42 protein-coding genes (1 of these 42 running past the window's edge) are annotated in these 57671 nt (G+C 70.5%); 24 read left to right on the top strand and 18 right to left on the bottom strand.

Going from position 1 to position 57671, the window contains the following annotated elements:
- Positions 1–222, top strand: the 3' end of a protein-coding gene (locus ACTWPT_RS13095; protein WP_443177594.1) for an enoyl-CoA hydratase-related protein. Its footprint begins 552 nt before the window's first position; the window shows 222 of its 774 coding nt (coding positions 553–774); its start codon lies beyond the left edge, outside the window; the stop codon is at positions 220–222.
- Positions 223–353: 131 nt separating this feature from the next.
- Here ACTWPT_RS13095 and galK read toward each other — a convergent pair whose 3' ends face one another.
- Positions 354–1466 (bottom strand): galactokinase, encoded by a 1113-nt coding sequence (gene galK / locus ACTWPT_RS13090; protein ID WP_443177593.1) that lies wholly within the window; start codon positions 1464–1466, stop codon positions 354–356.
- 43 nt (positions 1467–1509) lie between these two features.
- Here galK and ACTWPT_RS13085 point away from each other — a divergent pair, with 43 nt between their 5' ends.
- Entirely contained in the window at positions 1510–2310 is an 801-nt protein-coding gene (locus tag ACTWPT_RS13085; protein ID WP_443177592.1) for a 1-aminocyclopropane-1-carboxylate deaminase/D-cysteine desulfhydrase, read from the top strand.
- On the opposite strand, the gene ACTWPT_RS13080 is transcribed toward ACTWPT_RS13085, so the two are convergent.
- From ACTWPT_RS13080 to ACTWPT_RS13070, 3 genes are all read right to left on the bottom strand, one after another.
- Complete coding sequence (locus ACTWPT_RS13080) at positions 2283–2966, bottom strand: DUF6766 family protein (protein ID WP_443177591.1); 684 nt, start codon at positions 2964–2966, stop codon at positions 2283–2285. The genes ACTWPT_RS13085 and ACTWPT_RS13080 overlap by 28 nt on opposite strands.
- 67 nt (positions 2967–3033) lie before the next feature.
- Complete coding sequence (locus tag ACTWPT_RS13075; RefSeq protein WP_443177590.1) at positions 3034–3408, bottom strand: hypothetical protein; 375 nt, start codon at positions 3406–3408, stop codon at positions 3034–3036.
- A 42-nt stretch (positions 3409–3450) separates the two neighbouring features.
- Entirely contained in the window at positions 3451–3999 is a 549-nt protein-coding gene (locus ACTWPT_RS13070) for a hypothetical protein (RefSeq protein WP_443177589.1), read from the bottom strand.
- A 122-nt stretch (positions 4000–4121) separates the two neighbouring features.
- On the opposite strand from ACTWPT_RS13070, the gene ACTWPT_RS13065 reads away from it, so the two are divergent.
- From ACTWPT_RS13065 to ACTWPT_RS13045, 5 genes are read left to right on the top strand one after another with little or no spacing between them, the layout of a single operon-like run.
- The gene (locus tag ACTWPT_RS13065) at positions 4122–9179 is read left to right on the top strand and encodes a hypothetical protein (protein WP_443177588.1); all 5058 of its coding nucleotides are present in this window, start codon (positions 4122–4124) and stop codon (positions 9177–9179) included.
- A gap of 59 nt (positions 9180–9238) precedes the next feature.
- On the top strand, positions 9239–9949 hold the full coding sequence (locus tag ACTWPT_RS13060; RefSeq protein WP_443177587.1) for a TetR/AcrR family transcriptional regulator: 711 nt from the start codon (positions 9239–9241) through the stop codon (positions 9947–9949).
- Positions 9946–12438 carry a PEP/pyruvate-binding domain-containing protein gene (locus ACTWPT_RS13055; RefSeq protein ID WP_443177586.1) on the top strand — a complete coding sequence of 831 codons (2493 nt, stop codon included), beginning with the start codon at positions 9946–9948 and terminating at the stop codon, positions 12436–12438. The genes ACTWPT_RS13060 and ACTWPT_RS13055 overlap by 4 nt, the downstream gene beginning before the upstream one ends.
- 50 nt (positions 12439–12488) lie before the next feature.
- Entirely contained in the window at positions 12489–12629 is a 141-nt protein-coding gene (locus ACTWPT_RS13050) for a hypothetical protein (protein ID WP_443177585.1), read from the top strand.
- A complete protein-coding gene (locus tag ACTWPT_RS13045) occupies positions 12607–13686 on the top strand; it encodes a phosphotransferase family protein (protein WP_443177584.1) in 1080 nt (359 codons plus the stop codon). Before ACTWPT_RS13050 ends, ACTWPT_RS13045 begins: the two co-directional genes overlap by 23 nt.
- Here the strand turns inward: ACTWPT_RS13045 and ACTWPT_RS13040 are convergent.
- The 4 genes from ACTWPT_RS13040 to ACTWPT_RS13025 all read right to left on the bottom strand — a co-directional run bounded on the left by ACTWPT_RS13040 (position 13667) and on the right by ACTWPT_RS13025 (position 18918).
- The gene (locus ACTWPT_RS13040; RefSeq protein ID WP_443177583.1) at positions 13667–14866 is read right to left on the bottom strand and encodes an FAD-dependent monooxygenase; all 1200 of its coding nucleotides are present in this window, start codon (positions 14864–14866) and stop codon (positions 13667–13669) included. The genes ACTWPT_RS13045 and ACTWPT_RS13040 overlap by 20 nt on opposite strands.
- Positions 14867–14924: 58 nt before the next feature.
- Positions 14925–15497 carry a TetR/AcrR family transcriptional regulator gene (locus ACTWPT_RS13035; RefSeq protein ID WP_443177582.1) on the bottom strand — a complete coding sequence of 191 codons (573 nt, stop codon included), beginning with the start codon at positions 15495–15497 and terminating at the stop codon, positions 14925–14927.
- A 250-nt stretch (positions 15498–15747) separates the two neighbouring features.
- On the bottom strand, positions 15748–17724 hold the full coding sequence (locus tag ACTWPT_RS13030; RefSeq protein ID WP_443177581.1) for an amino acid transporter: 1977 nt from the start codon (positions 17722–17724) through the stop codon (positions 15748–15750).
- Between the two features lie 303 nt (positions 17725–18027).
- The gene (locus ACTWPT_RS13025) at positions 18028–18918 is read right to left on the bottom strand and encodes an intradiol ring-cleavage dioxygenase (RefSeq protein WP_443177580.1); all 891 of its coding nucleotides are present in this window, start codon (positions 18916–18918) and stop codon (positions 18028–18030) included.
- Positions 18919–19436: 518 nt separating this feature from the next.
- Between ACTWPT_RS13025 and ACTWPT_RS13020 the strand changes: the two genes are divergently transcribed.
- Both ACTWPT_RS13020 and ACTWPT_RS13015 read left to right on the top strand, forming a co-directional pair.
- The gene (locus ACTWPT_RS13020) at positions 19437–20825 is read left to right on the top strand and encodes a glycoside hydrolase family 43 protein (RefSeq protein ID WP_443177579.1); all 1389 of its coding nucleotides are present in this window, start codon (positions 19437–19439) and stop codon (positions 20823–20825) included.
- Positions 20822–24061 (top strand): discoidin domain-containing protein, encoded by a 3240-nt coding sequence (locus ACTWPT_RS13015; RefSeq protein ID WP_443177578.1) that lies wholly within the window; start codon positions 20822–20824, stop codon positions 24059–24061. Before ACTWPT_RS13020 ends, ACTWPT_RS13015 begins: the two co-directional genes overlap by 4 nt.
- A gap of 104 nt (positions 24062–24165) precedes the next feature.
- Here ACTWPT_RS13015 and ACTWPT_RS13010 read toward each other — a convergent pair whose 3' ends face one another.
- Both ACTWPT_RS13010 and ACTWPT_RS13005 read right to left on the bottom strand, forming a co-directional pair.
- Positions 24166–24552 (bottom strand): RidA family protein, encoded by a 387-nt coding sequence (locus ACTWPT_RS13010; protein WP_443177577.1) that lies wholly within the window; start codon positions 24550–24552, stop codon positions 24166–24168.
- Between the two features lie 54 nt (positions 24553–24606).
- On the bottom strand, positions 24607–26862 hold the full coding sequence (locus ACTWPT_RS13005) for a pectinesterase family protein (RefSeq protein WP_443177576.1): 2256 nt from the start codon (positions 26860–26862) through the stop codon (positions 24607–24609).
- A 225-nt stretch (positions 26863–27087) separates the two neighbouring features.
- Here ACTWPT_RS13005 and ACTWPT_RS13000 point away from each other — a divergent pair, with 225 nt between their 5' ends.
- A complete protein-coding gene (locus tag ACTWPT_RS13000) occupies positions 27088–30027 on the top strand; it encodes an endo-1,4-beta-xylanase (protein ID WP_443177575.1) in 2940 nt (979 codons plus the stop codon).
- Here ACTWPT_RS13000 and ACTWPT_RS12995 read toward each other — a convergent pair.
- Positions 30024–30656, bottom strand: coding sequence for a histidine phosphatase family protein (locus ACTWPT_RS12995; RefSeq protein WP_443177574.1), 633 nt, complete (start codon positions 30654–30656; stop codon positions 30024–30026). The two genes, ACTWPT_RS13000 and ACTWPT_RS12995, sit on opposite strands and share 4 nt — an antisense overlap.
- A 112-nt stretch (positions 30657–30768) precedes the next feature.
- On the opposite strand from ACTWPT_RS12995, the gene ACTWPT_RS12990 reads away from it, so the two are divergent.
- The gene (locus ACTWPT_RS12990) at positions 30769–31158 is read left to right on the top strand and encodes a hypothetical protein (RefSeq protein ID WP_443177573.1); all 390 of its coding nucleotides are present in this window, start codon (positions 30769–30771) and stop codon (positions 31156–31158) included.
- Here the strand turns inward: ACTWPT_RS12990 and ACTWPT_RS12985 are convergent.
- Positions 31155–31724, bottom strand: coding sequence for a TetR/AcrR family transcriptional regulator (locus tag ACTWPT_RS12985; protein WP_443177572.1), 570 nt, complete (start codon positions 31722–31724; stop codon positions 31155–31157). The two genes, ACTWPT_RS12990 and ACTWPT_RS12985, sit on opposite strands and share 4 nt — an antisense overlap.
- A gap of 86 nt (positions 31725–31810) precedes the next feature.
- On the opposite strand from ACTWPT_RS12985, the gene ACTWPT_RS12980 reads away from it, so the two are divergent.
- From ACTWPT_RS12980 to ACTWPT_RS12965, 4 genes are all read left to right on the top strand, one after another.
- Positions 31811–32218 (top strand): nuclear transport factor 2 family protein, encoded by a 408-nt coding sequence (locus ACTWPT_RS12980; protein WP_443177571.1) that lies wholly within the window; start codon positions 31811–31813, stop codon positions 32216–32218.
- Positions 32211–33215, top strand: coding sequence for a zinc-dependent alcohol dehydrogenase family protein (locus ACTWPT_RS12975; protein WP_443177570.1), 1005 nt, complete (start codon positions 32211–32213; stop codon positions 33213–33215). The genes ACTWPT_RS12980 and ACTWPT_RS12975 overlap by 8 nt, the downstream gene beginning before the upstream one ends.
- 225 nt (positions 33216–33440) lie before the next feature.
- On the top strand, positions 33441–35081 hold the full coding sequence (locus tag ACTWPT_RS12970; protein ID WP_443177569.1) for an ATP-binding protein: 1641 nt from the start codon (positions 33441–33443) through the stop codon (positions 35079–35081).
- Between the two features lie 504 nt (positions 35082–35585).
- Positions 35586–36107, top strand: a complete 522-nt coding sequence (locus ACTWPT_RS12965; RefSeq protein ID WP_443177568.1) for an RICIN domain-containing protein — start codon at positions 35586–35588, stop codon at positions 36105–36107.
- A gap of 716 nt (positions 36108–36823) precedes the next feature.
- On the opposite strand, the gene ACTWPT_RS12960 is transcribed toward ACTWPT_RS12965, so the two are convergent.
- Positions 36824–37897, bottom strand: coding sequence for a LacI family DNA-binding transcriptional regulator (locus tag ACTWPT_RS12960; RefSeq protein WP_443177567.1), 1074 nt, complete (start codon positions 37895–37897; stop codon positions 36824–36826).
- A gap of 420 nt (positions 37898–38317) precedes the next feature.
- Here ACTWPT_RS12960 and ACTWPT_RS12955 point away from each other — a divergent pair, with 420 nt between their 5' ends.
- On the top strand, positions 38318–39829 hold the full coding sequence (locus ACTWPT_RS12955) for a glycoside hydrolase family 43 protein (RefSeq protein WP_443177566.1): 1512 nt from the start codon (positions 38318–38320) through the stop codon (positions 39827–39829).
- On the opposite strand, the gene ACTWPT_RS12950 is transcribed toward ACTWPT_RS12955, so the two are convergent.
- Both ACTWPT_RS12950 and ACTWPT_RS12945 read right to left on the bottom strand, forming a co-directional pair.
- Positions 39830–44275: a caspase, EACC1-associated type gene (locus ACTWPT_RS12950; RefSeq protein ID WP_443177565.1), complete on the bottom strand. Its 4446-nt coding sequence runs from the start codon at positions 44273–44275 to the stop codon at positions 39830–39832.
- 168 nt (positions 44276–44443) lie between these two features.
- On the bottom strand, positions 44444–45691 hold the full coding sequence (locus ACTWPT_RS12945) for a C39 family peptidase (protein ID WP_443177564.1): 1248 nt from the start codon (positions 45689–45691) through the stop codon (positions 44444–44446).
- 188 nt (positions 45692–45879) lie between these two features.
- Here ACTWPT_RS12945 and ACTWPT_RS12940 point away from each other — a divergent pair, with 188 nt between their 5' ends.
- A complete protein-coding gene (locus tag ACTWPT_RS12940; protein ID WP_443177563.1) occupies positions 45880–46560 on the top strand; it encodes an adenylate kinase family protein in 681 nt (226 codons plus the stop codon).
- 12 nt (positions 46561–46572) lie between these two features.
- On the opposite strand, the gene ACTWPT_RS12935 is transcribed toward ACTWPT_RS12940, so the two are convergent.
- Positions 46573–47316, bottom strand: coding sequence for a class I SAM-dependent methyltransferase (locus ACTWPT_RS12935; protein ID WP_443177562.1), 744 nt, complete (start codon positions 47314–47316; stop codon positions 46573–46575).
- A gap of 175 nt (positions 47317–47491) precedes the next feature.
- Here ACTWPT_RS12935 and ACTWPT_RS12930 point away from each other — a divergent pair, with 175 nt between their 5' ends.
- Positions 47492–48616, top strand: coding sequence for a hypothetical protein (locus tag ACTWPT_RS12930; RefSeq protein ID WP_443177561.1), 1125 nt, complete (start codon positions 47492–47494; stop codon positions 48614–48616).
- Here the strand turns inward: ACTWPT_RS12930 and ACTWPT_RS12925 are convergent.
- A complete protein-coding gene (locus ACTWPT_RS12925) occupies positions 48599–49057 on the bottom strand; it encodes an Lrp/AsnC family transcriptional regulator (protein ID WP_443177560.1) in 459 nt (152 codons plus the stop codon). The genes ACTWPT_RS12930 and ACTWPT_RS12925 overlap by 18 nt on opposite strands.
- Positions 49058–49216: 159 nt before the next feature.
- On the opposite strand from ACTWPT_RS12925, the gene ACTWPT_RS12920 reads away from it, so the two are divergent.
- From ACTWPT_RS12920 to ACTWPT_RS12895, 6 genes are all read left to right on the top strand, one after another.
- Positions 49217–52609 (top strand): indolepyruvate ferredoxin oxidoreductase family protein, encoded by a 3393-nt coding sequence (locus ACTWPT_RS12920; protein ID WP_443177559.1) that lies wholly within the window; start codon positions 49217–49219, stop codon positions 52607–52609.
- Positions 52606–53745, top strand: coding sequence for an acyl-CoA dehydrogenase family protein (locus ACTWPT_RS12915; protein ID WP_443177558.1), 1140 nt, complete (start codon positions 52606–52608; stop codon positions 53743–53745). Before ACTWPT_RS12920 ends, ACTWPT_RS12915 begins: the two co-directional genes overlap by 4 nt.
- 283 nt (positions 53746–54028) lie before the next feature.
- Complete coding sequence (locus ACTWPT_RS12910; protein ID WP_443177557.1) at positions 54029–54202, top strand: hypothetical protein; 174 nt, start codon at positions 54029–54031, stop codon at positions 54200–54202.
- A 28-nt stretch (positions 54203–54230) separates the two neighbouring features.
- Positions 54231–54755, top strand: a complete 525-nt coding sequence (locus tag ACTWPT_RS12905) for a MauE/DoxX family redox-associated membrane protein (RefSeq protein WP_443177556.1) — start codon at positions 54231–54233, stop codon at positions 54753–54755.
- Positions 54756–54764: 9 nt separating this feature from the next.
- Positions 54765–55292, top strand: a complete 528-nt coding sequence (locus tag ACTWPT_RS12900) for a TlpA family protein disulfide reductase (protein WP_443177555.1) — start codon at positions 54765–54767, stop codon at positions 55290–55292.
- Positions 55289–57208: an ABC transporter ATP-binding protein gene (locus tag ACTWPT_RS12895; RefSeq protein ID WP_443177554.1), complete on the top strand. Its 1920-nt coding sequence runs from the start codon at positions 55289–55291 to the stop codon at positions 57206–57208. Before ACTWPT_RS12900 ends, ACTWPT_RS12895 begins: the two co-directional genes overlap by 4 nt.
- Here ACTWPT_RS12895 and ACTWPT_RS12890 read toward each other — a convergent pair.
- Entirely contained in the window at positions 57097–57612 is a 516-nt protein-coding gene (locus tag ACTWPT_RS12890) for a S26 family signal peptidase (RefSeq protein WP_443177553.1), read from the bottom strand. The two genes, ACTWPT_RS12895 and ACTWPT_RS12890, sit on opposite strands and share 112 nt — an antisense overlap.
- Positions 57613–57671: the final 59 nt, after the last annotated feature.

The raw sequence follows: 57671 nt of genomic DNA, 5'->3' as shown, positions 1-57671 counted from the left end.
GTGGCGGAGGCGCAGGCGTACGCCCGGGAGCTGGCCGTGCACAGCTCGCCGGCGTCGATGGCGGTGATCAAGCGGCAGGTGTGGCGGGATTGGGACGTCACGCTCGAGGAGTCCGCCAAGGTGGCCGTCCAGGAGATGATCGCCTCCTTCGGCCGCACCGACTTCGCGGAGGGCGTCGCCAGCTTCCTGGAACGCCGCCCCCCGAACTTCCCGCCGCTCTGAACACCCGCCGGTGCCCAACCGGCGCGGCGACGTGTCTTGCGCCGGCCATGGGCGTGCCGGGCCTCAGGCGATTGCCGGGAGTCCGGCACTCCGGGGCCGGTGGTGCTGCCCTTGGGAGGGATGGGGGCGGGTCAGGCCAGGCGGTGGGCGCCGCGGGCCGGGGTGGCGGGGAGGAAGCGGGGTGGCTGGAAGCCGCGCTCGGCGTAAGCGTCCACGACCGACTGCTGGACGGCCTCCAGGCGGTCGTCGGACACCAGGGCGATGGCCGAGCCGCCGAAGCCGCCGCCCGTCATCCTGGCGCCCCGGGCGCCGCCCTTGATGGCGGCCTCCACCGCCACGTCCAGTTCGGGCGACGACACCTCGTACTGGTCCCTGAGCGACAGGTGCGAGGCGTTCAGCAGTGCGCCGATCTCGGTGACGGCGCCGGCCCGCAGCAGGCCGATGAGGGCCTCCACGCGGTGGTTCTCCGTCACGACGTGCATGGTGCGCTTGCGCTCGTCGCCCTGCAGCCGCTCCAGGGCCGCCGCCAGATCGGTCACGTCGCGAAGGGCCGGGACGCCGAGCTTGCGGGCCGCCGACTCGCACTCGGCGCGGCGCTTGGCGTACTCGCCGCCCGAGTGCTCATGGTGGACCTGGGTGTCGATGATGAGGATGCTCAGCCCGTGGGAGGCCAGGTCGAGCGGGATGTTGCGGGAGCCGAGCGAGCGGCAGTCGAGGAACAGGGCCTGCCCCTCCTGGCACAGGGCCGAGGCGGCCTGGTCCAGGATGCCGGAGGGCACGCCGACGAAGCCGTTCTCGGCCTTCTGGCTGAGCAGGGCGATCTCCATGGGCGTCATGCCCAGGTCGTGCAGGTCGTTGAGCGCGGAGGCCACGGAGACCTCGAGGGCGGCGCTGGAGCTGAGGCCGGCGCCCGGCGGGATGGTGCCGTCGATGGCGATGTCGGCGCCCGGCACGCGGTCGCCCAGCATGGCCAGGACGCCGACGACGTAGCGGGTCCAGCCCGTGGAGTCGTCGTGGTTCTCGATCGTGACGGGCTCACTGTGGCCTTGGAGGGAGAGGAGGCGGATGGTCTTGTCCGTGCGCGGGGTGACCGCGGCCGTCACGCCCCACGGCACCGCGAACGGCAGCACGAAGCCGTCGTTGTAGTCGGTGTGCTCGCCGATCAGGTTGACGCGGCCGGGCGCGTGCCAGACGGTCTGGGGGGGCGCGCCGTAGGCGGCACGGAAAGCTTCAGCAACGCGCATAATCAAACACTCCTCAACAAAGGCCCGACCGTAGACTAGCGCCATGGAGGAACTCCTGGATCCAGGGCTCGGCCAGGTCCGGGTGTTCCTGATGCATGACGACAACAAGCCTCGCAAACTCAAGTACAACCTGGGCCATCGCCGGCTGCTGACCTTCGGCGGCGCCTACTCCAATCACATCAGGGCCGTCGCCGAGGCGGGGCACCGGCATGGGATCGAGACGATCGGCGTCATCCGGGGCGAGGAGCATCTCCCGCTGAATCCGTCACTGGCCTATGCCAAGGCCTGCGGGATGACGCTCACCTATCTCGACCGGGCCGCCTACCGGCTCAAGCACACCGAAGAGATGCAGGCGCGGCTGCGCGCGCGGTGGGGCGAGGACGTGGCGATCCTGCCCGAGGGCGGCAGCAACGCCGCCGCCGTGCGCGGGTGCGCCGAGTTGCCGGGGGAGATCGGCGTGCCGTACGACGTCGTCTGCTGTCCGGTCGGCACCGGCGGGACGCTGGCCGGGATCTCGGCGGGACTGCCGGATGGCAAGCGGGCGATCGGGTTCGCGGTGCTCAAGGGGGCGGGGTTCCTCACCGGCGAGGTGGCCAGGTTGCAGCGGGAGGCGTACGGGCGCGCGTGGTCGAACTGGTCGCTCAACCTCGACTACCACTTCGGCGGATACGCCAAGACAACCCCACTCTTGGATGGATTTATCGGGAAATACCGGGTTGAAGGCGTCTACGTTGCCAAGATGCTCTACGGCATCCTCGACCTCGCCCGCCAGGGCGCGTTCGCGCCCGGCACCCGCGTCGTCGCCGTCGTCACCGGTCAGCCCTCGACCCCGGTGGCCGGGTGAGAAGCACCGACCGGCTTCGACTCGGGCGAGCCGCGCTGGCGTAGATAGATCGACAACACCACCATCGACAACACGGCAAGCAGCTCCGACTGCCAGTTCTGCAGGCTCCGATCCCAGAACTCCGGCGAGGTGACGTACGCGCCCCACGTGACCGGATCCCGCAGGTCGCCGAGCCGTTCGGCGTTGTACGCGGTCTGCCCCGCCACCGACTGCGCCAGCCATGACAACAGGAAGAGCAGCCCCATCACCAGCCCGAGCGAGTTGCTGTACAACCACAGCCGTGCCCCTTTGGCCTTGGCCCAGGAGGGGGACTGAGGACTGGCGTGCGCCCCGATCTGCTGCTGGTGCTCCGACTCCGACCCGATCGCGTCCATCTTCTTCGACTCGGGCGACCCCTTCTGTACGAGCCACACGGTGAGCATGACGAACAGGAAGAACTGCAGGTATTCCGACTGCCAGTTCTCGGCCACGTTCACCGCGAACGCCGAGGACGCCACGTAGTGGAGCACCGAGACCGGCTCCGCGCCCTCGACTCGCTGCTGGTCGTTGAACTCCAGCGTCCCGGCCACCGCCTGGCCGGCCACTGCCAGGAGGAACATGATGAGGAAGGCCAGGGCCAGCGAGTTCTCCTTGAGCCACCTCACAGCCTCGACCACCCCACGTAGAAGAACCACGTGAGACCCAGCACGATCGCGAGCGTGGTGAGGGCGAACATCACGCGCATCAGTCGTCGACCTCGCAGTCGTACGGAAGGTCGGGCACCGGCTCGCAGCCCGCGGCCCTGACCCGCCATCCGTTGCTGTAGCGGTGCAGGAAGATCGTGTCACCGGCCAGCCGAACCTGGGCCTCGTCGCCCCACACGCTCACCGAGGTGACCACGCCGCCGGGGCCCAGCCTGAGCTCGCGCAGCGCGTCGGCGCACGACTGGCCGGGATGGGGGAGCCTCTCGGCGGTCTTGCGAGTGAGCATCCCGCAGGCGGCCTCGTCCTGGCCCGCGGTGATCAGGGCGTGGAAACGCTCCGCCACCCGCGCCGGAGAGGCCGTGTCGACGGCGCAGCCGACCAGGGCCACCGCCAGCACGATGAGCAGGATTCTCATGGGGCCCCTGCTACCCAGCCATTAATCAAACATGCTGGTCGGTCAGCCGCCGAGCTGATCGAGGACGGGGGACACCAACGCGTTCAGCTCGCGGGCGAGCACCGTCACCGCGCGGTGGGCACGCTGCTCGACATCGTCGTGCGGGCCCTCCGGCTCCGGGGGCAGATCCTCCAGCGGCACCGGCGCCTCGACCAGCAGCGACGCCCGCAGGAACGGGATCCTGGCGAGGTCCTGCTGCGACGGCTCGACGTACTGGCCGAAGGTCTCCTGCCAGCCCAGCCAGCCCCGGTCGCGCCACCAGGCCCGCGAGCGGGTCAGCTCCTCGGGCAGCGGGGAGACGAGCCTGATGCGCGCGTAGAGCGTCCCGTCCCAGGTGTTGCGGTGGCAGGTGGCCTCCAGGATGCGGCGGTCCCACCGTACGTACCCGGGCGTGAGCGCCGGCGGCGTGGCCAGCCGCCAGGCCGCGCAGGCGAACCGTACTGGCGCGATGTCACCCCACTCGAACTCCTCCAGGTTCTTACGCACGTGCACGGCATAGCGCCCGTCACGGTCCCTGTCGAACTCTTGATCGATCCAGAACGCCTTGGCCATGGGATCTACGCTACGGCGCTTCGGCGTTCCTGAGGGCGAGGACCGGAGATCTCGGAATGTCCTGTGACTGGCGCGACACATGTGTAGCTTTTTCACATTATTGGCTGACTTTGGGGTGAAGCATGGCGTCAGAACAGCTCGACGCGGCCATGAGCTACTGGAAATCGGGAGAACTCGACCTGGCCGCCGCGCTGTTCAGGCAGATCGCGGCCACCGGCGACCCGGAGGCGTCCCACCTGCTGGCCGGGCTGCTGCAGGAGCAGGGTGACCTGGACGGCGCCGAGGCGGCGCACCGGTCGGTGATCCAGTCGGGCGACCCGGTGTTCGGCCAGCGCTCGGCTATCGCCATGGGCATGATGCTGGTCACGGCGAAGGAATGGCCGGCCGCGCACCGGGTGCTGACGATCGCCTCGGACGGCGCCGACTTCGAGGTGGCCGCGCTCGCCGACACGGCGATGGTGCTGGTGTGCACGCAGCTGGGCGACGCGCAGGGCGCGCAGCAGGCGCTGGAGCGGGCCCGCAGGTGCGACAGCCCCGCCGTGGCGGAGCTGGCCGCGCGGCTGGAGCTGCCGGAGTTCCACCAGGACCCGGCCTCGGCCCGCGAGCTGTATGAGCAGGCCGAGGACGAGGACGACTACCGCACGCTGCTGACCTGCGGTGACCCCCACGTCGTGTCGCTCTCGGCGTTCCAGCTCTACCGGGTGTACGCCGAGGAGGAGGACTTCGACGCCGCTCGCGCCGTGTGCGAGCACGCCATCGCCGTCGGCCACTCCGACCACCTGGCCATGGCGCACAAGTTGCTCGGCGCGGCGCTGGTGGACCTGGGCGAGTACGCCGAGTCCGCGGCCGCCTACCGCGTGGCCGCCGAGGACCCCCGCCCCGACGTCCGGCTGCCGTCACTGATCGAGCTGGCCAAGGTCACCGCCCAGCTCGGCGACGAGGACGAGACGAAGGCGATCTTCCACCGGGTGATCGCCAGCGGGCAGCGCGAGTACGTCGTGCAGGCCCAGGCGTGCCTGGCCCAGATGCACACCGAGGCGGGCGAGGTCGCCGACGCGCTGGCCGCGCTGCGGGCGGTGCTGGAGGCGGAGGAGGACGAGTGGGCGGCGGTCTGCGTGACGCTGCTCGGCCTGCTGCTCGCTCAGCATCCGGAGGCGTACGACGAGGTCATGGAGCTGGCGCGGTTGGCGGCCGGGCACGTGGATCCCGACGCCGCGTTCAAGGCCAGGCTGCTGCTCGAGCACGACGACCTGGGGCAGCCGCTCGCCGACCCGGTGGAGGAGCAGGCGGTCCAGGACATCGACGCGGCGCTGGACCGTCTGAGGGCCGGCGACCTGGCCGAGGCCCGGCGGCTGCTGCGCGGCGCCTGCGACTGCGGCGCGGCCGCGCAGTCGATCCGGGCCATGGTGGTGCTGGCCGAGCTGGAGCTGGGGGAGGGCGATCGGGAGCAGGCCGACGAGCTGCTGACTTACGTGGCCGAGGGCGAGGACGTCGTGCAGGGCTTCGCCGCCGCGTTCCTCCTGCACCTGCTGCGGATCTCCGGCGACGACCTGCACCCGGTGCTGCGCGCGATGATCGACCACCAGCGGCTCGGGCGTGAGGAGGGGCTGACCCGCTACCACGAGACCATGAACCACGCCGACCCCGCCGTGGCGGCGATAGGCACGGCGGTCTTCGCCCAGGTGCTGGCCTCCTTCGGGTACGCGTTGTCGGAGACCTCCCGGCTGCTGCACGACGCGGCCGGGTCCGGCGAGCCGCTCGCCCTGTCGTACGCGGCGGCGCTGGCCAAGGAGATCCTGCCGGACCGGGACGAGGCGGTGGCGCTGCTGCGGCGGGCCCGCGCGGAGGGGCATCCGGTGCTGGCTCCTTGGGTGGGGTTCCTGCTGGGCGGGCTGGTGGAGGAGGAGCCTGCCGAGGCGCGGTCGGCGTACACGCTGGCGCTGGACAGCGCGCACCAGGGGTTGCGGAGCGAGGCGGCGGGGTCGCTGGCCGCGCTGTTCGAGCAGCAAGGGGACCTGCCGGCGGCCTGCCGGCTGCACGAGCGGCGGATCGCCGGGGAGAGCGGTGACGAGGCCGGGCGCAGCGCCTGGTTGCTGGGGCTGACCTGGGTGCGGCTCGACGACCTCGCCGCCGCGCGCGGCGCGTTCGAGCTGGCGACGGGCGAGCCGGCGGCGATGGGGAGGTTCGCCAGGTGCCTGCTCGACCGGGACTTCGACGGCGCGGCGGAGGCGTTCGCGGCCGTCCCGGAAGGAGGCAACGCGCTGCTGACGAGCATGCTCGGCATAGAGAGCGCGCACGCCTGGCAGCGGCGCGGCGAGACGGCCGCCGCCGATGCGGCGCTCTCGCTGGTGGCCGCCGCCGGGCATCCGGGTTTCCGCCAGGAGGCGGACTGTTACCTAGGGGCGTTGCGTACCGAGGCAGGGGACAAGCGGGGGGCGATCGAGGCCTGGTCACGGGCCGCGGAGGGCGAGAACGAGGGGCTGGCCGCGATGGCGCTGAGCGACCTCGCCCGGGTGTGGCAGGAGCTGGGGCAGCTGGTCGAGGCGGCCGACGCCTGTCGGAGGGTGTTGCGGGACGGCGACGAGCGGCGGCAGGCGAAGGCCACGGTGCGGCTGGCCGAGGTGCTGGTGGCGAGCGGCGCGCCGGAGGAGGCCGGCGAGCTGCTCGCGGCGGCGTTCGGGACCGAAGGCTGGCTGTACCTGGCGAGCATGCTGCGCGACCACGGCGACCTGGCAGCCGCCCTGACGGTCCTGACGACTCCGCACTCCGACGGCTCGACAGCGTCTCTCGACGGCTCGTCCGGCGGGGATGGCACGACGGCGCTTCTCGATGGCGCGTCCGGCGGGGACGGTGGGGGTGAGGCGCGGTTGCTCGGTGAGCTGCTGGCCGGGACCGGTGACCTGGCGGGGGCGAAGGCGGCGTTCGAGCGGGCCGTGGCCGCCGACCCCGAGTCCGCGGGCGGCACGTTGGTGACCGCCGCCCGGCTGCTCGGCGAGGCGGGCGACGCCGAGTACGCCCGCGCCGCCTACGAGCGGGCGGCCGCACTGGACGAGGACGGCTGGGCGGCGGCCGTGGCCCGGGTGCGCCTGGGCACGGGCACGGCCGAGGAGCGGGGGTGGGTGCTGGCCGCCGACGGCGACCGGCCGGGCGCCATCGCGGCGCTGGCCGAGGTCGTGGGCTCGGCGGCGCTGGCCGAGCTGGTGCTCGCGCTCGACGACGGCGACGTGCAGGAAGCCCGCCGCCTGCTGGCCGCGCTCACCGGCGACGACCGGCGCGACGGCCTGGTCCAGGCGATGCGTGTGGCAAGGGGCAAGGACGACGAGGCCACGGCCAGACGGCTCTACCGCCTCGTGATCGAGCTGGCCGACCGTGAGACGGCAGGGGCAGCCAGGGAGACGGCCGCGGAGGCGTACCTGTCGCTGGGCGCGAGCTGGGCCGAGGCCGGCGAGCATGGCCGGGCCGAGCTGTGCTTCCTGCCCGCAACCGAGCACCCGGAGACGGCCCCCGCCGCCTGGCACAACCTCGCGATCGTACGCGAGCGCCGCGGCGACCTCGACGGCGCCGTTGAGGCCCTGCGCACCGGGATGCCCGGCACCGCCGTCGCGCTCGCCGAGTTGCTGGACGAGCGCGGCGACGCGGCAGGCGTACGGCAGGCGCTGGCCGGCGGCGCGGCGGACGGCGACCTGGAATGCCTGCGCCTGCTGGTCACCCACCTGGTAGGCGAGCGGGAACACCAGGCCGCGGCCGAGGCGGCCGAACGTGCGGTGGCCACCGGCGACCCGCGGACCGTGGCCACGGGCTATTGGGGATGGGGTGACGCGTACCGGGGCATGGACGACCTGGCAGGCGCGGCGCGGATGTACCGCCATGGCATCGACAGCGGTTTCGAGCCGCTCGTCCCCGGCCTGCGGACGAACCTGGCCAAGGTCCTGTACGACATGGGCGACCGGGCAGGCGCGTACGAGCAGGCGGAGGCGGCCGCCGCGGCCGGGGAGCCGGACGCCGCCGCCATCGGCCACATCATGATCGGCTGCTGGCGGCACGACGACGGCGACGTGCTCGGGGCCGCCGAGGCGTTCGCCGCCGCCGCGGCCACTGGCGCGGAGCTCGCCGGGGAGGCACTGGAGAACCTGCGTGCCCTCGCCCACCAGGAATTCGAGCGCGGCGCGCACGACGTGGCCGGGCACGTGCTGGAGCTGATGGGCGAGCCGGGCGCCGAGGTCGCGCGGGAGCTGGGGAGGACGTGCGAGGACCCGGCCGCCGTACGGGCGTACTTCGAGCGGGCAGGGCGAGGGCCGTTCACCGAGCTGGACGTCGCCGACCGGCTGGCCGCGCTGGGCGTGCGGGCCGAGGCGCGGGCGATCTTCGAGCGGCTGAGCGAGCACGGGGAGCCCGAGGTGCGGTTCGTCGCCGGCGGCCGGCTGCTGGAGCTGCTCGACGGCGAGGGCGACGACGAGGCGTTCTACGACGTGGCGCGGCGGCAGGCGGCCGACGCCGACAGCCCGGTCAGGGGTGTGTTCGGGAGCCTGCTCGGCATGTTGCAGGACAACCGCGGCGACACCACCGAGTCGTTGCGCACGTTGCGGGAGGCGGCCGCCGGCGGTGAGCCCATCGCGTTGTCCACGCTCGCGCAGACGCTGGTCGGCGCCGGGATGGTGGACGAAGGTCGGGAGGCGTACCTGAGGGTGCTCGACGCGGGCGACGCCGGGCTGGCCGCGCGGGCGATGGTCGCGCTCGGCCAGATCTATCACGACGAGGACGAGGAACAGGCGCGCGAGTGGTATGCGCGGGCCGTCGAGACGGGCGACGGGCACACGAGTGCGCTCGGCGCGATGTACTTGGGCGCGCTGGCCAAGCGGAACCGCGACTTCCCCGAGGCGCTCACCTGGTACCAGCGCGTCATCGACGCCGGCGACTCCGAGTCCGGAATGGCCGCCGCGCACCTGGGCGAGCTGTGCTACTGGGTCGGCGACCGCGACGGCGCCCTGCGTTACTACGAGCTGACGCTGGGGCTGACCGAGCAGGCCGACCTGGTGGCCGAGGCCGCCTGCCGGCTCGGGGAGATCCGGTACGAGCGCGGCGACCTGACGCTCGCCCGCCGGCTGCTGGAGGCGGCGGCGGGCACCGGCGACCCGGCCTTCGCCCCGCAGGCCGAACTCCTTCTGGAGAAGATGAGGTGAACTTGCGGTTAATTTAATGACCGGATAGTCTCATCTAGTCAATAAATGGGGTGGGACGGATGGTCAAAGTGGGACGGCCTCCGCAGGATCCAGCGCGTCAACTGGAGCGGGCGCACCGGATCCTCGACGCCGCCGCCGAGCTGATCCTGCGCTGGGGTTACGACAAGACCACGATCGACGACGTGGCCAAGCGGGCCGGTGTCGCCAAGGGCACGATCTACCTGCACTGGAAGACCCGCGACGAGCTGTTCGCCGCGCTGCTTCGCCGCGAGCGGGTCCGCATGCTCGAGGACGTGCGGGCGAGCGAGCCGGCCACGGTGAGCGAGCTGTTCGGGCGGTTCGTGAGCGTGGCGCTGCGCCGGCCGCTGCTCCGCGCGGTGCTGATGGGCGACTCCGAGGTGCTCGGCAAGATCACACGCAGCAAGCGGCAGAGCACGACGGCGCTGGAGCTGGGCGGCGCCTTCGACACCTATCTCAAGAGGCTGATCGAGCTCGGCGCCGTGCGAGCGGAGCCCGGGGATCACACCACGGTGATCAGCTCGATCGTGTACGGGTTCGTGGCGCTGCCGGACATGTTGCCCGAGGAGGAGCGGCTGCCGGACGAGCGGATCGCTGAGCTGGTGGCCGACACCGTCGAGCGCGCGATGGACACCGGCAGGCCGCCGTCGGCCGCCGTGGCGCGGGCGACGCGGGATTTCATCGAAGCCATGGTGGAGGTCGCCCGCCACAAGCTGGCCGACTCCCTGGGCGCTGAGGAGCGTGTGACGTGAAGGCTGTGCTGCCTTTGGACGATGCCGCGGCGGATCTGGCGACCGTGGGTGGCAAGGGTGCGTCTCTGGCCCGGCTGGTGAGGGCAGGGCTGCCGGTTCCCGACGGGTTCCATGTCACGACCGCGGCGTACCGGGCGTTCGTGTCGGACTTCCACGACGACATCCTGCGCGCGGCGGCCGCAGGCGACACCGAGGAGATCGCGGCGCTGTTCGCCCGTCACGACGTGCCAGAGGGCCTCGCCGCCGAGATACGGCAGGCGTACGCGGCGCTCGGCGAGGACGTGGCGGTGGCGGTGCGTTCGTCGGCCACCGCCGAGGACCTGCCGGAGATGTCGTTCGCCGGCCAGCAGGACACCTACCTCAACATCAGGGGCGACGCCCTCCTCGATGCGGTCAAGCGGTGCTGGGCCTCGCTCTGGAACCCGCGCGCGATCGCCTACCGCGACCAGCACGGCGTGCCGCACGACGAGGTGGCACTGGCGGTCGTCGTGCAGGAACTGGTGGACGCGGACGCGGCAGGCATCATGTTCACCGCCGACCCGGTCACCGGCAACCGGGCGGAGACCGTCGTCAACGCCTCCTGGGGGCTGGGCGAGGCGGTGGTCGGCGGCCAGGTCACCGCGGACACGATCGTGCTCTCCGGCGGCGTGGTCACCCGGTCCCAGACCGGCGACAAGACGGTCATGACCGTACGTACGCCCACCGGCACCGAAGAGCGGCCCGTCCCCGACGAGCTGCGGCGCGCGCCGGTGCTCACCCCGGCGCAGGCGGTGGAGCTGGCCGCGATCGGCACCCGCGTGCAGGACCTGTACGGCATGCCGATGGACGTCGAGTGGGCCAGATCCGGCGGCGCGTTCGCGCTGGTGCAGGCTCGGCCGATCACCGGTCTCAAGCCGCAGGTCGAGGAGTGGAACGACAGCCTCAAGGGCGACTACCTGTGGACCGCGGGCAACCTGGGCGAGGCCATCCCCGACGTGATGACCCCGGTGACCTGGTCGTTCGTGCGGCTGTTCATCCATGAGGCCATGGCCGCCTCCTCCCTGCCCGGCTTCGACCTGGTCGGCAACATCGGCGGCCGCTTCTACATGAACCTCAGCATCGTCTACACGATCGCCGAATCCCTCGGCATGAAGAGCCGGCTCGGCGCGATCGAGAACGTCTTCGGCAAGCTCCCGCCCGGCCTCGACGTGCCCCGGGTGAAGATCTCCCGCTGGGAGATCATCAAGCGGGTCGTGCCCATGGCGATCAACATCCAGCGCCGGGTCCGGGAGAACCTGAAGGGCATGCCTGCGTTCCTGGCCACCTCGCAGCAGCGGTGCGAGGACCTGCGCGCCCGGATCGCGGCCACCGGCTCCGGCCCTGAGCTGGCCGACCTGTACGAGCGCGAGATCCAGCCGCACATGGTCACCTCCTGCCGCATGCTGGAGGCCGCCGGCCGGCAGGGCGGCGCCACCCTGGTCTACACCCGCGACAAGCTGCGCAAGATGATGGGCGACATCGACGCCGAGGCCATGCTCACCGGCGTCAACGCGGATGGCGAGCTGGCCAGCCTCGGCCCGGTCATGGGGCTGTCCAGGCTGGCGCGCGGCGAGATCACCAGGGAGGAGTTCGCCCGGACGTACGGGCATCGCGGCCCCCACGAGTTCGAGGTCTCCATCCCTCGGCCCAGCGAGGACCCCGGCTGGATCGACGCCCAGCTGGCGGGCCTGCGCGACCTGCGGGCCGACACCGAGGCGCTGCTCGCGCGGCAGGAGAAGGCCAGGGAGGAAGCCTGGGCGCGGTTCGCCGAGCGTTACCCGGGCAAGGAGGCCAAGATGCGGGAGCGGGTCCGGCGCTGGAGCGCGGTCGTCCGCGATCGCGAGGACACACGCTCGGAGAACATGCGTGCGTTCTGGGTGCTGCGGGCCTTCACCGTCCGCGCGGGGGAGCTGACCGGGCACGGCGAAGACGTGTTCTCCCTGTACCTGGAGGAGCTTCTGGACCTGCTGCGCGGGGACGGGGCGGCGTTGTCGGAGGTGCCGGTGCGGCGGGCGACGTACGAGCAGTACGCCGCGTTGCCGCCGTACTCGACGCTCATCATCGGACGCTTCGACCCCGTCCGCTGGGCCGCCGACCCCGACCGGCGGGCCGACATCCACGACGCCCGCGGCCACACCGCGCCGGTGAGCGACACCGTGACCGGCTTCCCCGGAGCGCCCGGCGTCGTGGAGGGCATCGCCCGCGTGATCTCCGGCCCCGAGCAGGGCGAACGGCTCAAGCCAGGCGAGATCCTGGTGACGACGCTGACGAACGTCGGCTGGACGCCGATGTTCCCGCGTGCCGCCGCCGTCGTGACCGACATGGGCGCCCCGCTGTCGCACGCCTCGATCGTGGCCCGCGAGCTGGGCATCCCCGCCGTGGTCGGCACCGGCAACGCGACCATGCGGGTACGTGACGGCGACCGCATCAGGGTCGACGGCGAGCGCGGCACGGTCGAGTTGCTGGGGTGAAAAGACTGTGCCAAGTCCACTGCCCCCGCCCCTAGGGTGTGATCCCTTGGGTGACCATGATCGAACAGTGGATCCTCGAGGACGAACGCGAGCTCGAAGCCCGCTGCGCCCGCTTCCGGGCGGCCAGGCTGGCGCTGGACCGCGGCGGCGACCAACCCGACGAGGAGGATGAGAACGATACGGCGGCGTAGCCGGCCCGAGCTGCCTCGGCCGATCGTGGCCGAGGTCGAGCAGCGGCTGGGCGTCGCCGTGACGAGCTTCTCGCCGCGGCGGGGCGGTTTCTCGGACGGGGTGGCCGGCGTGGCCGTGCTCGATGGCGGCGGCCGGGAGTTCGGGGATAGCGGCCAGGAGTTCGGGGACGGTGGCCAGGAGTTCGGGGACGGTGGCCGGGAGTTCGGGGACGGTGGCCGGGTGTTCGTCAAGGCCGTGCCCGGCCACGCCGCCTTCGCGGGGGACTACCGGTTCGAGGCGGTCGTGAGCGCGGCACTGCCCGCGGGCGTGCCGACGCCGCGGCTGTTGTTCTCCTGTGAAGTGGCCGGGTGGGTGCTGCTCTGCTCGGAGGTGGCGCCCGGCCGGGTGGCCCACGAGCCGTGGCGGCCTCATGAGCTGTCGGCGGCGCTGGACATGCTCGCGACCTGCGCCCGCGAACTGACCCCTGCGCCGCTCGGCGGCCTGCCGACGCTCGCCGCACGGATGGCGGGCCGCTGCGAGCTCTGGCATGACCTGGCCGCCGCATCCGCGCCCGGGCCGGCCACCGGCACCCCTCCCGCCGTGGCCACGGGTGGCGTTGGACCCTGGGAACGCGCCCACCTTCCCAGGTTGGCCGCGGTCGAGCGGACATGGGCGGACCTGGTCACCGGCGACACGTTGCTCCATTTCGATCCGCGTTTCGACAACATCCTCATCGACGCGCACGGCACGGCCCGGCTCGTGGACTGGGGACGCGCCTGTGTCGGCCCTGCCTGGGCGGATCTGGTCTGCCTGCTGCTGGAGTCGGACCTGGGCGCCATCGACCCGCAGGAGGTCTTCACCAGGCACTCCCTCGGCGGGCAGGCGCCGGGGGAGCGGGTGGACGCGCTGCTGGTGGCGCTCTTGGGCTACTGGACGCGTACCGCCGCGATCCCCGCGCACCCGTCCCATCTGCGGGAACGGCGCGAGCACTCCCGCCGGGCGACGCTCGAGTGGCTGCGTTCACGTTGGAGCAACGAAAAATGTGTCCGGGATCGGGTCAGCCGGAACGGCTGGTGATCAGGTTGTGGCCGCCCGGGCTGAGCGAGTTGACGAACAGGCGGTTGCCCCCAGGCAGGGCGGCCAGGCGGAACAGCAGGTCGCGCGCGCCGATCCGCCATCGGCTCGACGGCGCCATCCACTTCACGAATCGGCGCCCGAACCGCTGGACCTCCTCGATCCTCGGCGCCATCCGCGCCTGGTAACGCGCCAGCGCGACCGAAAGGTCCCCGTCGGCGGACGGGCGCTCGCCGTGCACGCCGGACGTACCGGGCCGGCCGTCGGCAACCAGCTCGTCGGCGAGGACCCAGGCGGCCGCCATCGCCATCGACGCGCCGTGCCCGGCGAACAACGACACGGCCTGGCAGGCGTCTCCCACGAGCACGACCCTGCCGCGGTGCCAGCGCTCCAGCTCGACCTGAGTCACCTGGTCGTAGTACAGCTCCGGCGGGTTCGGGCAGCGTGACAGCACGTCAGGCAGGATCCAGCCGAGATGGCCGAAGTGGCGGCCCAGCGCCGCGGCCGGATCGGCGGGCAGCGCCGGGTCCGGCTCGCGGCGCAGGAACAGCAGGGCGAGCCGGCCGTCGCGGAGCGCGTACGCGCCGGCCATCAGGCCAGGCTCGGTGAGCATCTGGTAGCGAGTCCCGACCCGGCGGCTCAGTTCCTCGTCCTCCACGATGTACGCCGCCACCTGGTGCCCGAGGTAACGGGGCGTCCCGTCGCCGAAGCCCAGCCCGCGCACCCGCGAATGCGCCCCGTCCGCGCCCACGAGCAGGTCCACGTCCCGGGACGTGCCGTCGGTCAGCCGGAGAGACACGCCGCCGGCGTCCTGCTCCACGGACTCGACGGTGGTCCCGTACGTGATGGGAGCCCGCACGTCGTCGGCGATGGCCCGCGCCAGGTCGCCGCGGAGCAGGCTGACCACCTGGTCGAGCCCGGACGTCAGCGTCAGATGGCTGGTCTGCCTGCCGGCCCGGTCCACGTAGCTCAGCTCGTTGACGGGGTAGCGGACCTCCATCAGCCGCGGACGAAGCCCCATTCGCGTGGCGACCTCGAAGCCGGGCCCGTAGAAGTCGATCATGTATCCGCCGTCGCGGAACGCCGCCGCGCGCTCGACCACCTCCACCTCCCAACCGGCCCGCTCCAGATGCCAGCCCAATGTCAGCCCGGCGATCCCGGCACCGCAGATGAGAGCCTTCAAGGTCGCCTCCCTTTCTCGAGCCCGAATCCGAGCTCGCGTTGGCCGCCGTGCGCCCGCATCAGCCGCCGAGCCCGAACATGGCTCGCAGCGGCCCCGCCAGCGCGGCGATGTCCAGGCCGGGGTCCAGCGCGCGGTGCAACATGATCCCGTCCACGGCGGCCGCCAGCAGCGCGGCCGCGACCTCCGCGTCACCCTGGTAGCCGCGCTCGGCCAGCCACGACGCGACACGCGAGCGGAATGCGGCGATCTGCTCGCCCAGCCGCTCGCGGAGCCCCGGCAGTCGCGTCGAGGCCAGGAACATCTCCACCACCAGCAGCGAGGCGGGATCCACGCCGCTGTAGCGCGCCAGCTCGCCCAGGAGCCAGTCCACCCCCTCACCGATCTCGGCCCGGGCCGTCAGCTCCCCGGCCATCTGGTCGAGCAGGCCGCCGCTGAAGCCCGTCCCGGCCGCGATGAGCAGCTCCGTCACCGACGCGAAGTGGTAATGCACCACGCCGGGTGCCACCCCGGCCCGCTCGGCGACCAGCCTGGTCGTGACGCCGCCCCATCCGAGCTCGGGCACGAGCGCGACGGCCGCGTCGAGCAGCCGCTGCCGGGTCTCCTGACCGCGGGCCGCGGAAGGAGAGGCCATATGCTCACCTCTTTGGGCGATCGCCTTGGGCAACTGTCCAAACAGTACAACGCGCCACCGGCGGTCGTCAGCCGTCTATCGGCGAAGGCCGCTCCACACGCCGTCAGCCGTCTACTCAACCGGGGGAGCGAGCACGCGATGGGGGCCGGTGACCCACTGGGAAGGGAACGTGGCCGCCGCCGACGTCCACCTCACCCCCGATGACCAGGCCGCCCTGGACGCGCCGCCCCCCGCGGAGCCGGGGCCGAAGTCACCCGCCTACGTGGATGCCCGGGCGGCGAGTGGGGTCGGGCTCGCGCTGGCGGATGATCTCGCGGACGACCGGAGGCGTGTCCCCGCGTCCCAGGATCAGGTAGCGGAGCAGGTGTACAACCGGTGAGCCCTCGGACCACTCGAAGTAGCAGTGCGGCCGCACCCCGGTGGCGTCCCTGAGGGCGAGCAGGACGGCCGCGATGGCATTGGGCACGGCCGGGCTCTCCGCACGCAGCACCCGGTGCCCCTCCACCTCCACGCCGCGCACCCGCAGCACGTCGCTGAAGTCGGACGGGTCGATGACGTCGATCTCCAGGAACAACACGTCGGCCCGCCCGGGCACTGGATTGAACCCGCGCTGCTCGGCCTCCTTTGCCTCGTATTCAGCCTTGTCGCCGTTCTGGCGGCGGTTGGCGATGAGGTTGAGCGCCCGGTCGTAGGCGAGGGAGTCGGTAATGAACCGCCGGGCCGCCTCGTCGAACTCGATGCGGTCGGCCCGCAGCTCCGTCGTGCGTGACACGCGTGAGATCAGCGAGATCACGATGATGCCGACGATGAACATCCCGGAGATCGCGATGCCATCAGGCTTCTCCCTGATGTTCTCCACCAGCGCGTACAGCAGCACCAGGGTGAGCACGGTGAAGCCGGCGATGGCGGCCCGCTGCCGCTTGCGGATGGCGGAGATCGTCACCGCTACCGCGCCGGACACCATCATGGCCAGGATGCCCGTGGCGTACGCGCCCGCCTGCGCGTCCACGTCCGCGTCGAACGCGATGGTGAGCACGATGCAGATCGCGGTGTAGACCAGCACCACGGGCCGCACCGCACGCCCCCACTCGGGCGCCATGCCGTATCCGGGCAGGTAACGCGGCACGATGTTGATCAGCCCGGCCATCGCCGAGGCCCCGGCGAACCAGAGGATGAGGATGGTGCTGATGTCGTACGCCGTCCCGAACGCGTCGCCCAGCTGCTCGTGCGCCAGGTACGCCAGCGCCCTCCCGTTGGCCGCGCCGCCCGGCCTGAACTCCTCGGCCGGAATCAGCACCGTGGTCACGAAGCTGGTCGCGATCAGGTAGACGCTCATGATGAGCGCCGCCGCGGTCAGCAGCTTGCGCGTGTTGGCGATGCGCGAGGCCAGCCGCTCCTCGGGGCTCTTGCCCTGGGCGGCCACCAGCGGCATCATGCTGACGCCCGTCTCGAACCCCGACAGGCCCAGCACCAGCAGCGGGAAGGCCAGCACCGCGGGCCCGATGACGCCGCCGAGACCTCCCCCGCCGCTGGTCAGCGCCTCGATCCAGCGCGACATCGCGTCCGGCGTCGCGAGCACCTCGGCGATCCCGACGGCCACGACGACGGCGTTGAGCCCGAGGAAGAGCGCCACCAGCGGGATCGCCACGCCGACCGCCTCGGTGAAGCCGATCAGGAACACCCCGCCCAGCACCAGCAGCAGCACCACCGTCAGCGCCACCTCGTGGCCGTGCAGGAAACTCGGGAAGAACGGGTTCTCCACGACGTGCACGGACGCGTCGGCCGCCGAGAGCGTGATCGTCACGATCCACGACGTGGCCACGAATCCGAGCAACACCAGCACGAACAGCTTGCCCCGCCAGAACGGCAGCAGCCGCTCCAGCATCGCCACCGACCCCTGGCCGTGCGGGCTTTCCTTGGCGACCCTGCGGTACATCGGCAGCATGCCCAGCAGCGTCAGCGCCACGATGAGCAGTGTGGCCAGCGGCGACAGCGCGCCGGCCGCGAGCGCGGCGATGCCCGGCAGGTAGGCCAGCGTGGAGAAGTAGTCGACGCCGGTCAGGCACATGACCTTCCACCAGGCCTGCGGCTCGGCGTGCCCTTCTTCCGTCTCGGGGCCGACCGGCTGGACCTGGTGACGCAGCAACCACCGCGCCACGGGGCTCGATGGCGGCGCCGAACGCGAAGGGCTGTCGACCACCGCCGGCACGGCCAGGTCACCGGTCACCGGATCTTCCTCTCCTCGGGAATGCACACCACCCTAGAACTTCGCGATCGGATCGCCGCGACGGGTGCGGCGACCAGGGCTCGGCCGTACGCCGCCAGTCGGTCACCGCGGGCCAAATCGCACGCCAGCGGGGCCTGTTCGACATCAAGATCGGCGACGCAATCGGCGAGCCGGGCTGGGTGGCGTCACCAGGTCACTTCGCGCCGTCGACCCTGGAAACCGTCGTGTGTCCTAGCCCGGCACGCCCACCGTGGGCCGCTCCACCTCACGAAGGGAACTCTTGCTGCACTTGGTACCGCGTGTCTAGGAGCCGTCCTTGTCGGAGTCGGCGGCGAAGACGATGACGCCGAGGTAGCCGTCGTCCTCCTTGGCGACCTTCATGAGCATGCTGTCGTCGTAGATGTTGTCGTTGTCGTTGAACGTGTCGCGCCCCGTGTGCTCCGAGTACGGCGACATCGCCATGACCGCGCTGTTGAGCTTCTCGTCGAACATCATCTGCGTGGTCAGCACCCGCTCGCTGCTGAAGTGCACCATGGCGTGGATGTGGATCGTCCGGCCCCGGTACCAGCCCGGCCAGATGGTGATGAACTCCACGATTCCATTGCTGTTGGTCACCTGAGCGCCGCGCAGGTAGCGCTTGTCGTCGGTGGGTGTCAGGTCGGCCATGCCGCCCCCGCCGCCGCCCCCGCCAGTGCCGCCGCTCGGCGGAGCCCCGGTGGGCGCGCCGCTCGGCGGAGTGCCGCTCGGCTGGTTCCCGCCACCTCCGCCGGTGGACTGCGCCTCCGCGCCGGAGTAGAGGCCGGCCGCGTCGCAGTGCCAGATCTCCACCACCGCGTTCGGCAGTGGCTCGCAGGTCTCGCTGTCCTGCACCTTGATGGCGACCCGCAGCCGCACGCCCTGCTTGTCCTCGCGGATGTCGCTGCGGACCTTGTCAGCGTCGAAGTAGTAGGGGCCCTGGGTCGTGGTGGCGGTCAGCTTGCAGGTGTTGGCGTCGGCGAAGAGCGAGGTGAGGTCCTTGGCCGTGGTGGCCTCCGGCGTGACGGTCGCCCCCGTGGAGGTCGTGACGGCCGTCGCGCTTGTGCCGCTGCCGCTGCCGCTGCCGCAGGCGGCCAGCAGGCTGCCCAGCCCGAGCGAGCTGACGCCGGCGAACAGCCGCCGCCTGCTGACCCGCTGACCTTCGTGATCGCGTCCCACTATCTTCCCTCTCCGCTGATCCGTTGTTGCGAACCAAACGGTAGAAGGCGTGTCCTTGATGACTCATTTGCGCAAGATGAAGCTTTGATGAGTTCAGCGGCTGCTCACCGCCCATGCGGAGCTGGCCGAGGCGCTGCGGCAGGCGTACCCGCAGGAGCTCGACGAGGGAACGGCCGCCGCGCTGGTCGGCGCGGCCGGGCTCGCAGGACTGCGGCGGGGGGACACGCCCGACCAGGTACGCGACGCCATGAGCCGCGCGGTCGGCATCGCCCTGCGCTCGTGCTGAGCGAGCGAAAACCCCGAAAGCCTTTTCGGTGATATGAAACCGTGACCAAGCGCTCGTTAGCTGATCAGCGGCCACGCGCTGGCGAAAGCACAGCTCAATGCCTATGCACACAGTTGCAGCGGCTGATTGACAGCGCCCACCGCGCCGTTCTACGTTCCCGAAAACCTTTCAGGTTCACTACGTCGTTCCGGGTCAGTGATGTTAGCGCTAACACACTAAGGGGCACACTCTCATGACACGACGATGGGCGGCGGCCCTCGCCGCGGCACTCCTGGTCATCCTCGGCATCCCGCATCCCGCGCTCGCGGGTGCGCCGATCACCACCGCGATCTACACGGCCGACCCGGCCGCATTGGTCGTCGGCGACACCCTGTACGTCTACACCGGCCATGACGAGGCCCCGTCCGGCGGCACGAACTTCGTCATGCGCGACTGGCACGTCTTCAGCTCCACCGACGCCACGACCTTCACCGACCAGGGCGCCAAGCTGTCGATCTCCAGCTTCCCGTGGGCGGGCGCCGACGCCTGGGCGGGCGAGGTCGAGCGCGGCGCCGACGGCAAGTACTACTGGTACGTCTCCATCAACGGCAACGGCCCCGGCTGGATGAACATCGGCGTGGCCGTCGGCGACACCCCGACCGGCCCGTTCCGTGACGCCATCGGCGGCCCGCTGGTCAGCGACAGCACCCCCAACTCCTCGCCACTCAACATCGACCCGACCGTCTTCAGGGACGACGACGGCCAGGTCTACATGTACTGGGGCTCCTACTACGGCCTGCGCGCCGCCCGCCTCAACGCCAACATGACATCGATCAACGGCTCGGTGGTCACCCCGAGCGGCGTGTCGAACTTCTGGGAAGCGCCCTGGATGTTCAAGCGCAATGGCGTCTACTACCTCGCCTACGCGGCCAACGACTCCGGCTGCTCGCAGCCCAACTACGCGTGCATCCGCTACGCCACCGCCAGCAACCCGATGGGCCCGTGGACCCACCGCGGCGTCGTGCTCGACCAGGTCAGCTCGACCACGAACCACCCGGCGATCATCGAGTACAAGGGCCAGTGGTACATGGTCTACCACAACGCCGCCGCCCCGGGCGGAGGCAACTTCCGCCGCTCGGTGACGATCGACAAGCTGTACTTCAACGCCGACGGCACCATGCAGAAGGTCGTCCAGACCGGCGGCCCGACCACGCCGGGCAACCTGGCGGCCAGTGCCACCCCGTCCACCTCCTACGTCTCGCCGTGGGAGACGCTCGCCGCGATCAACGACGGCTACACCCCCGCCAACTCGGCCGATCACAGCCACGGCGCCTACGGCAACTGGGACCACCAGGGCACTGAGTGGATCGAATACCGCTGGCCCACCGCGCAGACGATCTCCCGGTCCGAGGTCTACTGGTTCGACGACAACCTCGGCATCGACCTGCCGGCCTCGTGCCAGGTGCAGTACTGGAACGGCAGCGCCTACGTCAACGTGCCCGGCGCGTCCGGCTGCGGCGTGGCGGCCAACACCTTCAACGCCACGACGTTCACCCCGGTCAGCACGACCCGGCTGCGGCTGAACATCACCTCTAGATCCGGCTACTCGACCGGTGTGCTCGAATGGAGGGCCTTCTCATGAAGCACGCCCTGTCAGCCCTGCTGCTCGTCGTCGGCTTAATCGTCGCCGGTCCGCCGGCGGCGGCCGACCAGACCATCGGCTTCCCCACCTTCGGCGGCCCGGCCGTCCCCGCCCCGCCCGGCTCGTACACGCCCGGCAACATGATGCAGGCCATCTACGACGCCGAGAGCTCCGGCACCGACTTCTGGATGGACCGGCTGCTGGCCCGCCCCGGCAACGACCCGGCCGGCACCTGGCTCATGTCCCGCGGGCGGGCGCTGTTCATGAAGACCCACACGCCCGGCACGCTCGGCTTCGCCGGGCAGGCGGCGTACTGGGAGAGCATCAACAACAACAACGCCTTCACCGTCGCCGTCACCCCCGGCACCTTCACCGAGCAGGTGAGCTCCCGCTGGCAGGCGCCCAGCCACTGGAAGAGCCGGCACACCAGCGGCTCGATCACGATCAACCAGACCAAGTTCATCACCGAGAACAACGTGGCCGTGGCCAACCTGGCGATCACGAACGGCGGCTCCGGCTCGACGACCGTGCAGGTCAGGGCCACCTCGCCGTACGCGACGTCCGGCAGCGGCAGTGAGCTGACCGGCCAGGTGAACGCCTACAACAACCTCACCACGATCTTCCCGAGGCTCACCGGCGACGGGTTCACGGTCTCCAGCGGCGGACTCAACAGATCCGTCACCGTCGCCGCCGGCGCCACCGTGACGGTCAAGGTCGTCATGGGCTTCGTCACCAACGAGATTCCGGCCTCCCGCACCGAGTACGACGCCTACGCCGGCTACGCGCCCGCCACGGCGTTCGCCACCCACGTGCGCGCGTACAACCGGTGGTGGGCCGAGAACGTGCCCTACATCGACGTGCCCGAGCCCGGCATCAAGAAGAACATCTACTACCGCTGGTGGCTGATGCGCTACAACCACCTCGACGCGGACATCCCCGGCCAGACCTTCCAGTTCCCCACCTCGATGGAGGGCGTGCTGGGCTACAACAACGCGATCGCGCTGACCCAGCCCATGCACATCGACGACCTCAAATACCTGCGCAACCCGATCTACTCCTACGGCGATTGGCTCAGCGTCGGCCAGACCTCCAAGAACGGCCGCTTCCTGGACAACCCAGGCGACCCCGAGAACTGGTCCAACAGCTACACCCAGTACATCGGCGAGGCCGCCTGGAAGAGTTACCAGATCCACGGCGGCCAGCCCGCCATCGCGGCCAACCTGGCCCGCTACGCCGAGCAGGACGTCAAGGGCCAGCTGTCGTTCTACGACACCGACAACAACAAGCTCATCGAGTACGACTGGGGCGCCCTGACCGGCAACGACGCCGACGCCGTGTCCTTCCACTGGAAGCCGGGACGCATGGACCGCGCCGAGGCCGCCTACCAGTACAGCGGCGCGCTGGCCGCGGCACAGGCGTACGAGGCGATCGGCAACACCTCCAAGTCGACCGAGATGCGCACGCTCGCCACCCAGATCCAGAACGCCATCGTCAACGTGTTGTGGAACCCGAGCAGGCAGCTGTTCGAGCACCGGCTGAAGTCCACCAACGAATGGGTGCCGTGGAAGGAGATCAACAACTACTACCCGTTCGCCGTCGGCGCGATCCCCAACACCGCCACCTACAAGCAGGCCCTGCGCCTCTTCGACGATCCGGCGCAGTATCCGATCTTCCCCTTCTACACCGCCAACCAGGCCGACAAGGCGGCCTCGGGCACCGGCAGCAACAACTTCTCCACGATCAACTCCACCGTGCAGTTCCGCCTGCTCTCCTCGGTGCTGCGGAACTACCCCAACGAGTGGATCGACACGACCTGGTACAAGAAGCTGCTCTATTGGAACGCCTGGGCTCAATACGTCAACGGCAACACCCAGTGGCCGGACGCCAACGAGTTCTGGGCCGACTGGAACGGCTCCTCGATCGCCTACCGCTCCTGGATCCACCACAACATCCTCGGCAGCAGCAACTGGACCGTGATCGAGGACGTCGCCGGGCTGCGGCCGCGTAACGACGCCAAGGTGGAGCTCTCGCCGATCAACATCGGCTGGACCCACTTCACCGTCAACAACCTGCGTTATCGCAACGCCGACCTGACCATCGTCTGGGACGACCCCGCCGACGGCGTCGTGCGCTACCCGGGCGTGCCCGAAGGCTACTCGATCTACATCAACGGCAGCCGGGCTGCCACGGTGTCGTCGCTGGTGCCGTTCACGTGGGACCCGGCCACCGGCGCGGTGACCACCAGCGGCACCGTCACCCACAACGTCGCCGTCCCCAGCCTCCAGTCGCCCACGCAGGTGAACCACGCCGGCGCCCGCATGGTCGACCTGCTCGCCAAGGCCGGCGTCGACCTGACCGCCAACCTCACGAACCTCGCCGCCGACGCGACCCCCACCGCCTCCACCACCGCCTCGGGCAGCTCCACGGCGGGGGCGAGGGACGGGTTCCCGATCAACGAGCCGTTCTGGGGCGGCACCACCGCCGGGCAGGACTGGTACGAGCTGAACTTCGGCGCGGCCCGCACGTTCAACGAGGTCCGGCTCTACTTCAAGGACAGCCGCCCGGCCAGCTCCACCTACCGGGCCCCGGCCTCCTACACCGTCCAGTACCACAACGGCAGCGCCTGGGTGGACGTGCCCAGCCAGGCCAAGACCCCGGCCACACCACGGGCCAACTACAACGTGGTGCAGTTCTCCGCCGTCAGCGCACAGCGGATGCGGGTGCTGGCCACGGCCGCGTCAGGAGCCAGGACCGGGCTCACCGAGATCAAGGTCCACAACCGGGGCGGGGTCCAACCGGAACCCAACCCCAACCTGGCGCTGCAGGCCACACCGTCGGCGTCGTACACCTCCTCCTGGGAGAGCGTCGCGGCCGTCAACGACGGGATCGACCCGCCGTCGTCCAACGACACCGTGAACCCGCGCTGGGGCTGCTGGCCGGAGACCGGTCAGCAGTGGGTGGACCTGACCTGGTCCTCGGCGCGTACGCTCAACCGGGCCGAGGTGTACTTCTTCGACGACGATCAGGGCATCGACATGCCGGCATCGTGGAAGCTGCAGTACTGGAACGGCAGTGCGTACGTGGACGTGCCGGGCGCGTCGGCGTACACGCTGACCAAGAACGCTTACAACAACGTCACCTTCACCGCCACGAGCACCACCCGGCTGCGGGTGCTGCTCACCGGCAACGGCAGCAGCTCCGTGGGACTTCTGGAGGTCAAGGCCTACGGAACGTGATCCATCGAGCCGGAAGGGCCACCCCCTGCCCTTCCGGCTCGGTGTAGTCACTCTTTCACTTTCCGTGACGGAGCGCAGGAGAATCGGGCAATCGGTGGGAACCTCTAAAGCGCGGCGATCGCCTCGATCTCCAGCAGCCACCGGCTGTCGTAGATGTCAGCAATGATCACTGTCAGCGCGGGGCGGTGGTCGCCCAGGATCTCCCTGCGCACCGCCCCGTTGACGGCCGCGTGGCGGCGGTCCGACAGGTACGTGGTCACCTTGACGAGGTGGGACACGTCCAGGTCCGCCGCGCGCAGCGCCGCCAGGATGTTGGCCCAGACGAGCCGGCACTGCGCCTCGAAACCGTCGGGCACCTTGCCCTCCCGGGTCTCGGGGATCTGGCCGCTGACGAACAGCAGCTTCGACGCGCCCTCGACCGCGAGGGCTTGTGTGTAGCCTCCCTGCGGCTCGGGCGCGTCGAGCGGATCGATGCGGGTGTAGGTCGTCATGCGACGGTTCTAGCAGATGATCGGCGCTGCTTTGCGGGGCGGATGACGGGCTCGTCAGAACAGGCGGTGGCCCGCACCCGCGCCCGCCGGGACCAGGGCCTTGAGTGCCTCGGCCGGGTGGATGCGGGTGAACAGCGTCGGGGTCCAGCCGGCGTCCGTGCCGAGTGCCGTGCCGTTGGCGGCGTTGTAGGCGGCCACCAGGTCGGCCGGTGCGTTGCCGACCAGGTTGTCCTTGGCGGTGATCGCGGTGCCGCCGAACACCGACAAGACCTTCTCCGCCGCGATGCTGTCGAAGGCGTTGCTCTCGGCGTACACCTTCGAGCCGACACCCACGCCGATGCTGTACCCGTGCGTGGCGCCGCCCGTGTAGTAGTTGTTGTACACGTGCACCTGGCCGAAGCGCACCCGGGGCGTGCGCTGCCCGAGGCCCTCGAAGTGGTTGTGGTGCAGCGTGACCTTCAGCTTGTCCGCCTCGCCGTACCTGGTCGGGTTGTCGGTGTTGCCGATCAGCGTCACCTTGTCGTGGCCGCTGAGGTGGTTCCAGGAGAGGGTCACGTAGTTCGCGCCGCGCACCACGTCCAGGAGCCCGTCGTGGACCTGGTACGGGCGGCCGAAGTAGAGCGGCTGGCCGGAGTCCGGGTTGTCGCCGTCGTTGAGCGTGTTGTGGTCCAGCCAGACGTGGGTGGAGCCGGACACCTCGACGTTGTCGAACGAGGCGTTCCAGTTGCCGTCCGCGCCGTCGGTCGGGTCCCACTGCGGGAAGCAGTCCGACGTGTCGGTGATGGTCAGGTTGCGGACGATGACGTTGTCGGCGTTGCCGATCCGCAGGCCGAAGCGCTTCAGCGCGGCGTCCCGGCCCGCGCCGACCAGGGTGACGTTGGAGCCGATCGTGACCGTGACGTGCTGGGCCATCTTGTTGTACGACGCCCGCCGCGCGTCCTCGAGCGGTCCTGACGGGACGCTGGTCCTGCCCCACACGGCCGGGTCGTACGCGGCCAGGTACGCGGGCAGGCTGTAGCCGTTCACCGCGTAGTCCGCGCAGGTGAGCGGGGCGCCCGAGTCGTCGGTGTCGGCGTCGATCGCCCCCTTCACGTAGATGATCTTGGGCGTGTTGTCGGCCGGATCGCCGAGCGCCGCCCGCAGCTGCGCCCTGGTGGAGACGACGTGCACGTTCTCCTGGCGGGCCGCCGAGCCGCCCGTGGTGCCGGTGGTGGCCGCCGCCCAGCCGTCGTTGCGGGGGAGGACCTCCCGGCCGGGGCCGTACCCGGGGTGCGGGTGGTGGTGGCGGACGGGGTTCCAGCCGTCCGTGCCCGCCAGGTACCGCTCCGGCGTGAAGGCGGCGGCCTGCTCCGAGGTGAGCTGTGGGCGGTCGTCATTGATCGTCGCGCCCGGGCCGTGGTTGCGGTATTCGGACAGCCGGGCGTCCCGCCAGTTCAAGCCGGACATGTCGGTCCAGGGCGCGTCCTTGAACTGCTGCCCCAGCCACGACTCCCGCACCAGCACCTGCCCGCGGGCCGTGGCCGACCCGCCGGCCGGCCACGGACGGCCCAGATGGTACGTGCGCGCCGGCGCGTTGCTGGTCAGGTGGCTGCGGTAGATCAGGAAGCCGTACGGGTTGCTCAGCTCCGTGCTGGCCGCGGTGACGTAGCCGTTGTTGTCCGCGCTGCCGCGGTTGAGCGCCTTGATGACGCAGTTGTCGAAGACGGCGGTGGCGCGGCCGAAGATGAAGTCGACGTCGCCCTCGACGTGGCAGTCGCGGAAGTACTGCCGGGCGGTCGTGGTGGCGGACGGCGTGTTGGCGTAGAGGGTGTCCTGGTTGCCGATGAACCTGACGTTCTCGTACACCTGCCGGTCGCCCGTCGTCCGCACCGCCACGGCCTGGCTGTTGCCCTTGGCGGCCTCGTCGTAGGAGTTCTCGAAGGTGAGGTTGCGGGCCGTGAAGTCGGGAGCGCTGATCACGTAGGAGGCGCTGCCCGAGGTGCCGTAGGTGCCCGAGCCGTCCGGCTTGGGGGTGGAGGCCGAGGCGTCGAACGTGAGCACGACCTCGCGCGGGTCCCTGGTGTCGCCCACTAGCGAGATGTGCGGCTTGTCGGCGGGGATAACCACTTGCTGCTTGTAGGTCCCCTTGCGGACCAGGATGGTGACCGGCTGGGCGTTGCCGGACGGCACCGCGTCGACGGCCGCCTGCACGGTCGGGTGGTCGCCGGTCCCGTCGGCCGCGACCACGATCGTGGCGCGGGTCTGAGCGGCCGCGGGCGGCGTCATCGCCATCGCCAGCCCTGCCAGCGGAATGAGTAACAGAAGTCGCATGCGCAACCTCGCAGAGTGTGCGGCAATCGGTTGCAAGAAACGTTCGCGTAATGCCGCTGACACGTCAATGGGTGCAGTAAAACTGCACTTTTGCTGCAACAAGCGGTTGCAGCAGATCTCGCGTCCTCGAGACATCTTGACCGAGTCGGCGCGCCGCATCTACAGTCCGCCTGACATTTATCGGAACATCCTTGAAACTTTCATCCCCACCCCCGCAGGAGCACTGTGCGCACCCTCCGAGCCCTGGTGGCCGCCGCCCTCTTATGCCTCGTGCCGGTGCTTCCCGCGCACGCGGCCGCTGATCTCACCTACGACTTCGAAGGCGGCACCACGGAGGGCTGGGGCCCGCGCGGCGGCGGCGTCTCCGTCACGGTCACCACGGACGCGGCGCACGGGGGAACCGGCAGCCTGCTCACCACGGGCCGGACCGACACCTGGCATGGGGCCTCGATCGCCGCGCCGTTCGTCAAGGGCGTCACCTACCGCGTGACCGCGTACGCCCGGCTCGTCACCGGGCAGCCGGCCAGCACGATCGCGCTGACCGTGCAGCGTACCCCCGCCGGTGGCGAGACGACCTACGAGCGGGTCGCGGCGGCCACCGTGACCGACGGCGAGTGGGTGCGGCTCGCGGGCACGTACCTCTTCACCGCCGACTCCACCGACCTCCAGCTCTACGCGGAGAGCTCCGACGCCACCTCCCAGTACTACCTCGACGACATCGTCCTCAGCCCCCAGGGCGACCCCACGCGCGAGCCGATCAGCACCGACTTCGAGGACGGCACCGCGCAGGACTGGTCGCCGCGGGCCGCCGCCACGCTGGAGTCCAGCACGGCCGCCGCCCACGGCGGCGCCCGCAGCCTCGCGGTCACCGGCCGGTCGGCCACCTGGGACGGGCCCGCCATGAACGTGCTCGGCCGGATGGGCAAGGGCGACAAGTACGCCCTGTCGGTGTGGGTGCGGCTCGGCCCCGACACCGCGGCCGGCCGGCTCGGCCTGTCGATCGAGCGGCGCACCGGCGGCACGCCCAGCTACGAGCGCATCGTGCCGCCCACGGACGTTGCCGCGGGGGAGTGGGTGCAGCTCGCCGGCACGTACACGCTCGCTTACGACGTCGACTTCCTCAGCCTGTACATCGAGTCCGACAGCGGCACCTTCCCCTTCTACCTGGACGACTTCGCGATGACCTACATCGCGCCGAAGCCCATCCAGACCGACATCCCCGCGCTCAAGGACAAGGTGCCCTTCACCATGGGGTCGGCGCTGACCAGGCCGGACACGCTGGGCGTGCACGGTGAGCTGCTGGCCAGGCACTTCAACGGCATCACCCCCGGCAACGAGCTGAAGTGGGACGCCACCGAGCCGCGGGAGGGTGAGTTCGCCTTCGCCGACGGCGACCACCTCGTGGACTTCGGCATCCAGCACGACATGACCGTCCGCGGGCACACGCTCGTCTGGCACAGCCAGACCCCGGCCTGGGTGTTCGAGGGTGCGGACGTTAAGGAAATAGACAAGGAGACCTTGCTGCGGCGCGTCGAGAACCACGTGCGCACGCTCGTGACCCGCTACAAGGACAAGATCGCGGTCTGGGACGTGGTCAACGAGGTCATCGACGAGAACCAGCCCGACGGGCTGCGCCGCTCCAAGTGGTACGAGATCGCGGGTCTCGACTACATCCGCACCGCCTTCCGCGTCGCCCGCGAGGCCGACCCGGACGCCAAGCTGTACATCAACGACTACAACACCGAGTTCCCACGCAAACGCGAAGCCCTGTACGCGCTGGTCAAGCGCCTCAAGGACGAGGGCGTGCCGATCGACGGCGTCGGCCACCAGCTGCATCTCAACATCGAGCAGCCGCCTGCCTCGTACGTCGAGGACACCCTCGAGCGCTTCGCCACCCTCGGCGTGGACCAGCAGGTCACCGAGCTGGACGTGAGCATCTACACCGACTTCGTCTCCTCCTACCCGTCGATCTCGCCGGAGCTGCTGGCCGAGCAGGGCCACCGGTACAAGGCACTGTTCGACGTCTTCCGGCGGCAGGCCGGCAAGCTCAGCTCGGTGACCGTCTGGGGCGAGTCCGACGACGTCAGCTGGCTGAACACCTGGCCGATCCCGCGGCTCAACGCGCCACTGCTCTTCGACCACGACCTGCAGGCCAAGCCCGCGTACTGGGCCGTGGTGGACCCGTCCAAGCTGCCGCCATCGGCGGGCAAGCTGGAGGCGCCCGCCGGGAAGGTGAAGGTGGACGGCAAGCGGGACCTCCAATGGGACCTGCTGCCCGACACGCCCCTCGCGCGGGTGGGCGACGTGTCGGCCGGCTTCCAGGCGCGGTCCGCTCCTGACGGCCTGTACGTGCTCGCCGAGGTCGTCGACCCGACACTCACCGCGGAGGACAAGGTGACGTTCACCGTGGACGGCACCACGTACACCGTCACACGGGCCGGCGGTCCCCGGGCGGCCGTGCGGCGCACGGCGACCGGATACCGCGTCGAAGCGCTGGTCAAGAAGGGCACCGACGTGGACGTGGACGTACACGACGGGAGCACTGCGATCTCCTGGACCGGCAAGGTGACCACCGCGCCCGCCATCAAGCTCACCGCTGCCGCACACCGTCCGGTGCCGCCCGTACTCGACGGCGTCGCGGACCCGGCCTGGTGGGCCGCGCCCGAGATTCGCACCGCCACCTGGATCCAGGGCACGTCGGGCGCGACCGCCAAGGTCAGGTCACTGTGGCACGGATCGGTCCTGTACGTCCTGGCCCAGGTAGCGGACCCGGCCCTGAGCGAGGAATCCCCGAACCCCTGGGAACAGGACTCCGTCGAAATCTTCGTGGATCCCGGCAACGGCAAGACGAAGGGCTACACGGACGACGACGGCCAGTACCGGGTCAGCCATACCTGTCGCGTCACGGTCGGCGGCACTTTCGACGCGGCCGGCGTCAAGGACAACGTGACGGCCGTGGCCAAGGTGGTGCCCGGCGGGTACGTCGTGGAGGCGGCCATCAAGCTGCCCACGATCACGTTGGCGGAGGGGACGCTGCTGGGCTTCGACATCCAGGTGAACGACGCGACGGGCGCGGCCCGTACCGGTGCGGTGACCTGGAACGATGCTACGAGCCGCACCTACCTGGACACCAGCCACTGGGGCGTGCTCCGCCTGGCCGACTAGGGCGCTACGTGGCCCACCCGCTGACCGTTCAGGGTGGGCCACGACGAGCAATGCCACGAACGTCCGTCGTACTCGACGGCGAAGGGGACCGCGTGCGGAAGCGGTGCTCCCCAGACCTGCTCGCCGATCCCGCACAGCGCGCTGAGGCCGGTGGTGAGGCTGGCCACATGCCCCACCACAGCGACCGTCTCACCCCCATGCTCAGCCGCGATCGACGTGAGGGCGGCGACGATCCTCGAGGTGACGGCGTGCCCGTCCTCGCCATCGCCCACCGCCTCACTCAGCCGCCCGTCCACGATCCATGAACGGAGAACGTCTGCCGTGCGTGCCCGAGTCGCTGGATCGGTGCTGCCTTCCAAACCGCCGATCCCCACTTCGACCAGGTCGGGCCAGAGGGCGACATCCACGCTGAGCGTTCGCGCGATGATCTCGGCGGTCTGCTGGGCCCGCAACGCCGTACTGGCGTAGATCCGGGCGATCCCCTCGGGGACCAGCCGCTGCGCCGCCTCAGCAGCCTGCAGCCGTCCCTTTGGCGTCAGGCCGGCGAGGGGCAGTGCGCCGGCGGCACGAGCGATGACGTTCTCCGACTCCGCATGCCGCAGACACAGCACCCGTACGCGATCATCCATCTCCTGACACTACGAGCTTGCGGTTGCCCCGCGGGCGGATTCGCCGTGTCAGAGTGCTGCTATAGGCGCCTCTCCCGGTGTGATCTCGTCCGAAACGTGCGACACTCCACCTATGGCCGACCAGGGGGAGTCCACCAGGAGAGTCGGCTTATTCGGCCGACCTCTAGGCCGGTGGGTAGTGACAGTTCTCTTTGTCCTCGTGGCTGTATATGCGGCGGCGTGGGGCACGGAGAAACACGGGGTCGCGGTAGGTGCCGTCATCGGGCTGTCCTATGGAGCCCTTGTGGTGATCGGGTGGACTCCAGTGCTCACGCTGAAGCGCTGGTCTCAAGAACATCCAGCGCTCGATCTGCTCCCCTTTTCCTTCTTGGCGTTCAGCGGACTTGCCCTCTTCACACCGCTTTCGCTTCTTCTATGCCTGGCACTCGCGATTTCCGGCTACATAGTCCTGTATGGAGTTGGCTGGCTCGTTCGCCGGTATCGCGCACGAGACCTGGGCTAATGCCGGGTGGTGAGGATCTGCTCGGCGAGTTCGCGGGCGGAGGCCGCAGGGTGGGTGCCGGGGCGGGTGACTCCGGCTGCCATCGTGCCGTCAATGAGCAGGAGGAGCTGGCCGGCCGCGTGTGCGGGCCTCGGATGCCCGAGCTTGGTGAGTTCGTCCTCGAGAAGTCCGTGCACGCGCCGCCGGTAGTCGCGGGTGATGGCGTGCCCCGGGTGTTCGGGATCGGCTAGGGCGAGATCGGCGGCGAGATAGCGGCAGCCGCGGAAGTCAGGCGCGGTGATGTACTCGGCGAGCCGGTCGAAGATGGCCAGGAGGCGGTCGCGCGGGTCATCGCCGGCGGCCTGCATGGTCTGCAGGTAGCGGGCTTCGTCCTCGGCGGTGCTGCGCCTGAGCACCTCGGCGATCAGTCCGTCTTTGCCCCCGAAGTGCTCGTACAGAGAGCGGCGGGCCACGTTCGCGGTCTTGAGGATGGTGTCGACGCCGATGCCTACGCCGTGGCTGTACGTCAGCTTCTGGGCTGCCTCCAGGAGGCGTTCTCGCGGGCCGGGCGTGGTACGGGTGCTCACGGCTCACAGCCTGCCATCTGTTGACGAGTAGATCAACCGGTCTATATGGTGCGAAGTAGACCGGACGTTCTATCTATTGGATTCGTATGTCTCTCAGTACCACGGCCGATGTCATCGACCACTTCAACCGCGCCTTCGTCGATCACGACCCCGCCGCGCTCACCGACCTGATCGGCGACGACTGCGTGATGGAGGCGATCCAACCGGCTCCTGACGGCGCCCGCTACGAAGGACGCGAGGCCTGTCTGACGTTCTGGCAGGCGCTCGCCGAGGACCGCACCACCCAGTTCGAGCCCGAGGAAGTGGTGGTGGCCGGCGATCGGGCGACGATCCGCTGGCGCTACCGCTTCGGCGACGGCCCGGCCGACTCGGTACGCGGCGTGAACCTCATGCGCCTTCGCGACGGCCTGATCGTCGAAGCCCTCGGTTACAGCAAGACCGCGGGAGAGGTCCCACTGGCCACGCCCGCTGACGAGGAGGAACCCCTTGCGTAGTTACCACGTCAACAGCGGCGACGGGATCGACGGCCTGTCGATCAGGAAACACGAAGACCCCTTTCCGGGCGCCGGGCAGGTCGTGGTGGCCGTGCGCGCCACCTCGCTGAACTTCCGCGAACTGATGGTGCTGCGCGGCGATTATGTGCTGCCGGTGAAATCCGACGTCGTCCCGCTGTCCGACGGGGCGGGCGACGTCGTCGCGGTCGGACCCGGCGTCGACGGGTTCAGCGTCGGTGACCGGGTCGCGGCCACGCTCTTCCCGAGCTGGCAGTACGGCCCGTTCGGCGTTCAGCACCTCCCGCAGCGCGGCGGCTCGCTGGACGGCATGCTCACCGAGCTCGCGGTGATCGAGGCGATCGGCCTGGTCCCGGTCCCCGATCACTTGTCGTACGAGGAGGCCGCGACGCTTCCCTGCGCCGCGGTCACCGCATGGAACGCGCTCACCGGCGACGGCATCGGCCTGCGAGCAGGCGAAACGGTGGTGACACAGGGATCGGGCGGGGTGTCGCTGTTCGCGCTGCAATTCGCCAAGGCGCTCGGCGCGCGGGTGATCGCCACCACGAGCAGCCCGGCGAAAGCGCGACGCCTGGCCGAGCTCGGCGCCGACGAGGTCATCGACTACCGGGCCACCCCGGACTGGCCCGCCGAGGTCCTGGAGCTGACCGGCGGCCGGGGCGCCGACCGCGTCGTGGACGTCGCCGGCCTGCTGGAACAGTCGCTCAAAGCGGTGATGATCGGAGGTCACGTGGCCTGTGTGGGCTTCGTCTCCGATACCGCAGCGCCCATCGACCCGCGGGTGCTGTTCGCCTCCGGCGCCACCGTACGCGCCGTCGCCGTCGGCAGCCGCGCACAGTTCCTCGCCATGAACCGCGCCATCGAAGTCAACCGTATCCGTCCCGTCATCGACCGCGTGTTCACCTTCGACGAGGCGCCCGACGCCTGCCGCTACTACGCCTCCGGCGAGGCGGTGGGGAAGGTCGTCATCCGGGCCTGACGCTCCTATTCAGGGGAGGCACCCGATGGCGGAGAGCCATCAGTCTGCGGCGTGGGTTCCGTTGTGTCACACCAGGTCGCGTCCCCGCCGTTCTGGACGCCTAAACTGAGAAGCGTTGTATCGGCTACATCTCTCAGTTATCCTCAATGTATGGACCATAGCGAGGCGGATGCAGCGCTGGCCGTAGTCGGGCAGGGGGTCACAGCGGACTCTCTGGAGACTGACATGCTGGACTTCAAGCTCGTTGCCGACTCGCCGAAAGCGACGCTCAACCTGCTCGCAGATGCGCTTGTGTGTTTTGTCAACGCACGCGGCGGCACTGTCGTTCTGGGTGTCGATGACAAGGCCACCGATCGCATTCGCGCGCTTCGAGGCGTGCCTACGAATTACACCGTCGACAGCATCCGCAAAGGGATTTTCGACCGGACAAGCCCGCCGATCACGGCATTTGTGTGCGAGAGGTTCATCGATAGCGTCCGCCTGGTGCTGATCACCGTTCCGCAAGGCGTCATGCCCCACAGCAACGCGGCCGGCCTCGCCACACGGCGCCTCGGAAAGGAATGTCTGCCATTCCCTCCCCACCAGCAACGGGAGGTGATGATCGCGCGAGGGCAGGTCGACTGGTCAGCGGACGCGTCGAGCGTCGATATCAGCCAGTTGAGTGCCGTGGAGTTCGGACGGCTGCGCCGCCTCTTGAATGCCGGCGGCCGCGATCATTTGGCTGACTTGTCGGATCGGGCGCTGCTCGAATCGTTGAGGTTGATCGCGCCCAACGGAAGCATCACCAACGCGGGCGTGCTCCTGCTCGCTGAGGAGTCACTGATCACCAGAGTCATCCCCCGCTATGGCTACTCCTATCAATTCCGCCCCACGTCCGGCAGCGAAGCCACCAGCAGGATCAGAGGAACTCGACCACTGATAGCGGCGATTGAAGCTCTGACCGACGCCATGGAGAGCCGGAGAGAAGTTCATCCACTCAATGTGGCCGGTGGTATTCAGCTTCAGCTCACCGACTATCCGGCCGAGGCGGTCCGAGAGCTGATCATCAATGCTCTCATTCACCGCTCCTACGAGACCGGCGGCACGGTCGATATAGAGCACTCCCCGGAGCGTCTGGTCATCACAAGCCCAGGCGCCCTCGTGTCAGGGGTGACACCGGCCAACATTCTTACCTACCCCTCTACGCCCAGAAACCGGCTACTCACGGAGACCGTATCTATGCTTCAGTTGGCAGAGCGGACCGGGCAGGGAGTGGACAGAGCCTATAGGGAGATGCTGCGAATCGGTAAGGAGCCACCACTCTTCGAAGACCACGGCACTCTTGTCCGAGCTGTCCTCGCGGGCAAAATCGGAAACGGCGTGTTCGTGCGCTTCATAAACGACCTCCCGGTCAAGGCAGGCAGAGACATCAACATCCTGCTCTCACTATCCCATCTGCGCCATAGCAGCAGTATCGACGCTCACAAGCTGGCCGTTATAATCCAAAGAACCCCGCTCGAGGCGCAAGAAGTCCTGCGTTCCATGGCTGACGAATACAATCTCATAGAGGCCACCAGGCGGACAGTCAATAGGCCCTTTCCTACATATCGGCTCAGATCTGCGGCTCTTGCGGCCATGTCTCGCTCGGTTACGTATCGCCGGCGCGGGATCGAAGACACCGATCAAAAGATCGTCGACCATGTCAGGGAGTACGGATTTATCACGAACCAGACCGTGCGTCGCCTCTTCGATCTGCATGTCTACGCGGCTCGTGATTTGCTGAACAGCTTGAGAGAGCGGGAGATCATCGAGAAGATAGGGGATGCACGAGGAGGCGCGGGAGTGAAGTATGGGCCGGGGTCTAAATTCCCCAGAGTCAAATCCTAGTCCCAGCTTTCGTTGCCGGCGCGCCGGCAATCGCTCTGGTATTCATCTCATTTCTTCTACCTCGTAGTCGCCGATCGAGGGCCCTTGCTGTTCGGCATGGAGACGACCATCACGTGATCGTTCTCCGGCGGCCGCACGGACGGCCTACCGGAGGCGTTCGCCCTCGCCATCAGCACGCCCGGGCCGCCGGCCGGCCGCTTCCGCGACGTTCACTGCCGCGCCCCCGGTCTGGAGGACTGGTGGACTCGGCACGTCACCCTCGAGGAAGCGATCGCCGCCGGCCGCATCTCGCCTCAGTGGGCCGAGCAGCGTAAACGCCAGTGGGGCGCCGACTCCGCCGGCGCCAGTCCGCTGCCGAGGTGCGGCTGGACCGCTAATCAGGCATCGGCGACCTAGCCCTCGCTTGGGCCGCCAAGAACCCGGGATCTCGGAAATGAGTAGGCCCTACTCATGACGGATCCGCTCGTCATGCCGACTCTGGATCACATGACAGGAAGAATGACCATGTCCTTTACAGCAGTCCGCCGTGCCTTCGTCGTCGCCTTGGCCGCGGTCGCCGGCCTCGCCCTCGCCGGCACCGGCGTCGCCCACGCCGAACCCGCCTACTACAAGTTCGTCGTCGAGCACAGCGGCAAGTGCCTGGACGTACGGGGTGGGAGCACCCGGCACGCGGCCCAGGCACACCAGTGGCGGTGCCTGAACGGGGTGCTCAGCCAGCAATGGGAGGCCCGCAGGTTCGACGACGGGGCGTACGTGTTCATCGCCAGGCACAGCGGCAAGTGCCTGGACGTCGTCGACGCGAGCAAAAATGACGCGGCGGTCGTGCTCCAGGCGACCTGCCGCTTCACCGCCAACCAGCGGTGGTGGGTCAAAAAGAACGCCGACGGCACCAGGCGGATCATCGCCAAGCACAGTGGCAAGTGCCTGGACGTGGCCAATCTGGACCACGCCGACGGCACCAGGGTGGTCCAGGCCCGCTGCTGGGGCGGCGAGAACCAGAGCTGGCACGTCACCAGGGTCGCCTAGACATCTCTGAACCGGGCCCCCGCATCGCCGTTGCGGCGCGGGTTCGTGGGCGCATCCGGCGGGCGGCCCCTACGCCACGCGGTGGGGCCGCGCGCAGGGCGCTTGAGCGCCCGAGAGTTCCCTGTGAGCGGCCTTCAGTTTTCCTGAACTCGCGGACGACACTACCTCCTGGCCTACACACGCCGTATCCAGGAGATCGCCGCCCACGTCGACCTGGCCGATCTCGTCGAAGTGATCCGGCTCCCCGCACACTAACTGCCGGATCCTGGGACGGTTGGAGCGTCCTGGGCGGCGGTCATGCCGGATGTGCCTCCTTCGACATGGCGGTCACCATGAGGTCGTTAGGCAGGTGTCCGGCCGTTCGGCGTGGAAGCCCGCCGCATCAGATGGTCGGGTGTGACGGCGGGGTGTGCGGTGATGCGCGGCCGAGCGGGCCGGGTATGGTTTCACCTCTGGAGCAGCTCGGTCAGGCGGTCGGCAAGCTTGCGGTAGTCGCTCAAGGGGTGGGCCTGACGGCGCCGGAAGCGCTGGGGTGCGCCGAAGGCGCATGGATAAGGGACAGCCGAGCCCCGAGCGCGAAGCGCCCCCGTGTGAAGACCTTGCGCGCCGTTAGGCGCGCCTCAGGAAGGACAGCCCGAGCGAAGCGAGGACCCTTCGGGGTGGGATCCCGGCAGCCCACTTGGTAGTGGGGCAACGGGTGGGTGGCGGTGGCCCACCTACGATCGGCGGGCTGGAGGGCGTACGGAGTCGCGGACGACGATGTGGGTGCCGAGGACGACGTGTTGGCGGTCCTGGCGGTTCAGGGCCAGGCGTACCGCGGTCCGGCCCAGCTCTTCCGTGGGGATGTGCACGGTGGTCAGGCTGGGGGTCAGGTCGGCGGCGAAGGGGATGTCGTCGTAGCCGGCCAGGGAGACGTCCTCCGGTACGCGGAGTCCTGCCTCACGAAGAGCGGCCAGGACGCCGATGGCCACCATGTCGGTGGCGGCGAAGACGGCGGTGAACTCGGCACCCAGCGCGATCAGGCGGCGGGCGGCGTCGTAGCCGTCGGTGCGGTCGAAGCCCGCCGGGACGACCAGGTCCGGGTCGTGGGGCACGCCGAAGGACTCGTGGGCGCGCATGAAACCGCGTACCCGATCGAGCCTGGTCGTGCTGCGGTCATCGACGGTGGCACCCACCAGCGCGATGCGCCGGTGTCCCTGGGACAGCAGGTGGCTGGCCATGGCGTACGCGCCGCCCTCGTTGTCGTACTCGACCACCGTGGTGGGCACGTCCTCGCCCAGGGGCGGCCGGCCGCACAGCACGAGGCGGGACCCTGCCTTGTCGAGGGCGTGGGCGAAGTGTGACATGCGCTCCCGGTAGGTGTCGTCCAGCGTGCCGCCGCCGACCAGGATGACCGCGTCGGCCCGCTGCTCACGCATGGCCTCGACGATCGCCAGCTCGCGGGCCGGGTCGCCGTGGGTGGTGCACACCATGCACAGCCGGCCCTCGGCGGTGGCCTGCTGTTCGACGCCCTTGGCGACGTGGGCGAAGGAGGGGCCGGTGACGTCGTCGAGTATGAACGCCACCATCTTCGTGCTGGCCCCCGACAGGGCTCGGGCGTGCACGTTGAGCACATAGTCGAGGTCGCGCATGGCCCGCAGCACTCGTGCCCTGGTGGCCTGGGCGACCGGGTAGTCGCCCTTGATCACACGGGAGACCGTGGTAGCCGACACCCCGGCCCGCGCGGCCACGTCGCGGACGGTGACGCGCTCGTCCGCGCCCACTTCGTTGGGGCTTACTTTTCGCGACAAGGTCGGCCCTTCATGGTCGTCGACAGGCTGAGCATGGGAGGTCCGCGACCTCAACGCAGTCTATGGTGGGAGTGATCCGCTCGGCATCCCCCTGCCGATATGGGCGGCAGGCAGCGCGACGAGGCTCTCCAGCCGTCGCATGAGCGGCGGGGTTGAGAGCGTCGCGAGTCGTTGCGCGCGCGGCGAACGACGCCTTCGGGCGGGGGAGCAAAGGACGCCTCCAATTCCGACGAATGTAGAAACCGGTACCTACGGTAGGGCCGAGAGCGGTTCCGGTCAACGGGGGTTGGTGAGGTACGTCTCAGCAGGCGAAGCCCGGTGAGGTGATTCAGAGGTAACGTGTCTATAACGCGTTCTTGTGGTCGCCGGTTCTCCGCCGTAGCGTTTCGCGGCGACCGGTTTCTATCTATGGAGGCAGCCATGACACGGACGGCCATCCGCAACCCCGTCCTGCCCGGCTTCCACCCGGACCCGTCCATCCTGCGGGTCGGCGACGACTACTACCTGGCCACGTCGACGTTCGAGTGGTACCCGGGCGTACGTGTCCACCACTCCCGTGACCTCGTCAACTGGCGGCCCCTGGGGGGCATACTCACCGACCGCCGGCTGCTCGACCTGGCTGGCGTGCCGGACTCCGGCGGCATCTGGGCGCCCGACCTCACGTACGCGAACGGCCTGTTCCACCTGGTCTACGGCGTCATGGACAACTATGCCCACGGCTACAAGGACATCGCGAACTACCTGATCACCGCCCCCTCCATCGAGGGCCCGTGGTCGGACCCGGTCAGGCTGCCCGGGCGCGGGTTCGACGCCGCGCTCTTCCACGATGACGACGGCGCCACGTACCTGCTCAACATGGTCTTCGACTCGCGCCCGGGACGCGGCTTCGCCGGGATCGAGCTCCAGCAGCTAGACGGCGGCGGCGCAGCGGTCGGCAAGCCGCGGCTCATTCTCGAGAACCGGAACGTCACCGAGGGACCGCACCTTTACAAGATCGACGGCTGGCACTACCTGATGGTCGCCGAAGGCGGCACCGGGTACGAGCACGGCGTCACCGTTCTCAGGTCCCGCACGCTCGACGGGCCGTACGAGCCGGACCCGGCCGGGCCGATGCTCACCGCCCGCCACGATCCCGGCCTGGAGCTGCAGAAGGCCGGGCACGGCTGCCTGGTGCAGACCCAGGACGGCGAGTGGTACGTCGCGCACCTGGTCGCCCGCCCCTACACGCCGCGCGGCCGGTGCGTGCTGGGCAGGGAGAGCGCCATTCAGCGGGTCGAGTGGGTGGACGGCTGGCCGCGGGTGGCCGGGGGAGTGCCTGCGGTCGAGGTGCCCGCGCCTGCCTTGCCGCCGCACCCGTGGCCGGCCGTGGAGCACGAGTCCGCGGAGCGCCACTGGAGCACCCTGCGCCGTCCCGCCTCGCCCGACTGGGTGAGCTTCGACGGCGACCGGGTGACGATCACGGGCGGGCAGTCCCCGTACGGGCTGCGTGCCCCCAGCCTCGTCGCCCGCCCGGTCACCGGCATGACGTGCACGTTCGAGGCCGGCGTGGTGTTCGAGCCCGACAGCGTGCACCAGTCCGCCGGCATCACCGCCTACTACAACTCGCGCAACTGGTACCACCTCGCGCTCACCACCGACGGTCTGATCCTTACCGGCAGCGACCGAGGCACGCGGACCGTGCACTTCACCGGGGAGCCCGCGACCCGGCTCGGCGTCGAGTTCGACGGCCCGGTGCTGCGCTTCTCCGCCGACGGCCGGCCCATCCCCGTGGAGCTGGACGCCACGATCCTGGCCGACGAGCACGCCGACGAGATCATCGACGGCCAGATACGGTCCTTCGGGTTCACCGGAGCGTTCGTCGGCCTGTGGGTGCAGGACCTGGCGGGCGAGGGGTGCCGTGCCACCTTCTCCGACGTGATCTACCAGGCCTGATCAGTTCTGGGCCTGGCAGGGAAGGGTGTAGGGGCGGCCGGGGAGGTATTGCGCCCACTCCTCCCGCGTGATCGACATGCCCGACGACTGGCAGACGCTCTCGCTCGCCTGTTCCACGCTCAGCCCCCACAGCTGGGTGGCCAGGTCGGAGGTGCCGGCCAGGACGGTGCCGTCCGGGCCGAACTCCACGTCGTCGACCGCGCTCGTGCCCCCGAGCACCGCCCACAGTGACGGGCGGGCGCGGTCGGCGATGTTCCACACCCGGATCGTGCGGTCGCGGGAGGCGGTGGCGAGGGTGCGGCCGTCGCCGCTGAAGGCGACCGCGGACACGTCCGCGACATGCCCCGGCAGGGTGGAGACCCGCTTGGGCTGCTCGGGGCGGGTGACGTCCCACAGCCGCGTCGTCCCGTCCGACGCCGCCGCGGCCAAGGTCTTGCCGTCCCGGCTGAACTGCAGGTCGAGCACGCCACCCGGGGCGGCCGCGAAGTCGGCCAGCCGGCGCGGCTGGGCCGGCTTGGACACGTCCCACAGCCGTACGGCGGCGGTGCCCGAGCCGGTCGCGAGGACGCTCCCGCTGGGCCGGAACGCGGCCACGTCGAGCCGGTCGTCGGCGGCGCCCGGCGTCGCCACCCGCTTGGGGGTGGCCGGGGTGGACACGTCCCACAGCATCGTCCGGCCGTCCCGCCCGGTCGTCACCACGATCTTGCCGTCAGGACTGTACGCCGCCGACCGCAACCCGGCCGCGTGCCCCTGGAGCGTCGCCACGAACTTCGGATTGGCGGGCCGGTCGACCTGCCACAGCCGGGCCGTCCGGTCGAGCGACGCCGAGACCACGTAGCGGCCGTCCGGGCTGAACGCCACCGCCACGACGGCGTCGGTGTGCCCGCGCAGCGTCGAGACGGGAGTGGCCGATGCGGGATCGGAGACGTCCCACAGCTTGACGGTCTTGTCGTCGGAGACGCTGGCCAGCGTGCGCCCGTCCTTGGCGATCGCCACTCCGTTGACCAGCGCGGTGTGCCGGGCCAGCCGGGCGCGGGCGGCGACCCGGGCGGGGTCGGCGACGTTCCAGACGCGGGCCGTGCCGTCGGCGGACGACGTGGCGAGATTCTGCCCGTTCGGGCTGAACGCGACCCCCGTCACCGTGCCCCCGAAGCCGGTCAGCGTGGCCCTCGGCTGCGGGTCGCTCGGGGTCGACACGTCCCACAGCCGGGCGGTGCCGTCGGCGGAGGCGCTGGCCAGCACGTTGCCGTCGGCGCTGAACACGACGTCGCCGGCCGGCTGCGCGTGCCCGGCCGCGGTGCCGGCCAGCTTGGCCGTGGTGATGTTCCACAGGTGCAGTGTGCCGGTGCTGGAGGCGGTGGCGAGGCTCTGGCCGTCCGGGCTGAACGCCACGCTCCTGATGCCGCCGCCGTCCGGCGCCGTCAGCGCTGCCAGGCTGGTCGGCTTGGCGGGGGTGAGCACGTCCTGGAGCGTGACGCCGGTGGACGAGGTGACCGCGATCATGCGTCCGTCGGGGCTGAAGGCCACCTCGGTGACGTCGGTGGTCTGCTTGAGTACGGAGACCGGTTGCGGCTTGGCGGGGTCGGCGATGTTCCACAGGCGTACCGACCTGTCGGCGCCCGCGGTGGCCAGCAGGTCGCCTTTCGGGTTGAGCGCCACCGAGACCACCGGCTCACCGTGGCCGGTGATCGTGGCCAGGGCACGCGGGCGGGCGGTGTCGGAGACCTCCCACAGGCGGGCGGTCTCGTCCGCGGAGCCGGTCGCGAGGATCTTGCCGTTCGCGCTGAACGCGGCCGCCGTGAGGCCCCTCGTGTGGCCCTTCACGATGCCCGCGCTCTTGGGGCGGAGGGGGTCGGCGACATTCCACAGCCGCGCGGTGTAGTCGCCGGAGACGGTGGCGAGCACGCGCCCGTCGGGGCGGTACGCCACCCGCTCGACGGGTGCGGTGTGGCCGATCATGCGGGCCGGAAGCGGGCGCGAGAGCGTGCCGAGTAGCGCGCCGCGGGCCTCGGGGGTGGCCGAGACGCGGTACGCGCTCAGGGCCAGCTGGGCGGCGAGCGAGGTGTCCGGCAGGCTGTTGGCGGTGGCGGCGAGCTGGCGGGAGAGTGCCTGGTCGCGTTGGCCGGTCGCCTGCTCGGCCTGGGTCGAGGCCTGGCTGGACTGGCGCAGGGCCAGCACGCCGCCGGTCGCGGCCACCAGGAGGAGCACGGAGAGCGTGGCGATGACGGCGCGGCCGATCAGCGCCCGCCGGCGGTGCCGCCGCGCCGACGCGTCGAGGAACGCCCGCTCGAGGGGCGTGAGCGGCCCGTCCGCCGCGACGGGGCCGCTGGACTTGGCGTTCGTCGTGGCGGCGAGGGCCTGGGCGGTGCCCAGGCGGCTGTCGGTGTACAGGTAGGCCGGGTCCTGGCCGTCGCGTTGCCAGGTCGCCGAGTCCTCCGACAGGCGGCGGCGTACCAGCAGGGAAGCCCGTTCGGCGTCGACCCAGCCGCCGAGCCGGGGCCAGGCGCGGATCAGCGCCTCGTGGGCGAGCTCCGCCGTACCCCCGGCCACCGTGACCAGCCGCGCCCTGGCGAGTTCGGCCATGACCTGCCCGCCGACCGATGGCGCGTCGGGAGCCAGCTCGGCGAGCGTGACCCGCCGTGCCGTGCCGCCGATCTGCTCGTCCACGCGTACGAGCCGGACCAGCAGGTCGCGGGCCACCGGCTCGAACTCCGCGCCCAGCCCCCGCAGCGTCTCCTCCGCGCTCATCGCCAGCGCTCCCGTGACGCCGCCCGCTCCCCGATAGCCGGCCATCGTCAGCACGCCGCCGGACCGCCGCTGCCACGTGGCCAGCAGGGCGTGGGAGAGCAGGGGCAGCGGTCCGCCAGACCGCTCAAGCGCCGCCTCGTTCGCCCGCAGGTCCTCCAGGATCAGGTCGGTGAGACCTGCCTCCACACTGAGGCCGGAGCGGACGGCCGGTTGCTCGATCATCGCGCGCAACTCGGCCGCGGTCATGGGCGTGACGACCTCCGGCCGCCGCATCGTCTCCACCAGCCCGGGGTACGCCGCGCAGCGGCCGAAGAACTCGGCGCGTACCGCGATCACCACGGCCGCCACCTGGGACAGCTCGGCCAGCGCCTCGGCGAACCGCGCCCGCGCCGCCCCGTCGGTACGGGCCGTGAACACCTCCTCGAACTGGTCCACCACGAGCAGCAACCGCCCGGGAACGCCGCGCCGCGCCCCGCTCGGATCGGACTCGATGATCGCGCGCAGCCGTGCGGGGTCGCCGCCGCCGAGCTCGGCCAGCTCTCGGGCCAGTGCGCCGAGTGGATCGGCGCCGGGCGTCAGCACGACGCAGGACACGTCGTCTTCCTGCCGCAGGGCGGGGATGAGCCCGGCCCGCAGCACCGACGACTTCCCGCAGCCTGACGGGCCGGTGAGGACGAGCGGGCCGCCGGCCGCGAACGTCTGCGAGCCGATGACGACGGGCGGGCCGCCCGCCCTGAGCGCCTGGCGCACTCGCGTGGTCAGCGACCTGGTCAGCTCCTCGCGCCCGAAGAACAGCTCGGCGTGCTCGGGACCGTAGGCGGCCAATCCGCGATAGGGGCTGGACAGGTCGCCGGGCGAGCCCATCGGTGGGCCAGAGCGGTTGGGCTGCCCCGCATGGGCGGGGTTGGCGGCCAGCGGCGCCCGGTCGCCCACGTCCGTGGCCTGCCGCCGCGGCCGGGGGAATCCGGCGCCGGGCAGGGTGCGGGCCAGCCGGTGGTAGACGTGGTCCAGCGTGAACGCCGGCGGCCCGTCCGCCTCGCCCTCGTTCAGCAGCCTGATCAACGCCCCGCTGAGCGCGGTGTGCCGGACGCCGGGCAGCGCCCAGGCGTTGTCGTCCCTGCTGGCGGAGGCCAGCACGTACGCGCTGCGCCCCATGCCCTCGAAGATCCGGTCGGCGGCTCGCGCCGGCGACGGCCGCCCACCGCCGGTGAAGCAGCAGTCCAGCACCACGATGACCAGATCGGCCGGCGACGACGACAGGATGGTGCGCACCATGCCGTAGGGGAGCGCCTGGTAGCCGGGCATCCCCTGGCCGAGGTCCACGGTGGCGCGGGTGGCCAGGTGCAGCTCGCCGTCCGGCGTGAAGACGCCGTGCCCCACGTAGTAGAACACCAGGACCGACGTGGCCTCCCTGGCAGCTCGCTCCAGCGCCTCGCCCAGGTTGGCCGGGGTGGCCGGGTCCACCAGCACGGTGAGATCGGCCGGGGCCAGGCCCGTCCGCTCGACCAGGGCCTGGGACACGTCGTTGACGGTCGCCGGGACGGCGGGGGCCTGCGGCAGCCGCGACTCCGGGCGATGCGCGCCCGTGCCCGCCACCAAGACGCGGACGCCGTCGGACGACAGCAGTAACGGCGGACCGTTCCACTTGGGCCGCACTAACCGCGTCGTCTCCAGTGACGCAGATTCGTCCTCGGTCATCCGGCGCTCCACGGCGTGGTCGGCCCATAGTTATCGGGGGTTGTTAGGCTACGGAACTCACCGTCCCCCGTCGAGTCGGGCATACCGCCGACACCGGTCGCCTCCCCAAGGGCAGCGAACGTCGCCCGGCCGGCGCTCCCGAGAACCGGAGCGCCGGCGGCGCGAGTCTCACCAGTTGGCCGGCAGCCCAGGGGTCGTGGCGGGGAGGGCGTGGCCCGGCGGGTGGATGACGTACGCGATGCCGCCGCTGCTGGAGCTGCGCAGCCAGACGTTCTCGAAGTCGGCCCGCGGATAGACGTGCCGCACGGCGTCGTTGTCAGGGGACGCGGGATCGTTGGCGATCACGTCGCCCGTCGCGGTGAAGCCGATGATCGCCATGAGGTGCCCATTGGTGCCGTACCCGGCGCCCGGCAGCTCGCTCTTCTTGAAGGACTGCGAGGTGATGACCGGGACGCCTGCCTTGATCAACAGCTCAAGCTCGGTCAGCGACCGCAGCCGGGTGACGAACCCGTCCATGCCGTAACGGCCCGCGTAGGCGGTGTTGAACGGCCAGTTGCCCGCGCCCTGGTAGGCGTGGTCGTAGGTGTAGCGGGCCGCGTAGTCGACCTCCGGGTTCGGGTCGGACGGATCGACCCACGCCGTGTCCTGCGCGCTCGGCCACTTGCCCCAGTAGCCCAGCACCATCGTGGTCGAGGTCGGGCTGCACCACGCCTCGCCGCCGCCGTCCCATTCGGGGTAGTGGCCCTCGTGCACGTTCTGGGAGCGGCGCGGCACGTTCAGCTCCGTCCCCCAGGCGCCGCCGCCCGGGCTGACCGGCACGGTCTTGCGCTCGGGCACGTTGGAGGCCATGGCGCCGGACGTACGCACCCGCGGCGTCACCGACGAGCCCGGCGTCCGGTAGAGCGTGAGGCGCAGCTGGTAGGCGCTGATCTGCTTGCCCGCCGCCGCGACCAGCGTGTCCACGGCGACCGTGGCGTCCGCGTCGCCCTGCCCCGGCACTGACGTGCGCCGGATGTCGCCCTCGTCGTACGCCCAGCGGCCCAGCGAATACCACTTCGTCAGGCCCTCGGCGTTCCTGGCGCGGGTCTCGACCTGCAGCCAGCTGCTCGGCGGCAGATCCGCGGTCCAGGAGGCGATCAGCTCGGTCGCGGGGAACCCGATGGCCCGCTCGGGTCCTGTCCAGCGCGCGTACTCCCAGGTCTTGGTGCCGAGCGCGTCGGTGTAGGAGGTGGTGCCGGCGGCCGAGCCGAACGAAAGACCGTCGCCGGTCGTCGTGCCCTCCGGCGTGCCTGCCGAGAAGTCGGCCCGATGGAAGACCACGTCCGCCGGCGTGGCGGGCGCAGGTTTCGCGCTCGCGGGCGGAGAAGCGGTCGTGATCACGATGAGGAACGAGAGGAACGCGGTCAGCGCACGCATGGACCCACCTTCTCGCAGGGCGCTCGATGGGGCCTGAGAGTAAGCACCGAAGGCATACCAGGCATCGGCAAATCTACGTATCGCCGTTAGATGAGTGCCGTGCCACACCACGCGGCTTCTCAGGCGTGCAGGGCAGATGGGAAGGTGACGATGCCCGGAGAATGACCTGACCGCGAAAGCGAAGAAATATGCGCAAATATGTGATCATGGGCGTGCAGGGGAGCGGCAAGGGCACCCAGAGCAAGTTGCTCGCCGACGACCTCGATCTGGTGCACATCAGCGTCGGCGACATCTTCCGCTGGCACGTCAAGAACCACACCAAGCTCGGCGCCCAGGTACGCCGCCTGGTCGCGGCAGGGGAACTTGTGGGGGACGACCTGGTGGAGGACGTCGTCAGCGACCGCCTCCACCTGCACGACTGGAACTACGGATTCGTCATCGACGGTTTCCCGCGCAACCGCCGGCAGGCGGAGTTCTTCCTGGAGAGCTACGACATCGACGGGGTGATCCACCTCGATCTGCCCGACGAGGAGGTACGCCGGCGCGTCCTGGCCCGGCGGCTGTGCTCGCAGTGCGGCATGGACTACAACTTGATCGCGCACCGGCCTGAGGTCGAGGGGCGGTGCGACGTGTGCGGCGGGGAACTGGTGAGCCGGGAGGACGACAGCCCGGACGTGTTGGCCAGGCGGCTGCGCGATTATCACAGCAAGATCGATCCGGTGGTCGACCTCTTCCGGGGCAAGGAATATGTGATGACGATCGACGCGCGGGCCGACAAGTTCACCGTCCAGCAGACCATTCGCGCCCGTTTCAACCTGCCGCCGTTCGACCCGTCGCGGGGCGGCGAACCGGCGGAACTACGCAGCTGACCTGCCGTCATCTCAGGAAGGCAGCGACCGTGACGTCCGGTCGTCATCCTGCTTGACGCATCTCATGACGAGGAACACGGGGAACTTGGCGGCGTCGCTGCGCTTCGCCGCCCAGTCCGGGGCGGGCTCGGGCTCGGCCATCTCCTCCAGCCAGAGGCCGTGGCGGCGGAAGGTGTTGACGTAGGTCGAGAGCGTGCGGTGGTTGGCGCCGACCTGGCGGCGCAGGGACGACAGCTCGCCGTCGGCCCGCCACCAGCCCTCCGTGTGGTAGCGCCCGTCCCCAGGCCACGAACCCGAGACGCCCTGGCCGCCCGGGAAGCACGGATGCAGGATCGAGCACGCGAAGACGCCCCCGGTCTTGAGCGCGCGGGCGGCTCCTGCGATCGCGCCTTCGAGGTCGTCGATGTCGGAGAGGCCGAAGCTGCAGACCACGGCGTCGAACAGGCCCGAAACGCCGGGGATGCCGGGTGCGGCCACGTCGGCGTGGATGTATTGGATGCCGAGCGGGGAGGCACGTTCGGCAGCACGTGCCTTCTCGATCAGGGCTGATGAGAGGTCGGCGCCCACGACGTCGGCTCCCCGGCGGGCGAGTGCGCGGCTGATCCGGCCGTGGCCGCAGGCGATCTCCAGAACTCGGCGGCCGGCGATCGGCTCCAGCAGGGCGAGCAGGCGGACGGCCGCGGGGTCGTCGACGGTGTCCGTCCAGCCGGCCGCGTAGAAGTCGGCGGCGTCGTCGTAGCGGGCGGCATCTGGCATGATCCCGACACTACGCGGCCGAGCGTGCCGTGCCCGGGTTGTTCGTCGAGCGCGGAATGCGACAGCAAAGAATTCGTCATCACGGTGCATGGTTCTGGTGTGCTCGCCTCTCCGCGGTGTCCGCGGGATAGCAGGATCGCTCCCGGGTCGACCAGGTATGGGGGATGAGATGGGCGTGCCCGGGATTGCGGCGGTCGTCGCGCTCGCAGCGTTGGGCGGCGGTGGCTGGAGCGGCCAAGCCACGGCGGCCGCCTCCCCGCCCGAGCTTCGGATCACCAAGACCGTGGCCCCGGATCCGATGACCACCGGCGGGGTGTCCGTCTACGCGGTGACCGTCACCAACACGGGAGGCCAGGACGCCGAGGACGTGACGATCGTCGACACCCTCGGCCGCGGCACGGCTCCAGGCCACCTCCCGGACGGCTGCTCCCTCGCCGACCAGGCCGTCACCTGCGGCGGACCAGGCCTGACCATCGCGCCGGGACAGAGCGTGACCTACGAGATCCCCGTCAGGACCGACGCGTCGCTCCCTGACGACACGGACATCGTCACCCAGGCCCACGTCACCGCCTCGAACGCGACGGGCGACACGACACGGCTGATCAGCCGGACCCGGACGATGGCCGACGTGGAGATCGCCACGACCGGCCCGTCCAGCGTGAAGGCGGGCGCCGGCATCAGGTACAGAGTGACGGTCAGCAACAGCGGCCCCTCCCCGGCGGCTGGCGTCACCGTGGAGAACCCCATCGACGGGAACCTGACCAGGATCACCGGTCGCCCGCCCGAATGCCCTGCTGGGAACTGCCGGCTCGGCACACTGGCTCCGCGCCAGAGCAGGACGCTCGTCTTCACCGCCGCCGCCCCTGACGTCGCCGGCATGATCGACAACTGCGCCGCCGTCTCCACGGCCAGCCGCGAGGAGAACAGGGAGAACAACCGCTCCTGTACGTCCACCGCCGTCGAGCCGGTCCACAGCCCCAGCCCGTCCCCTGCCCGCACGCACACACCCGCCCCATCGGAAAGGCCGGCCCCGGTGGTGGCCCGCCGGGCCGAGCGCAGGCCCGGCGGCAACGGTCCGCATGAGGAGCCACGCGCCACCGTCACCGGCTCCAGTCAGGGCCAGGACCCGTACGAGCCCAGCCCGGCCCCCGCCGGAGAGCGGGCGGCACGCGACCACGAGCCCCTGCCCATGGCGGGCGTGTCGCGGTGGCTGATCGGGCTGGGCGTGCCGGTGCTGCTCGCGATCGGCCTGCTCGTCCGCTGCTTCCGCGGCAGGGAACGATCAGGAAGGACTCCTTGACAACGCCTCCCGGCTCCACGACCCGAGCACCAGCAACGTCTTCGTCCCCGTCACGTTCCCGGCCCGGCGCAGCCGGTCGATGACCTGCTGGAGGTGGCCGAGGTCCCGCACCCGCACGTGGATCAGCGCGTCCGGATCGCCGGCGATCGTGAACACCGCCTGCACCTCCGGCACCTCCGTGGCGGTGCGGACGATCTCGCTGACCGGTGTCGTGCCGGGATAGCGCAGCTCGGTGAACGCCTCGATGCCCCACCCGAGCTTGGCGTAGTCGATCTGCACGGTGAACCCCTTGATCACGCCGAGCTCGCGCAGCCGGTCCACCCGCCGCTTGACCGCGGCCACCGACAGCCCGACCAGGTCGGCCATCTCCGAGAACGTCCTGCGCCCGTCCTCCCGCAGCAGCCGCAGCACGTGGTGATCGATCTCGTCCACGTCAGCCATGCCAGAACCCCTTCCTCAGGCGCAAAGAACATCAGCCACGTAGCCGGAACCCTCATATTGTTTGCGTCTTTGGGGCACCTTCTCATCTAATACTTGCAGATGTCCTGCCCACGTTGCTGTGCTGGGAATCACCATGTACGAAGCCAGGAGGAGGTACGCGTGAGCGCGAGCGCGACTCCCGCCCCCGTGTCGCTCGACGACAAGTACACAGCACTCGACGGCAGAGTGCTCATCTCCGGTATCCAGGCCCTGATCCGCCTGACACTGGAGCAGCGCCGCCTGGACCGCGAGCGCGGGCTGGACACGCGGGTTTTCGTCACCGGATACCAGGGGTCGCCGCTGGGGGGTGTGGACCTGGAAATGGGGCGGGCGGCCCGGCTCCTGGACGAGGCGGGCGTGGTGTTCCAGCCCGGGGTGAACGAGGAGCTCGCGGCCACGTCGGTGGCCGGCACCCAGATGCTCGCCCAGGTGCCGGGCCGCCGCCACGAGGGCGTGACCGGCTTCTGGTACGGCAAGAACCCCGGCCTCGACCGGGCCGCCGACGCGATCAGGCACGCGAACGCGGCCGGCACCGCACCGCTCGGCGGCGCCGTGGCCTGGATCGGCGACGACCCGGGCTGCAAGTCCTCCACGCTGCCCAGCTCGTGCGAGCCGATGTGCCAGAGCCTGTCCATGCCGCTGCTGGCGCCCGGCTCGGTCGCGGAGATCATCGAGTTCGGGCTGCACGCGGTGGCGATGTCCCGCGCCACCGGCCTGTGGACGGGGCTGAAGATCGTCGCGGACATCGCCGACGCCTCCGCCACCGTGGACCTCGGCCCGCTGCGGGCCGCGATCCCCGTCCCGGCCCGTACCGCGGGAAAGGCGACGCCGATCCTGCTCGGCCCGGCCGCGCTCGACGCCGAGCACGACATGCTCACCCGCCGGCTCGACCTGGCCCGCGAGTACGCCCGCACCCACGGGCTCAACCGGGTGATGGCCGGATCGGGCAACACCGCGCTCGGCATCCTGGCCTCGGGCACCACGTACGCGGTGGTCCTGCGGGCGCTGGCCGACCTCGGCCTGGACGCGGCGGCCTTGGACGACCTGGGGGTGCGGCTGATCAGGCTGGCGATGCCGTTCCCTGTGGACTACGCGGATCTGGCCGCCATGACGGCCGGCCTCGACCGGGTGCTGGTGGTCGAGGACAAGGTCCCGTTCCTGGAGGGGCAGGTCAAGCAGGCACTGTACGGCGGCGAGCGGGTGCCGGCCGTCGTCGGCAGGGAGCTGCTGACCGCGCGCGGCACGCTCGGTGCCGAGGACGTGGCCAAGGCCATCGCCGCCTGCGTGGGCGCGGACCGGCTCCCGCGGCCGGCGGTCACGGTGACCAAGCGCCGCAGGTCGCTGCCGCTCGTGGCGGCGCGTACGCCCTATTTCTGCTCCGGCTGCCCGCACAACACCTCCACCCGCACCGCCGACGGCACGCTGGTCGGCGTCGGCATCGGCTGCCACGCGATGATCGCGCTGGACGGGCACGGGCGCGGCACCCAGGTCGGCATCACCCAGATGGGTGGCGAGGGCGCGCAGTGGATCGGGCTGGCGCCGTTCACCGAGGACCGGCATTTCGTGCAGAACCTCGGTGACGGCACCTTCCACCACTCCGGCTCCCTGGCCATCAGGGCGGCCGTCGCCGCCGGGGTGTCGATGACGTACAAGCTGCTCTACAACGACGCCGTCGCCATGACGGGCGGCCAGCGGGCCGAGGGCCGGCTCGACGTGCCCTCGCTCACGCAGGAGCTGGCGCTCGAGGGCGTACGCCGCATCGTGATCACGACGCCGGAGCCGGAGACGTACCGGGGCGTGCGGCTGGCCCCGAACGCCTCCGTACGGCACCGCGACGACCTGGCCGCGGCCGAGCGGGAACTGGCCGCGCTCGACGGCGTGACCGTGCTGATCCACGACGACCGGTGCGCGGCCGAGGAACGGCGGCTTCGCAAGCGCGGCAAACTGCCCACCCCGGTCGAGAAGGTCGTGGTGAACGAGCGGGTCTGCGAGGGCTGCGGCGACTGCGGCGACGTCTCGACGTGCCTGTCCGTGCAGCCGGTCGAGACCGAGTACGGCCGCAAGACCCGCATCCACCAGGCCTCCTGCAACTCCGACCTGAGCTGCCTCAAGGGCGACTGCCCGTCGTTCCTGCTGGTCGAGCCGGGCACCCCTGCCGCTCGGCAGGCAGCGCCGCCGCCTCCGCCCGTGGACGAGCCCGCAGGCAAGCCGGGCGAGGTGCTGATCAGGATGCCCGGCATCGGCGGCACCGGCGTCGTGACCGTCTCGCAGATCCTGCAGATGGCCGCCCACCTCGACGGGCTGCACGCGGCCGGGCTCGAGCAGACGGGCCTGGCGCAGAAGGGCGGGCCCGTGGTCAGCGACGTGCGGATCTCGCCGCGCCCGGTCGCGGGCTCGGTACGCGCCTCGCAGGGCCGCGTCGACGTGCTGATCGGGTTCGACCTGCTGGGCGCGGCCTCCGACGCCAACCTGGCCGTGGCCTCGCCCGAGCACACCGCCGCCGTGCTGAACACCTCCGTCGTGCCCACCGCCGCCATGGTGACCGGCCGGATGCCCGTGCCGGGGCACGCCGCCGCGGTCGCCCGCGTGGAGTCCGCCGCCAGGAGCGTCACGTGCCTGGACGCCCATGAGCTGGCCGAGGCGCTGTTCGGCGATCACATGCCGGCCAACCTGCTGCTCGTCGGCGCCGCGTACCAGCACGGCCTGCTGCCGATGTCCGCCGCGGCCATCGAGCAGGCCATCACCCTGAACAGGGCCGCCGTCGAGCAGAACCTCGCCGCCTTCCGCTGGGGCCGCGCGGCGGTGGCCGACCCCGAGGCCGTGCGCCAGGCCGTTCTACCGGCCGCCGACGAGCCGGCCGAGAAGCTGGACGAGGTCGTGGCCCTCCGCGTCGCCGACCTGACCGGCTACCAGAACGCCGCCTACGCCGCCACGTACGCCGAGGACGTGCGCCGCGTGACCGAGCTCGCGGTCGAGCGGGCCGGCGAGGAGACCGGCACGGAGATCGCCCTCGCCTACGCCCGCGGCCTGCACAAGCTCATGGCCTACAAGGACGAGTACGAGGTGGCCCGCCTCCACCTCGACCCCGCCGAGCAGGCCAGGCGGGAGCGCGAGTTCGGCGCGGACGCGGTCGTCACGGTGCTGCTGCACCCGCCGGTGCTGCGCGCGATGGGCATGAAGCGCAAGATCAAGCTGCGCCGCTCCGCGCCCGTGCTGTTCCGCGGACTGCGGGCCGCCCGGATGCTCCGCGGGACGGCGTTCGACGTGTTCGGCCGGGCCCAGGTGCGGCGGGTCGAGCGGGAGCTGGTCGGCGAGTACCGCGACCTCGTGCGTGCCGCCCTGGCCCGGCTCACCCCCGCCACCGCCGACGCCGTCGCGGAGATCGCTGGCCTGCCCGAGCTGATCCGTGGGTACGAGGACATCAAGCTCGCCCGCGTGGCCGAGTTCCGCGAGCGCGCCAAGACCGTGCTCGCGCGGCTGGAGGAGCCCGTTTCGAGCGTGGAGAGATCGTGACCGTCGACCGCCTGCTGCCCGGCCAGGACGCCAAGGACCTCATCGACCTGACCCGCGAGATCGCCGACAAGGAGCTCGCGCGGCGGGTCGACGAGCACGAGCGCGCGGAGACGTACCCGGAAGGGCTGTTCGCGACGCTGGGCGAAGCGGGGCTGCTGGGGCTGCCGTACCCGGAGGAGTATGGGGGCGGCGGGCAGCCGTACGAGGTGTATCTGCAGGTCATCGAGGAGCTGGCGATGCGGTGGGCGGCCGTCGCGGTCGCCACCAGCGTGCACACGCTCGCTTGCTTCCCCGTCTTCGCCTACGGCACGGAGGAGCAGCGGGCGCGGTGGCTGCCCGACATGCTGGCCGGGCGCCTGATCGGTGGCTACAGCCTGTCCGAGCCGCAGGCCGGCTCCGACGCCGGCGCCCTGACCTGCAAGGCCGAGCGGGTCCCTGACGGCTACCGGATCAGCGGCAACAAGGCGTGGATCACGCACGGCGGCATCGCCGACTTCTACGCCCTTTTCGCCCGTACCGGTGAGGGATCGCGCGGCATCTCCTGCTTCCTCGCGCCGGGGGCGGCCGACGGGCTGACCTTCGGCCGGCCGGAGGAGAAGATGGGCCTGCACGCCGTGCCCACGACCAGCGCCCATTGGGACGGCGCCGTCCTGGAGGCCGATCGCCTGATCGGCGAAGAGGGCCAGGGCCTCCAGATCGCCTTCAGCGCGTTGGACTCCGGCCGGCTCGGCATCGCCGCCTGCGCGACCGGCCTCGCCCAGGCCGCGCTGGACGAGGCGGTGGCGTACGCCAAGGAGCGGAAGACGTTCGGCAAGCGGATCATCGACCATCAGGGGCTCGGGTTCCTGCTGGCGGACATGGCGGCGGGGGTGGACAGCGCGCGGGCGACGTACCTGGACGCCGCCCGCCGCCGCGACGCCGGCCTTCCCTACAGCCGCCAGGCGAGTGTGGCGAAGCTGGTGGCGACGGATGCGGCGATGAAGGTGACGACGGATGCGGTGCAGGTGTTCGGGGGGTACGGGTACACGCGGGAGTTCCGGGTCGAGCGCTATATGCGCGAGGCCAAGATCATGCAGATCTTCGAGGGCACCAACCAGATCCAGCGCCTGGTCATCAGCCGTCATCTTGCCCAGTGATCTTTGACGTCCGAAACCCGCCTGCCCGTCCTCGGAAGCGGGGTTCGCTGTCTCGTGCATGAGGCTTAAATGATCACTGTTCCTCCGCCATCCTGGCGATCTGCGCGGCCGCCACTGCTCACCCACCGATGGGGTCGAGACGTGGGCATTAAGAAGAACATCTCTCATGTCAAGATCATGAGCTGCTCAACGCCTCCCGCAGTGTCGGCCAATCTCTCCATTAACAAGGTGCTCTTGCTGGGCGACGGTGAGCGCGTAAAGATCCCCACGCAAGGAGGTCGCCATGATTCGCGCACTCAACAAGCTGGGAGACCGCCTCCTCGACAAACTCCTGCCCTCGGCAAACGCCTCGGCCGCGTGCTGGACCGACTGGTGCTGCCAGGGCAAGTTCTGCCGGACCTGCTGCTACCACGACTCCTCCGGCACGGTCAGCTGCGGCAGCTTCGACTACTGCTGACGCGTCCTTCCGATCCCCAGTGACAGCCATGCAGTACGTCGTGCTGGCCTGCCGGGTGGCGATAGGCGTCGTCTTCCTGGTCGCGGTGCTGGGAAAGATGCGCGGCAGGTCCGCGTTCGCGGGCTTCCGCGTATCCGTGCGCGGCCTGGTCCCTCTGGGGCCGCGGGCCTCCACGGCGTTGAGCGGCGCCATCGTCCTTGCGGAAGGATGCGTCGTCGTACTGCTGGCGATCCCCGGGACAGTGCAGGTCGGCCTGATGCTGGCCGGCACCGTCCTGGCGGGTTTCTGCGCCGGCATCATCAGGGCCATGCGTTCGGGCTCCACGACGCCGTGCAGATGCTTCGGCGCCACTGGAACGCCACTCGGCCGGCGCCACCTCGTCCGCAACACCGGGCTGCTCGCGCTCGTCGCCGCCGGGCTCGTGCCGGGGCACACCTCTCCGCATCCCGCGGGCATAGCCCTGAGCGTGCTGGTCGGGGCCGTTCTCGCCGCCATCGTGATCTTCTTCGACGACCTCGCCGACCTGTTCGCCGCCCAGCCGCGCCGCCCCTAAGGAGCTCGCATGCCGTATCTCGTCGCCGCCGTCATCGTCGTCGGATTGTTGTGCCTGGTGAATCTGGTGCTGACCCTGGCGGTGATCCGCCGCCTGCGCGTGCACACGCTGCGGCTGACGGAGCTGGGGCCGACACGTGCCCCCCTGGTGCAGCCAGGAACGACGATCGGCGATTTCAGCGCGACCGCTGTCAGCGGCGGGACCGTGTCGCGCGCGTTCTTCTCGGGGCCCTCCGTGGTGGCGGTGTTCTCCACCGAGTGCGCGTCCTGCCACGAGCGGCTGCCGGAGTTCACGTCCTACCTGGCCGACACCCGTCCCGAACGCGTGCTGGCCGTGGTCACGGGCGACCCCGACGAGGCCCGGCGGTTCACTCGCGAGCTGACCTCGGCCACCGTCGTGCTCGAGCCGATGGGCGGCCCGGTGAGCAGGGCGTTGCAGGTCTCCCAGTTCCCCAGCTTCTACCTGGTCGACGGTGACGGGATGGTCGTGGCGGCCGACACCGCCCCGGGCAGGCTGCCGGCGGCCACGCGCCGATGACCTCTCCTGCCGGGTACGGCGGCGCCGCCCGGCGACGGCGCTTTCGCGCGGCCGCGGCGCTGGCGTGGCGAGCGCACCCGGCCGCCGTGGTGGTATCCGGGATCACGGTGCTGCTCATGGGCTTGGTCCCGGTGGTCGCCGCGTGGCTGACCAAGCTCGTTCTCGACGACCTGGCGGCAGGGGCGGGCCCCGCCGAGTTGCTTCCGCAGGGCGTGGCTCTCGGCGTGACCGGCCTGGCGGGTGCGGCCCTGCCCTCGGTCGCCGAGTATGCCCAGGAGCAGTTGCGCCGCGCGCTCCAGGTGCTGATCCAGGATCGGCTGTTCCAAGCCGTCAACGCCCACCCAGGGCTGAGCCGTTTCGAGAACCCGGCCTTCCATGACCAGGTACGGCTGGCGCAGGAGGCCGGCCAGAACGCGCCGCAGCGGATCGTCCGCTCCGCCCTGGGGATCGCCCAGGGAGCCGTCACCCTCGCCGGATTCACCGCGGCGCTGGCCGTCTTGGCCCCGGGGATGATCCTCGTCGTGGCGCTCTCCGCGATCCCCTCGGTCCGCGCCCAGCTCGACCTGTCCCGGCGTCGCGCCGGGATGATGTGGGGCGTCAGCTCGAGGACCCGGCGGCAGATCTTCTTCGCCAATCTTCTCACCAGCCCCGACGCGGCCAAGGAGATCCGGCTGTTCGGCCTCGGCGACCTCCTGCGCGCCAGGATGCTGGGCGAGCTGCGTGCGGTCAACGCCGCCGAGCAAGGGCTTGCCCGCAGGATGCTGCGTACCCAGGGGTCGCTGTCGCTGATCGGGGCGGCCGTCGCCGCGCTCGGCCTGCTCTGGGCGATCACCGCCGCCGCGTCGGGCACACTGAGCGTCGGCGACGTGGCCGTGTTCGTCGCTGCCGTCGCCGGGGTGCAGTCCGCGCTGACGTCGATCGTCGGTCAGTCGGCCGATGCGCACAACGCGCTGCTGATGTTCGGGCACTACCTCGACGTCGTGGCCGACGCGCCCGACCTGCCTGTCCCACGGCATCCGCGCCCCGTCCCCTCGCTGCGCGAGGGCATCGAGGTGCGCGGCGTGTGGTTCCGGTACGACGACGCCCATCCGTGGGTGCTGCGCGGGGTCGACCTCTTCATCCCCCGCGGCGGCTCCCTCGCCCTGGTCGGGCTGAACGGCGTGGGCAAGAGCACCCTGGTCAAGCTGATCTGCAGGTTGTACGACCCGGTACGGGGGTCCATCCTCTGGGACGGCGTCGACCTGCGGGAGATGGATCCCGCCGAGTTGCGCGGCCGCATCGGCGCGGTGTTCCAGGACTATATGTCCTACGACCTGACCGCGGCCGAGAACATCGGGCTCGGCGACGTCGCGGCGCTCGACGACCGAGACCGGGTCGAGGCCGCCGCCAGGCTGGCCGGTGTCCACGAGACGGTCGCCGGACTGCCGCACGGCTACGACACGCTGCTGAGCCGGATCTTCTTCGGCGACAGGGACGACCCCCAGGCCGGAGTGGTGCTGTCCGGCGGGCAGTGGCAGCGCCTCGCGCTGGCCCGCGCCCTGATGCGGGAGGGACGGGACCTGCTCGTGCTCGACGAGCCGAGCTCCGGCCTGGACGCGCAGGCCGAGCACGCCATCCATCAGAGCCTGCGCCGCCACCGTGCGGGGCGAACCAGCCTGCTGATCTCGCACCGGCTGGGCGCGGTGCGGGAGGCGGACGTGATCGTCGTGCTCGCCGAGGGGCGGATCGCCGAGCAGGGCTCGCACGCGGAGCTGATGGCGCTGGGAGGGGAGTACGCGAGGCTGTTCACCCTGCAGGCTCAGGGCTACGAGCCGACGGACTCCCAGGGCTCGCCGGATATCCCGAACTTTCCGGAATCGCGGGAAGGGGCGAGCCCCCGGACGACGACGCCGAGCACGCGGTCGAAGGGCACGTAACCCCACGCCCGCGAGTCCTGGCTGACCTGCCCGTCACCGAGGACGACCAGCCGGCCCGCCGGGACCGTGTCGCCCGGCGACGCCTCCACGCGATCCATGACCTGGGCCGGCACCGGGTCACCCGGCACGGCCACCGCACGTTTGATGAACCACATGGCCGCCCCCGGCTGCGGCAGCGGCCCGGTACGCCACTTCCCCCCGGGCAGCGCCGTCTGCAGCACCACGACCTGGCCGCGCCTGACGCCAGCCCCCGTGGTCCTGCGGACGAGCACCCGGTCGCCCGTGCGGTAGGTCGGCAGCATGCTCGCCCCGCTGATCCGGACGATGACGAAGCGCCGCCGGGCGACGACCAGACCGGCGGCCAAGGCCGCGATCGGGGCCAGCAGGATCATGACGCGCCGCACGGCGCCCTCCAAAGTCGATCACCACCAGTGGACTGCCGACACTAGCGCCCGATCTCCTC

The sequence above is a fragment of the Nonomuraea sp. 3N208 genome (assembly GCF_052245935.1).
Taxonomy (GTDB): domain Bacteria; phylum Actinomycetota; class Actinomycetes; order Streptosporangiales; family Streptosporangiaceae; genus Nonomuraea.
This window is presented reverse-complemented; position numbering and strand designations above follow the sequence as displayed.

Excerpts from the sequence above, each read along its gene's own strand:
- galK (WP_443177593.1), bottom strand. The coding sequence starts at position 1,466 with ATGCGCGTTGCTGAAGCTTTCCGTGCCGCCTACGGCGCGCCCCCCCAG.
- ACTWPT_RS13085 (WP_443177592.1), top strand. The coding sequence starts at position 1,510 with ATGGAGGAACTCCTGGATCCAGGGCTCGGCCAGGTCCGGGTGTTCCTG.
- ACTWPT_RS13075 (WP_443177590.1), bottom strand. The coding sequence starts at position 3,408 with ATGAGAATCCTGCTCATCGTGCTGGCGGTGGCCCTGGTCGGCTGCGCC.
- ACTWPT_RS13070 (WP_443177589.1), bottom strand. The coding sequence starts at position 3,999 with ATGGCCAAGGCGTTCTGGATCGATCAAGAGTTCGACAGGGACCGTGAC.
- ACTWPT_RS13065 (WP_443177588.1), top strand. The coding sequence starts at position 4,122 with ATGGCGTCAGAACAGCTCGACGCGGCCATGAGCTACTGGAAATCGGGA.
- ACTWPT_RS13060 (WP_443177587.1), top strand. The coding sequence starts at position 9,239 with ATGGTCAAAGTGGGACGGCCTCCGCAGGATCCAGCGCGTCAACTGGAG.
- ACTWPT_RS13045 (WP_443177584.1), top strand. The coding sequence starts at position 12,607 with ATGAGAACGATACGGCGGCGTAGCCGGCCCGAGCTGCCTCGGCCGATC.
- ACTWPT_RS13035 (WP_443177582.1), bottom strand. The coding sequence starts at position 15,497 with ATGGCCTCTCCTTCCGCGGCCCGCGGTCAGGAGACCCGGCAGCGGCTG.
- ACTWPT_RS13020 (WP_443177579.1), top strand. The coding sequence starts at position 19,437 with ATGACACGACGATGGGCGGCGGCCCTCGCCGCGGCACTCCTGGTCATC.
- ACTWPT_RS13015 (WP_443177578.1), top strand. The coding sequence starts at position 20,822 with ATGAAGCACGCCCTGTCAGCCCTGCTGCTCGTCGTCGGCTTAATCGTC.
- ACTWPT_RS13010 (WP_443177577.1), bottom strand. The coding sequence starts at position 24,552 with ATGACGACCTACACCCGCATCGATCCGCTCGACGCGCCCGAGCCGCAG.
- ACTWPT_RS13005 (WP_443177576.1), bottom strand. The coding sequence starts at position 26,862 with ATGCGACTTCTGTTACTCATTCCGCTGGCAGGGCTGGCGATGGCGATG.
- ACTWPT_RS12995 (WP_443177574.1), bottom strand. The coding sequence starts at position 30,656 with ATGGATGATCGCGTACGGGTGCTGTGTCTGCGGCATGCGGAGTCGGAG.
- ACTWPT_RS12990 (WP_443177573.1), top strand. The coding sequence starts at position 30,769 with ATGGCCGACCAGGGGGAGTCCACCAGGAGAGTCGGCTTATTCGGCCGA.
- ACTWPT_RS12980 (WP_443177571.1), top strand. The coding sequence starts at position 31,811 with ATGTCTCTCAGTACCACGGCCGATGTCATCGACCACTTCAACCGCGCC.
- ACTWPT_RS12970 (WP_443177569.1), top strand. The coding sequence starts at position 33,441 with ATGCTGGACTTCAAGCTCGTTGCCGACTCGCCGAAAGCGACGCTCAAC.
- ACTWPT_RS12965 (WP_443177568.1), top strand. The coding sequence starts at position 35,586 with ATGTCCTTTACAGCAGTCCGCCGTGCCTTCGTCGTCGCCTTGGCCGCG.
- ACTWPT_RS12955 (WP_443177566.1), top strand. The coding sequence starts at position 38,318 with ATGACACGGACGGCCATCCGCAACCCCGTCCTGCCCGGCTTCCACCCG.
- ACTWPT_RS12950 (WP_443177565.1), bottom strand. The coding sequence starts at position 44,275 with ATGACCGAGGACGAATCTGCGTCACTGGAGACGACGCGGTTAGTGCGG.
- ACTWPT_RS12945 (WP_443177564.1), bottom strand. The coding sequence starts at position 45,691 with ATGCGTGCGCTGACCGCGTTCCTCTCGTTCCTCATCGTGATCACGACC.
- ACTWPT_RS12940 (WP_443177563.1), top strand. The coding sequence starts at position 45,880 with ATGCGCAAATATGTGATCATGGGCGTGCAGGGGAGCGGCAAGGGCACC.
- ACTWPT_RS12935 (WP_443177562.1), bottom strand. The coding sequence starts at position 47,316 with ATGCCAGATGCCGCCCGCTACGACGACGCCGCCGACTTCTACGCGGCC.
- ACTWPT_RS12925 (WP_443177560.1), bottom strand. The coding sequence starts at position 49,057 with ATGGCTGACGTGGACGAGATCGATCACCACGTGCTGCGGCTGCTGCGG.
- ACTWPT_RS12910 (WP_443177557.1), top strand. The coding sequence starts at position 54,029 with ATGATTCGCGCACTCAACAAGCTGGGAGACCGCCTCCTCGACAAACTC.
- ACTWPT_RS12905 (WP_443177556.1), top strand. The coding sequence starts at position 54,231 with ATGCAGTACGTCGTGCTGGCCTGCCGGGTGGCGATAGGCGTCGTCTTC.
- ACTWPT_RS12900 (WP_443177555.1), top strand. The coding sequence starts at position 54,765 with ATGCCGTATCTCGTCGCCGCCGTCATCGTCGTCGGATTGTTGTGCCTG.
- ACTWPT_RS12895 (WP_443177554.1), top strand. The coding sequence starts at position 55,289 with ATGACCTCTCCTGCCGGGTACGGCGGCGCCGCCCGGCGACGGCGCTTT.